The organism is Sinorhizobium sp. 7-81, from assembly GCF_030124405.1.
Classification (GTDB): Bacteria; Pseudomonadota; Alphaproteobacteria; order Rhizobiales; family Rhizobiaceae; genus Sinorhizobium; species Sinorhizobium psoraleae.
In genome coordinates, this window is the sequence record NZ_JASKLT010000022.1 from 1 (window position 1) to 48,857 (window position 48,857).

Annotated in this window: 38 protein-coding genes and 3 pseudogenes; 10 read left to right on the forward strand and 31 right to left on the reverse strand. The window is 57.3% G+C overall.

Annotated features, from left to right (window positions below; all coding sequences use genetic code 11):
• Positions 1–247 (forward strand): formyltransferase family protein (locus tag QN224_RS30770; protein WP_283979764.1); only part of this gene is annotated, 247 nt, incomplete at its 5' end.
• 172 nt (positions 248–419) lie between these two features.
• Here QN224_RS30770 and QN224_RS30775 read toward each other — a convergent pair.
• Entirely contained in the window at positions 420–2,027 is a 1,608-nt protein-coding gene (locus QN224_RS30775; protein WP_283979765.1) for a sulfatase-like hydrolase/transferase, read from the reverse strand.
• A complete protein-coding gene (locus QN224_RS30780) occupies positions 1,916–2,869 on the reverse strand; it encodes a dihydrodipicolinate synthase family protein (RefSeq protein ID WP_283979766.1) in 954 nt (317 codons plus the stop codon). Before QN224_RS30780 ends, QN224_RS30775 begins: the two co-directional genes overlap by 112 nt.
• Positions 2,870–3,024: 155 nt before the next feature.
• Here QN224_RS30780 and QN224_RS30785 point away from each other — a divergent pair, with 155 nt between their 5' ends.
• From QN224_RS30785 to QN224_RS30820, 8 genes are all read left to right on the forward strand, one after another.
• The gene (locus QN224_RS30785) at positions 3,025–3,756 is read left to right on the forward strand and encodes a FadR/GntR family transcriptional regulator (protein ID WP_173514174.1); all 732 of its coding nucleotides are present in this window, start codon (positions 3,025–3,027) and stop codon (positions 3,754–3,756) included.
• A 23-nt stretch (positions 3,757–3,779) separates the two neighbouring features.
• On the forward strand, positions 3,780–5,366 hold the full coding sequence (locus QN224_RS30790; protein WP_283979767.1) for an ABC transporter substrate-binding protein: 1,587 nt from the start codon (positions 3,780–3,782) through the stop codon (positions 5,364–5,366).
• A 176-nt stretch (positions 5,367–5,542) separates the two neighbouring features.
• Positions 5,543–6,502 (forward strand): ABC transporter permease, encoded by a 960-nt coding sequence (locus QN224_RS30795; RefSeq protein WP_173514176.1) that lies wholly within the window; start codon positions 5,543–5,545, stop codon positions 6,500–6,502.
• Positions 6,468–7,379: an ABC transporter permease gene (locus QN224_RS30800; protein WP_283979768.1), complete on the forward strand. Its 912-nt coding sequence runs from the start codon at positions 6,468–6,470 to the stop codon at positions 7,377–7,379. Before QN224_RS30795 ends, QN224_RS30800 begins: the two co-directional genes overlap by 35 nt.
• A 10-nt stretch (positions 7,380–7,389) precedes the next feature.
• Positions 7,390–8,307, forward strand: coding sequence for a dihydrodipicolinate synthase family protein (locus QN224_RS30805; protein ID WP_173514178.1), 918 nt, complete (start codon positions 7,390–7,392; stop codon positions 8,305–8,307).
• Positions 8,308–8,309: 2 nt separating this feature from the next.
• Positions 8,310–9,320, forward strand: a complete 1,011-nt coding sequence (locus QN224_RS30810; protein ID WP_283979769.1) for an ABC transporter ATP-binding protein — start codon at positions 8,310–8,312, stop codon at positions 9,318–9,320.
• A gap of 3 nt (positions 9,321–9,323) precedes the next feature.
• Complete coding sequence (locus QN224_RS30815; RefSeq protein WP_283979770.1) at positions 9,324–10,304, forward strand: ABC transporter ATP-binding protein; 981 nt, start codon at positions 9,324–9,326, stop codon at positions 10,302–10,304.
• A 15-nt stretch (positions 10,305–10,319) separates the two neighbouring features.
• A complete protein-coding gene (locus QN224_RS30820; protein WP_283979771.1) occupies positions 10,320–11,798 on the forward strand; it encodes a sulfatase-like hydrolase/transferase in 1,479 nt (492 codons plus the stop codon).
• Positions 11,799–12,413: 615 nt separating this feature from the next.
• Here QN224_RS30820 and QN224_RS30825 read toward each other — a convergent pair.
• The 28 genes and pseudogenes from QN224_RS30825 to QN224_RS30965 all read right to left on the reverse strand — a co-directional run bounded on the left by QN224_RS30825 (position 12,414) and on the right by QN224_RS30965 (position 47,118).
• Complete coding sequence (locus tag QN224_RS30825; RefSeq protein ID WP_283979772.1) at positions 12,414–13,073, reverse strand: sulfotransferase family 2 domain-containing protein; 660 nt, start codon at positions 13,071–13,073, stop codon at positions 12,414–12,416.
• Between the two features lie 196 nt (positions 13,074–13,269).
• Positions 13,270–15,474 (reverse strand): heparinase II/III family protein, encoded by a 2,205-nt coding sequence (locus QN224_RS30830; RefSeq protein WP_283979773.1) that lies wholly within the window; start codon positions 15,472–15,474, stop codon positions 13,270–13,272.
• Between the two features lie 115 nt (positions 15,475–15,589).
• Complete coding sequence (locus QN224_RS30835) at positions 15,590–20,098, reverse strand: FkbM family methyltransferase (protein ID WP_283979774.1); 4,509 nt, start codon at positions 20,096–20,098, stop codon at positions 15,590–15,592.
• A 108-nt stretch (positions 20,099–20,206) separates the two neighbouring features.
• The gene (locus tag QN224_RS30840; RefSeq protein ID WP_173514185.1) at positions 20,207–20,812 is read right to left on the reverse strand and encodes a hypothetical protein; all 606 of its coding nucleotides are present in this window, start codon (positions 20,810–20,812) and stop codon (positions 20,207–20,209) included.
• Between the two features lie 1,055 nt (positions 20,813–21,867).
• Positions 21,868–22,641 carry an ABC transporter permease gene (locus QN224_RS30845; RefSeq protein WP_173514212.1) on the reverse strand — a complete coding sequence of 258 codons (774 nt, stop codon included), beginning with the start codon at positions 22,639–22,641 and terminating at the stop codon, positions 21,868–21,870.
• A gap of 854 nt (positions 22,642–23,495) precedes the next feature.
• Positions 23,496–25,097, reverse strand: coding sequence for a heparinase II/III family protein (locus QN224_RS30850; RefSeq protein ID WP_173514186.1), 1,602 nt, complete (start codon positions 25,095–25,097; stop codon positions 23,496–23,498).
• Positions 25,098–25,295: 198 nt separating this feature from the next.
• Positions 25,296–25,700, reverse strand: a complete 405-nt coding sequence (locus QN224_RS30855) for a hypothetical protein (protein ID WP_173514187.1) — start codon at positions 25,698–25,700, stop codon at positions 25,296–25,298.
• A gap of 3 nt (positions 25,701–25,703) precedes the next feature.
• Positions 25,704–26,417: a hypothetical protein gene (locus QN224_RS30860; protein WP_173514188.1), complete on the reverse strand. Its 714-nt coding sequence runs from the start codon at positions 26,415–26,417 to the stop codon at positions 25,704–25,706.
• 429 nt (positions 26,418–26,846) lie between these two features.
• Complete coding sequence (locus QN224_RS30865) at positions 26,847–27,137, reverse strand: hypothetical protein (RefSeq protein WP_283979775.1); 291 nt, start codon at positions 27,135–27,137, stop codon at positions 26,847–26,849.
• A gap of 80 nt (positions 27,138–27,217) precedes the next feature.
• Positions 27,218–27,943 (reverse strand): DUF6270 domain-containing protein, encoded by a 726-nt coding sequence (locus QN224_RS30870; protein ID WP_283979776.1) that lies wholly within the window; start codon positions 27,941–27,943, stop codon positions 27,218–27,220.
• Positions 27,944–28,192: 249 nt separating this feature from the next.
• Positions 28,193–28,576: a hypothetical protein gene (locus QN224_RS30875; RefSeq protein WP_173514191.1), complete on the reverse strand. Its 384-nt coding sequence runs from the start codon at positions 28,574–28,576 to the stop codon at positions 28,193–28,195.
• Positions 28,577–29,026: 450 nt separating this feature from the next.
• A pseudogene (locus QN224_RS30880) lies at positions 29,027–29,498 on the reverse strand (IS66 family transposase zinc-finger binding domain-containing protein); the annotation flags it as partial.
• A gap of 12 nt (positions 29,499–29,510) precedes the next feature.
• A complete protein-coding gene (gene tnpB / locus QN224_RS30885; RefSeq protein WP_173514192.1) occupies positions 29,511–29,891 on the reverse strand; it encodes an IS66 family insertion sequence element accessory protein TnpB in 381 nt (126 codons plus the stop codon).
• A complete protein-coding gene (locus QN224_RS30890) occupies positions 29,888–30,142 on the reverse strand; it encodes a hypothetical protein (RefSeq protein ID WP_283979777.1) in 255 nt (84 codons plus the stop codon). Before QN224_RS30890 ends, tnpB begins: the two co-directional genes overlap by 4 nt.
• Positions 30,139–30,279, reverse strand: coding sequence for a hypothetical protein (locus QN224_RS30895; RefSeq protein WP_283979778.1), 141 nt, complete (start codon positions 30,277–30,279; stop codon positions 30,139–30,141). The genes QN224_RS30890 and QN224_RS30895 overlap by 4 nt, the downstream gene beginning before the upstream one ends.
• A gap of 217 nt (positions 30,280–30,496) precedes the next feature.
• Positions 30,497–31,573, reverse strand: coding sequence for a capsular polysaccharide biosynthesis protein (locus QN224_RS30900; RefSeq protein WP_173514312.1), 1,077 nt, complete (start codon positions 31,571–31,573; stop codon positions 30,497–30,499).
• A gap of 77 nt (positions 31,574–31,650) precedes the next feature.
• Complete coding sequence (locus QN224_RS30905; protein WP_173514313.1) at positions 31,651–32,646, reverse strand: glycosyltransferase; 996 nt, start codon at positions 32,644–32,646, stop codon at positions 31,651–31,653.
• A gap of 121 nt (positions 32,647–32,767) precedes the next feature.
• Positions 32,768–37,267: a methyltransferase gene (locus QN224_RS30910; RefSeq protein WP_283979779.1), complete on the reverse strand. Its 4,500-nt coding sequence runs from the start codon at positions 37,265–37,267 to the stop codon at positions 32,768–32,770.
• Positions 37,268–37,271: 4 nt separating this feature from the next.
• Positions 37,272–38,558, reverse strand: a complete 1,287-nt coding sequence (wecC, locus tag QN224_RS30915; RefSeq protein ID WP_283979780.1) for a UDP-N-acetyl-D-mannosamine dehydrogenase — start codon at positions 38,556–38,558, stop codon at positions 37,272–37,274.
• A 12-nt stretch (positions 38,559–38,570) separates the two neighbouring features.
• Positions 38,571–39,695, reverse strand: a complete 1,125-nt coding sequence (wecB, locus tag QN224_RS30920) for a non-hydrolyzing UDP-N-acetylglucosamine 2-epimerase (RefSeq protein WP_173513799.1) — start codon at positions 39,693–39,695, stop codon at positions 38,571–38,573.
• A gap of 328 nt (positions 39,696–40,023) precedes the next feature.
• Positions 40,024–41,358 carry an RkpR, polysaccharide export protein gene (locus QN224_RS30925; protein ID WP_283979781.1) on the reverse strand — a complete coding sequence of 445 codons (1,335 nt, stop codon included), beginning with the start codon at positions 41,356–41,358 and terminating at the stop codon, positions 40,024–40,026.
• The gene (locus QN224_RS30930; protein WP_173513797.1) at positions 41,359–42,018 is read right to left on the reverse strand and encodes an ABC transporter ATP-binding protein; all 660 of its coding nucleotides are present in this window, start codon (positions 42,016–42,018) and stop codon (positions 41,359–41,361) included.
• Complete coding sequence (locus QN224_RS30935) at positions 42,015–42,785, reverse strand: ABC transporter permease (RefSeq protein WP_173513796.1); 771 nt, start codon at positions 42,783–42,785, stop codon at positions 42,015–42,017. The genes QN224_RS30930 and QN224_RS30935 overlap by 4 nt, the downstream gene beginning before the upstream one ends.
• A 5-nt stretch (positions 42,786–42,790) precedes the next feature.
• A pseudogene (locus QN224_RS33960) lies at positions 42,791–43,707 on the reverse strand (capsular polysaccharide biosynthesis protein).
• A 763-nt stretch (positions 43,708–44,470) separates the two neighbouring features.
• Positions 44,471–44,740: a hypothetical protein gene (locus tag QN224_RS30950; RefSeq protein ID WP_283979782.1), complete on the reverse strand. Its 270-nt coding sequence runs from the start codon at positions 44,738–44,740 to the stop codon at positions 44,471–44,473.
• A 373-nt stretch (positions 44,741–45,113) separates the two neighbouring features.
• Positions 45,114–45,955: pseudogene (locus QN224_RS30955) on the reverse strand (type 1 glutamine amidotransferase domain-containing protein).
• A gap of 56 nt (positions 45,956–46,011) precedes the next feature.
• Positions 46,012–46,314, reverse strand: a complete 303-nt coding sequence (locus QN224_RS30960; protein ID WP_173513794.1) for a putative quinol monooxygenase — start codon at positions 46,312–46,314, stop codon at positions 46,012–46,014.
• Positions 46,315–46,326: 12 nt separating this feature from the next.
• Complete coding sequence (locus tag QN224_RS30965; RefSeq protein ID WP_283979783.1) at positions 46,327–47,118, reverse strand: SDR family oxidoreductase; 792 nt, start codon at positions 47,116–47,118, stop codon at positions 46,327–46,329.
• 97 nt (positions 47,119–47,215) lie between these two features.
• Between QN224_RS30965 and QN224_RS30970 the strand changes: the two genes are divergently transcribed.
• On the forward strand, positions 47,216–48,145 hold the full coding sequence (locus QN224_RS30970; protein ID WP_283979784.1) for a LysR substrate-binding domain-containing protein: 930 nt from the start codon (positions 47,216–47,218) through the stop codon (positions 48,143–48,145).
• Positions 48,146–48,532: 387 nt separating this feature from the next.
• Here QN224_RS30970 and QN224_RS30975 read toward each other — a convergent pair.
• Positions 48,533–48,857, reverse strand: a 325-nt coding sequence (locus QN224_RS30975) for a TOBE domain-containing protein (protein ID WP_283979785.1), incomplete at its 5' end; no start/stop codon positions are given.

Here is a 48,857-nt window from a genome sequence, read left to right on the forward strand (position 1 = left end):
GATCGGCGCGACGGCGCATTACGTCACCGCCGATCTCGACGAGGGTCCGATCATCGAGCAGGACATCGCCCGCATCACCCATGCCCAGAGCGCCGAAGATTATGTCTCGATCGGCCGCGATGTCGAAAGCCAGGTGCTGGCCCGGGCCGTGCACGCCCATATCCACCACCGCTGCTTCATCAACGGCAACCGCGTCGTCGTCTTCCCGCCGAGCCCGGGAAGCTATGCGTCGGAGCGGATGGGGTGATAGTTCGTGTGACTGTGTCGTTCATCTGATCGACTCAGTGGTAGATCAAACAGCGCTTTATCCGCCGAAGCCAGCGGCGTCACGTCAACGTCACTCCTGAAGCAAGCACACTGGCGCGAATACGGGCAGACGATCGCCACGACCATGAGCATGCCCATCACGGTGCGTGTGATCAAGAGTGAGGCCGTTCCTTGATTCTGTTCCGCAGCCGTTGGGCCGCACTGGGAATGGACGATGTTGCGCGTGGTGGCGCCGCCGCTGCTTCATCGTGGACAAACGAGGCGATGTCGTTGAGCAGCGCGAGCTCGATGGCTGCGTATGCGGGATCGCCCGAGAGGTTCACCGTTTCCCGTGGGTCGGTCTCGAGATCGAATAACTCTCGTTGGCTCAAGCCGTCGCTGGTGTAGAGAGTAAGCTTGAAGCGTTGGTTCCGCGCCATGGTCGCCTGCATCGATGGATCCCAAAAGCTGCCCCTGTCGTTTACGCCGGAGTTGCGATAAGCACAGATTGCGCTGCTGCGCCTCGTTGCGTTCCGCGATGCCATGGCAACAAGATCCTCGCTTTGCGGGCATGATTGCGTGCTGAGCCCGGCTGCCGTGAGACAGGTGGCAGCGACGTCGCGGCCCTGCGCAAGCGCGGTGCACCGGGTTCCAGCAGCGATGCGGCTTGGCCAGCGCAATAGCAACGGCACTCCGACCGTAGGCTCGTAGAGTGCCACTCCCTTGACGAAGAGCCCATGGTCGCCAAGTTGGTCGCCGTGATCGGACATGAAGATGACCAGCGTGTCGTTCGTTAGCCCGGTATCATCCAGCGTCCTTAGAACTCGACCGATTTGCTCGTCAAGGAACGCAATCGAAACGGCATAGCCGATGCGGATCTTGCGGATTTCCTCCGGTGAGAAATCCGTAAAACGGCCGAGATAGGAACTCTGCTGCTCCCGCTGGACGCAGTCGGGTTGCGTCGCCCGCGAAGGGATCGGGCTTGGAATCGTCGCTGCGTCTATTCGATTCCTGAACGTGAACGGGTAATCCTCATAGGGATCATGGGGATCGAACATGCTCATCAGGCAAAAGAACGGCTGCCGTTCCGCTTTCATCGACTGTATGAATGCGATGGTTCGATCCGCCGCCCACTTGCTCATGTGGACGGCTTCAGGGTGGTGAAGCTCGCCGCGGCCGTTGCGCTGAAGCGCTGCGAGGAAGTCCGGCGCGGTTTCGCGAAGCCAAGCGGTATAGCCGTTGAACGGGCTCTGCATCGCGACCGACGGTTCCAGGCACCATTCATAAATATCAAAACCGTCATGCGGGTGCCGCTCGTGTTCTTCCTTAAGACGGCTGCTGACGTGGAGTTTGCCAAAAAGCGCGGTGCGGTAGCCGGCTTCCTGTCGCAGTCGTTCTGTGAAAAGCACTTCGTCCGGGGGCAGATTGTCATGCACCCGCTCAACCCCGTGGCCCGGCACGGGCTTGCCTGTAAGGATGCTGGCGCGCGAAGGGGTGCAGATGGGGTTGTCGACGGTGCAGTGCTCAAAGACCGCTCCGGCATTACCCAACTGGTCGAGATTAGGTGTCGGAATCCAGTCGCAGCTGTAGACGCCAAGCGTATCCCTACGTTGCTGGTCCGTCATGATCATCAAAATGTTCGGCGGTGTCATGATGCTTACCTCGACGACTACAGCATGATTTCGGGGAGGGCGGCTTTGGCTTTCTCCCGTAGTCCCGATACGATCTGGGGATCGAGCCAGCGATACGGCCGGCGCAGCCGCGTGCCGATGTCCGCCCATCCCCCGATCGCGGCCAGCAGCTTGTCCAGTGCAGCATTCGAATAACCGTGCACCTTGGCGAGGGGTGTGATGTGGACTTCGAGGAAAGTGCGCAGCCGTGCTTCCACCTTGAGAGCCTGTTCGATGTCGCTGGCCATCGATGCGGTCCAGCGCTGCGCTCCCGACGGGCTCAGGCAGGCGACGTTAGAGAATGCCCCGACGGCAACGCCTTGTTTGACGCCCGTCGCAAGATGATGTCCGGGAACATAAATTCCCCAGGCATCGAGCCACTGGCGGGCTTGCTCATACCAGGATGAGTCTCCGTCTCCGAGCTTGACGCCAACGATCTCGGGCACCGGCGCGAGCATCTCCGCCAGTTCGGCCGGGGCAAAGACGCGCTTTGCATGCGGCGGATGGTAGAGAACCAGCGGTGCCGAGCCGGCCGCCTCTGCAGCCATCCCGAGGAAATCCGATGCCTCGTCTGTGGTCACGGGCCACCAATCCGGAAGGATCACCTGGATTGCCTCCGGCTCGAGCCTTGCCGCCCTTCGCACGCGTTCCAGGGATATCCGTGGATCAGGTTGGCAGGCGCCGATGACGAAAGGCATCGCCGCGGGCTTGCAGCGATCCGCCAGCAGCTGCTGAATGGCATCGAATTCTGCCTCTGTTTGATTGTGGAATTCACCCGCAGTGCCGTTGGAGTAGATGCCATCCACGCCGGCTGCGATCAGGTGGTCGATTTCGTCGGTAAGGCGCGCGTAATCGATCGAATCGTCGTCATTTATCGGCAAGAGCAGCGTCGCCCAATTTCCGCGAATGCGCCCCCAGCGACCATTCTGCCATTCGAACTTTACGGCTGCCACCACACCTCGCCTCCCATCGCGGCCTCGGGATTCAGCTGCGCTTTCCAGCTATGCCGGCGGCTGAATCCATTCGTCGTTCATTTATAGACTTGCAAGATATCCTACAAGTCGATATACCTCAACCATGTTGGAAGCCTGTGCACAGGGAGTGATGCTTGGCAAAGCCGATAAAGCCGTTGGCGCGTCCGCCGCTTCTGCATGTCAGCGTGCAGGAGAGCCTGCGCAGCTATATCGAGGATAATAAGCTTTCCGCGGGCGCGGCCCTGCCGCCGGAGACTTTCCTGGCGCAGCAACTGGGGGTCGGACGCAACTCCGTGCGCGAGGCGATCAAGGCGCTGGAATCGGTCGGCATCCTCGAGACGCGACGCGGCATCGGGGTTTTCGTCAAGGAATTCTCGTTTGCGCCATTGCTGGACAATCTTGCCTACGGTCTGCAGGCTTCGCTGCGCGACGTCGAAGAGTTGCAGGAGATCCGTCGCGTATTGGAAACCGGCCTGATCGATAGAACCATCGAGATGATCGGCGAGGAGGATATTGCCGAGCTCCGCGAGCTCACCGATCGCATGCGTCAACGCGCTGAACGCGGCGAGAGCTTTGCCGAGGAAGACCAGCAATTTCATCAGCTGCTGTTCCGCTGCCAAAACAACAAGATGCTGAGCGCGCTGATCGATATCTTCTGGTCTGCTTTCTACAAGGCTTCGGACCTCACAAATCTGACCAATCCGAACCCTCTGGCCACCTGGCGCGATCACCACGAGATTGTCGAAGCCGTTGCGGCCAGAGATGTCGAGGCAGCGCGCAGGCGTCTTGGCGAACATTATTCCGGAATCAGGAGGGTGATCGCGATGAACCGGCCCGAGGAGGAGCTCGATCCGGTCCAGCAATAAACTGAATACAAGAGGAGGAGAGCATGCATCGACGAAATTTCGGCCGCCTTCTGGCGGTGGCAGCCTTTGCTTTTGCCAGTGCCACCGCGATGGTGTCCACGCCGGTTCTGGCGCAGGAGAAAAAGACCATTGTCGGCGGCTTCGACGTGGGGCCGGGCGGTTTTCCCGGTAACTTCAACCCGCAGACCGCAACCGCCGGCTTTACTTGGCTCAACACCTATTTCGAGCCGCTGGTCATCTACACATCCGATCTGTCGAAGCTCGTCGGCGCGCTCGCATCCGAGTTCATCGTCAGCGAAGATAACCTTTCCTACACCTTCAAGCTGGTCGATACGAAGTGGCACGACGGCGAGCCCTTCACCTCGGCGGACGTCAAGTTCACATTGGAACTCGCCAAGAACGCCGACAGCGGCAGTATTTTCGCCGCCCGGCTCGCCGACATCGCGTCGATCGAGGCTCCTGACGAGCACACGGCAGTCGTCAAGCTCAACAAGCCCAACTCGGCCTTCCTGTCCGTCTTGGCGCAGGTGATGATGCTGCCGGAGCACGCCCTGTCGTCCATGGATGTCAAGGAAATCGCCAAGAGCCCGTGGTGGTCGACAAAACCGGTCGGCACAGGTCCGTTCAAATTTGTGAAGTATGTCAGCGATCAGTATGTCGAAATGGCTGCCTATGACGGTTATCGGGGTGGCAAGCCGAAGGTGGATCGCTTGATCAACCGGTATTTCGCCAATCCCGCTGCGGCCGTCTCGGCACTCTCGGCTGGAGAGATCCAGTTCACCTTCGCCGAGCCTGACGACGCCAAGACCTTCAAGGGCAATGACGACTTCGAGATCATCGAAGGCGACTCCTATGTGGTGAACTACATCGGCTTCAATCACAGGGCCGGAATCTGGAACGACCTTCGCGTGCGGCAGGCGGTCACCCACGCCATCGATCGGAACGCGATCATTTCAAGTCTGTTCGGCGGTGCGGCCAAGATGGCCAACTGCGGCTATGTCGTGCCGCAGCTCGTTCCGAACGGCCTTGACGATTATGCCTACGACCCGCAGAAGGCGAAGGAACTGCTTGAGGAGGCAGGCTGGGACGAGATCAACGGCGACAAGCCGATCCCGTGGCTCACCTACTATAACACGCCGCAGGTAGCCAACGTCATGGCGGCGATCCAGGCCATGCTCGCGCAGGTTGGCATCAATGTGGTACCGCGCGCCCTCGATGTCCCGAGCTACAACGGCATCGTCCGAAGTGAGAAGTGGTCGGAGTTCCCGCTGGTCTATGCCGGCCTGCAGAACGGCCCCAACCCGGCTTCGCTCAACGTCGGGCTCAACGCCGCGCAGATACCGCCCGCCGGCAACAACATCATGCGTGTCGAGATGCCTCAGCTTACCGAGGCATTGAACACGGCGATGGCGGAGACTGATCCGACCAAGGCGGACGCCAAGTGGCAGCAGGTCTGCAAGGAAATGAACGCTAAGCTTCCCTGGAGCCCGATGTGGGTCGCGAGCCGCTACGGGGTCGCGTCCAGCAAGCTCAAGGACTTCTTCTGGACGCCCGCTCCGGGCGGCGGTCCATTCGTCTCGCACCCGGAGAAGTGGGATATCGCTCCGTAAATGGGGGCTGGGGCGAGGGGGCGGCCGGACGGTCAAGTCCGGCCGCATCCCCACTGCATGTTTCCTTTAATCGGAGCCGATTTAAGGACAAAAATATGCAGCAATTCAAAGCGCTACAGCGTCTTTTACGCGTCTGATAAGACGCGCGGCGCTGTAGGGGACCCTGTTGGTGAAACATGCTGCAATATGTCCTCCGCCGCACGGTTGTCGGCCTGCTCATGCTCTTGGCCCTGACCGTCCTCATCTTTACGCTGCTGCGGCTCACGCCCGGCGACCCTATCGATGCCTACATCAACCCGTCGGTCCCGATGTCAGCCTCGGATCTTGTGGCGCTGCGCACGCGCCTCGGCCTCGATCAGCCGCTGCCGGTGCAGTATTTCGCCTGGCTTGGTGCCGCCGTGACCGGAGATTTCGGCTATTCCATCCAGCGCGGCGGCGAACCAGTGCTGCCGCTCGTCCTCGGCCGCATTGGACCGACGATCCTGCTGATGTTCAGCGGGCTTGCTATCTCAGTCGTCGTTGGGATAGCAGCCGGCATCCTTGCCGCAGTCCGGCGCAACCAGTTCGCCGATCTCTCGCTGTCCACGGCGGCTTTCGTCGGCATCTCCAGCCCGGCCTTCCTGACGGCCCTTTTGGGGCTGTATGTGTTTGCGGTCGTCTTGCGGTGGGTGCCGGCCGGAGGCATGCTGACACCGGGCGCTCCCTTCTCCGTCGGCGACCTGCTGGCGCACCTCATCCTGCCGGCGGCCCTGCTTTCGATCGGCCACGGCGCGCTGATCATGCGCTATATGCGCTCCTCACTGCTCGAGGTGCTGTCGCAGGATTACGTGCGGACGGCGCGCGCCAAAGGCGTTCGCGAGTTCTGGGTTATCGTCAAACATGCTGTGCGCAATGCCCTGCTGCCGGTGATCACGGTGATCGGATCCACGATCGGTATCGCAATCGGGGGCGCCATCTTCATTGAGAGCGTGTTTGACTGGCCGGGAATGGGCCTGTTGATGATCAACGCCGTGGTCCGACGCGACTATCCCGTCATCATGTGTGCGACGCTGCTGACTGGCGCCTGCGTCATCCTCGTCAACCTCTTGACCGACATCGCCTATGCCGCTGTCGATCCACGTATCAAGGTGGCGTAAGATGACCAGCCTGACGAAGACACGTTCGGCCGGCCCCATCCGTCGCGCGATGTCGCGCTTTCTTAACAACGGCGCGGCCGTGGCCGGTTCGGCCATCCTGATTCCGATCCTGTTGCTCACCCTTACCTATGATCTGTGGTGGCCTTACAAACCCAACGACATCGACCTCCTGGCGATGAACCAGGGGCCGTCGTCAGCTCACTGGCTTGGAAGCGACGGCGTGGGGCGGGATATCATGGCGCGACTCCTGCAGGGCGGCCGGATCTCGCTGCTCGTGGCGACAGCGTCGATGGCGATTTCCACGTTTATCGGCTTCTTCGTCGGCTCCGTCGCCGGCTTCGGAGGGCGCCTCGTTGACGGTGCTACGATGCGCCTCGTGGACCTTGCCATGACCTTGCCGCCGATTATCTTCCTTCTGGTCCTCGCCTCGATCGTCGGTAGCGGCATCATGCCAACGATCCTCGTGATTTCGCTGCTGTCGTGGCCGGTGCTCTCGCGCATGGTCCGGGCGCGGCTGCTGGAGCTGCGCGAGCGGGATTTCGTCGTGGCATCGCGCGGTATGGGCGCGGGCCTCAGGCACCTGCTGTTTCGGCATGCTCTGCCCAATACGATCGATATTCTCGTGGTCTATGCCACGTTGCAGGTGGCGAGCGGTATCCTGCTGGAGGCAGGCCTCTCCTTCCTCGGCCTCGGCGTCACGCCACCGGAAGCGAGCTGGGGCAACATGCTGAACGCCGCCCGCGCGACACATGTCCTCGAAAATTACCCCTGGCAATGGATGTTCCCCGGCGCGGCGCTCGTCGTGACCGTCCTTGCCATCAACTTCGTGGGCGATGGGCTTCGTGATGCCTTCGACCCGCGCTCCGAACTCAAGTGAAAGGTCTGAAATGCCCCTCTTTACCGGCGTCATTCCCCCTGTCGTCACCCCGCTCACCACAAGCTTCGAAGTGGATTACCCTTCGTTCACGCGTGTCATCGACCATCTCATCGATGGTGGTGTGCACGGCCTGTTCGTACTCGGGTCGACCAGCGAGGTCGTGTTCCACGACGAAACCACGCGGCGGCGCATCATCGAACATGCGGTCGAGCGGGTGCGCGGTCGCGTGCCGATCCTGGTCGGAGTGATCGACCCCACGACGGAGCGCGTGATTGCCCACGCACGGGTCGCGCAGTCGGCAGGTGCCGACGCTGTCGTCGTGACCGCCCCGTTCTACACGCGTACCAATCAGTCCGAGACCATCGACCACTTCCGCTACATCCGGGAGGCGGTCGAGATACCGGTGATCGCCTACGACATTCCGGTCTGCGTCGGTACAAAGCTCGAACGGAAAACCACCGTCACCCTCGCGCGCGAAGGCACCGTTGTCGGTCTCAAGGATTCAAGCGGTGACGATGGCAATCTTCGCTACGTCATGGCCGACACTGCCGATCTCGCCGACTTCTTCGTCATGACCGGATCCGAAATCGTCGCCGACAGCGTCGTGAACATGGGGGCGCATGGCATTGTGCCCGGCCTCGGAAATGTCGATCCACACGGCTATGTGCGCCTGTGGAATCTGTGCCAGGCGGGCGATTTCACGGCCGCACGCCAGGAACAGGAGCGGCTTTGCCGGCTTTTTGAGATGGTGTGGGTCAGCCTGCAGCGGACCAGTGCAGGTTCTGCTGGCGTGGGTGCCTTCAAGACCGCCATGCGCCGGCTCGGCGTCATCGACACCAACATCATGGCCCGTCCGCAACGATCCCTCAATGACGAAGAGGCCGCGATCATCGATCGCATCCTGCGTCAAACCGGCCTCCTGGACTGATGATGAATGTAGAGCCGATCCTCGAGATTTCGGGACTGACCACGGTTTTTCGCATTGCCGATCGCGAGATCGTCGCCGTGCGCGATCTCAATCTCACCGTCGCGACGGGAGAAACCGTGGCGCTGGTCGGCGAGTCCGGCTCTGGAAAGTCGGTGACGAGCCTGTCGATCATTGGTCTCCTGCCGCGCGGCGTTGGCCGTATCGCCGCGGGAACGCTTCGCCTCAGACGCAAGACGGGGGAGGTCGTCGAACTTCAGAGCATCGGCGGCGAAGCGTTGCGCCGGGTGCGCGGCAACGATATCGGTATGGTCTTTCAGGAACCACTGACCAGCCTCAATCCGGTCTATACCGTCGGTGAGCAGATTGCCGAGCCGATCCGCATTCACCTCGGCAAGTCCCGCCGCGAGGCTCTGGCCGATGCCATCCAGCGGCTGGAGGATGTCGGCATTCCCGATCCACGCCGGCGTGCCGGACAATATCCGCACGAATTGTCGGGCGGCATGCGGCAGCGGGCAACGATCGCCATGGCTCTGGCATGCAACCCGACGCTGCTGATCGCTGACGAGCCTACAACTGCCCTCGATGTCACCATCCAGGCGCAGATCCTCGACCTGCTCGGCCATCTGCAACGGGAACGTGGTATGGGCATGCTGTTCGTCACCCACAACCTCGGGGTCGTTGCGGAGATCGCCGATCGCGTGGCAGTCATGTATGCCGGCTCGGTCGTCGAGACCGGGAGCGTGGCGCGGGTCTTCGCCCATCCGCGCCACCCCTATACCCAGGGGCTGATGCGCTCTGTGCCGCGGCTTGGAACAGCAACGCGCCTCAAGGAAGCGGGCACGCCGCTGCCGACGATTGCCGGATCGGTTCCAAGTCTCATGAACCTGCCTGAGGGCTGTCCATTTGCGCCGCGCTGTCCCTATCGGATAGAGGCCTGCTCTAAGGCTTACCCGCCGCTCGTCGAAACCGGCGACGGCCAGTTCAGTCGCTGCATTCGCTGGCAGGAGATCTGAACGATGTCAGATGAATTGCTCCTTGAGGTCAGCGGGCTGACCAAGGATTTCGCCCCGGTGGCGTTCGGGCGCGGACCGGTCGTCCGTGCCGTCCAGGACGTCTCGTTCAACATCAGGCGCGGGGAGGTTGTCGGCCTCGTCGGGGAGTCGGGCAGCGGCAAGACCACCATCGGCCGCATGGTCGCTCAGTTGGTCCCGCCGACCTCCGGCAGCATTCGTTTCGACGGTGTGGAAACGACGAGCCTCAACCGCCGCGAACTTCGCCGCCTGCATGCGCGCGTGCAATATATCTTCCAGGATCCCTTTGCGAGCCTCTCGCCGCGCATGACCATCGGTGAAATTCTCACGGAAGGGCTGGATATTCAGCGTATCGGCAGCAAGTCCGATCGGATCGCGAAGGCCGCCAAGGCGCTTGCGTCGGTGGACCTGCCGCCCGACGCGATCTCCCGCTATCCGCACGAGTTTTCCGGCGGCCAGCGCCAGAGGATCGGCATTGCACGGGCGCTGACGCTCGCGCCAGATCTGCTTGTCGCTGACGAACCGGTCTCGGCGCTCGACGTCTCGATCCAGGCGCAGATCGTCAACCTGCTGCGCGACCTGCAGGTGCGCCTCGGCCTTACCATGCTGTTCATCGCGCATGATCTTGCGGTGGTCGAATATGTCGCCGATACGGTCATCGTGCTCTATCTCGGGCGGATCATGGAAATGGCGCCCAGCCGGAAGCTCTATGCCAGCCCGCAGCACCCCTATACGCGTGCGCTTCTCTCGGCCGTTCCTTCGCCCGATCCTTCGCGACGCGCCAACCGGCAGATCCTCAAGGGTGACATACCAAGCCCGGCCAACCCTCCGAGCGGCTGCGTCTTCCGCACCCGCTGCCCGGTCGCTATCGAGGCGTGCGCCAGCATAGTGCCGCCCCTGCGAGAAACGGCGAAAGGGCACTTCAAGGCCTGCATCCGTGACGACCTCGCTGATCCAAAGGAATAGGGAGGCATCTCAACCATGAAGAACCTGCTCTTCATCGGCGTCGATCAGCTTCGATGGGACTGCATCGGGTCGCACAAGACAGTGCCGGTCAAGACCCCGAACCTCGATCGGTTGATTGAGAACGGCGTGAGCTTCGATCGGACCTATTGCACTTCGCCGCTCTGTACCCCATCGCGCGCCTCGATGCTCACCGGCGATTACGCCTTTACCCACGGCATGGGCACCAATTGCGACATGTATCATGCGCTCGCCCGCGAGTTGGTGCGGCCGGAGCGCTTGCTGCACCATGATCTTCGCCGCGCCGGCTTTCGCTGCGGCTTTGTCGGAAAATGGCACGTAGGCGTGGAGAAAGGCCCGGGTGACTACGGTTTCGAGGGCAACGCGCCGGCCGGCTATGGCAACATCGTCAAGACCGAAGCTTTTATGGATTATCTCTCATCGAACGGTTTGAGCTACCGCATCGAACCGGAGCTCTACTTCAACCCCGACCAGCAGACCATGGCGGCTGGCCGATGGTGCGGCCCACAGGCCTCGACGCCCTGCCATTTCCTGACCGATCAGATCATCGGCATGCTGCAGGGTCTGGCAAGTGGAAGCGAACCCTTCTTCGCCACGGTGCAATATTGGGATCCGCATGGGCCGCACCTGATCTCGGACGAATTCTACGGCGTCACCGACCGTACGAAGATTACGCCTTGGGACAATTTCTCGGACGATCTTTCAGGCAAGCCGCGACGCGTTAAGCGCGAGCGGGATGATTTCTATCGCAAGCATCCGAGAACCGAGGAGGAGCTCGTCGCCTATATCGGCTACTACTGCGATCATGTGGCGATGCTTGACTATGAGATCGGCCGGCTGCTCGACGATGTCGAACAGTGCGGCCTGGCAGAAAACACGCTTGTGGTCTTCACGTCGGACCATGGCGACATGACCGGCGCGCATGGCGGGCTCATCGACAAGGGCTTGCCCTATGGCGAGGCTATGAGGGTGCCGCTGATCTTCAGCCATCCATCGTTGCAGAGCGGCAGGCGGGAAGCACTGGCGCTCAACATGGACATCCTGCCGACGGCCCTGTCCTTGCTCGGCGTCAGTTACGCGCCGCGGCAGGCGGAGGATCTCTCGGCGCAGGTACTTGGGACAAGCCAGCAGGGCAGGGACTATCTGCTGGCCGAGTATCACGGCCTGCGCTTCCTTTATTCGCAGCGCATACTCGTCTCGCACGACAACTTCAAATACATCTTCTCGCCGGGCGACATGGATGAACTCTACGATCTCGACAGCGATCCTGGCGAGATGCGCAACCTCGCAGCCGAGGCCGACCACGCGGATGTACTCTCACGTATGCGATCCGCACTGATCGACGAGACGGCGAGATACCAGGATCCGCTCCGCGATTGCGTCGCGAAATTCAACGGTCAGTGGCGGACGCATTCAGGCCAGTTCGATGTCACCAGCGCCTATTTGGCCGACGCTGGTTCCGGTGGTGGGCAATAGGGTCAACAAGAAATGGCTGGCTGCTGTACACCTTCGCGCCAGCAGAGCAACCCTGAGCCAAGCCTGGCTGCGCCCCTAATCGATAACTCCCGCCGAAGCGTCGCTGGGATGATCCTCATCCTGCTGGGCCCGTTCCGCATTCCGCAAGGGCTACGAGGCGTCGGAGGCGAGGGCGGACGATGGCGAAGGGACCGGTGCGCAAGGCTCAGGCCCGCTTTTAGTGGCATATGAAGGAAACTCGCTGACCTGTCGCTTGGATCACGACCGGCCGGGGCTTTACGACGCGGAGCGCTGCGCTGCGTCGCGCGCTTGGCCGGTGGCGAAACACCGCCAAGCGCAAGAAGTTGCCGGGGCCGTCGCGATCTCGCCGCCCATAAGCTGCACGCTGTGGCAGGCAGGAGCAGGCTGCAGCCGTCTGTGCGCAATCGAGGGCATCGACGGCCGCATTGACGGCCTTCGTCGGCAACTAGACCGAGTGTTTGAGCAGCGATCGAGCCGCACGACATCAAATTAAAGGTTGTCGAGCAACGGAAGAGCTCGTTCCTATCCTACATCGATAGGGAATTCGGATTTCCAAACGCGGCCGCCTGCATGCGTAGACGAGGAGCGTCCGTTTCATTGCGGGAAATCTTGCGGAGATAGGAGGTCATAGCCATAGTATTGGAAGTCTTCCAAGTAAAGCTCATTCACGATTTCGATCGATCGCCGATTGTAGTGCTTTGCGTACTTGAGGGGCGTGCGTGACGGATCTGTGACATTAAGATCTTCTGTGGGCGCGCATTCCAAGTTCAGAATTTTCTCTAATTTTCTTGCATCGTCCCACAGGTTTTCCGTTTTCCCGATAAAATCAACAAACAGATTGCCGTCCAAATGCGTGAACTCGTTCATTGGGCAAAAGCAGATCCAGAAGGGATCATCGCGAATATCGGCGTGGGCAACGTAGTCCGAAATGTATCGATTGAAATCCTCGCCGATCTTTTCAAAGATGGGTTTCTTTGCTTCTTCCCAGTGTTTGAACGTGTATGCAGCGAGCAGATCTTGCCGAAATCCGGAGTATAACTTGTCGTATGGATTTCGCACAAATGTGAACTTGAAGAATTCTCTTGTAAGATGAGAATAATCCGATGTCAGGAAGCGCTTAATCGGCACGTGTTCCGAAAAATGCTGGGTCGGGCGCTTGACATCTACATACGGACTAAAAGCTTTTCTTGCCGTGGCGGAACCAGTTTTAGGAATCACAAAATATATAAATTTCTTTTGAAGCGATATCCCCATCTATCCTCTCCTGTTTTAGATTTGAGAGTGCATCGAGCACAGACGCACACTGTGCCGATCTCGCATCGACGTATTCATCCAAACTTGGCGGTGCAGTCGATCATCTGTTCGAACTGCGCATGCTGGGTGGGTGCGTAGCTCGGAATTCTCGGCACTCGAGAGGTTAGCCGCCTGATCCTGTGAACCGAGGTCGCAATCACACGGCGCGCAGTCGCCACGCCAAACTGTTGACCCCCGCTGGTGGGGCGATCTCAATCGTGGTGATCGGTCTGGACTGCAGAAAACCTAGCCCGGTTATGCCCCTGATTGGATCCTCGAGCCGACCATGGAAGAGGTAGATGTCACAGCCTTCCGGTAGAACGATTTGCAGTGACAGCTCTGATGCGGGATGAGACAGGCGCAAGCCGCTGGTCTCTGGCTTTACCTCAACTCCTTCGCCACAGTGCAACATCAGTCGAGCATTCGCCGGCAGATTTGCTCCGTCGCGGAGCGTATCCCGTAGCTGCAGTTCCAGCCGATCGGTCACGCCCTCGATCCGGCGATGGAATTCAAGATCTCGCACAGCGGTATGGCTGCCCGCGAACACGAAGCCTTCGGGGGTTTCCTTGCCCCACAACTGTGCCAGCCCAGGCTCGATTGCATAATCCGTGCCGGGCAGGACAAACGCATTGTGTGCCTCAGGTCCGCGTAAATAACGCGGCAGATCCCCAGCATATTCATGCGAATAAAAGCTCGGATCGATCAGCCATTCTATCCCGTCAAGATAAAGCGTGAAGGAAAGGTTGTCGGCGTGCTTGTGGGTCGCCGCCAGCGAGGTAGCCAAGAATACGAGCATGAAGGGCCGCTCGGTGTGATTTGCCTTAGCGATGGCATATCCGGCCCGCGGCAGAATGGTTATCTCCCGCCTGCTATATGGCTGGCGTCCGTTCGGGTCGCCCTCGGGTGGGTTAGACCGGCGGAACGTATCCCCTTGCGCCAGCGTACGCTGTCCATCGGGATAACGCATCAGGGCAGAGAATGTGGACAATGCCTTTGCGAGGGCCGGAATCTCTGTCTCGCGCCCGCTGAGAGATGCAAAAACGCCGATGGTTGCGACGAGCCGCTCGATTCCGAGGTGATAGCCGATGGAGTTTTCTGCAAAGACCGCGAAATCTCCGTCGCGGGCAATTAACTGTGCGAATTGATCTGTGGCGCGTGATAATGCGGTCTCCACCCAGAGATCGGCACAGGCCCAGCCCGGAAAGGCCAAGCCAACCGTCATCAGTGCCAGATCCTGAAACCAAGCATGATTGTGATAGCGGATCGGCTGGTGGCCAGCATAGAAGACCTCAGAGGCCAGCAACTGCGCATGGCGATGAATGGCGCGGCGCAGGCGGGCCATGAATCGTGTGTCGAAGCCGTGCTTCTGGCCTTGGCCGTAAAGGGTGACCATGGCTAGGGCACGCTCGGCCACGCCATGGTCGTACCATGTGTATTTGACGTTGGGATCTGGTTGATCGAAGCTGCGCGCTAGCCAGTCCGCCACCATATCGCGCGCGGCGAACAGAGCGCCGGTTTCGCTGTAGTCGACAGCTAGCAGCATCAGAATGATCGCCGAATGCTGCGAATGCCATGAAAATTGGAAGCTGCCTACCTCGCCAAGCCGGGGGGGTAGGGGCTCACCCGCCGGCCACTCCAGTTGGATGTTGCCGCCCAGCGGGCACAGTCCCTTAGTCATGAAATCGCGGGCCAGTCGCTCGTATTCTGGGAAGTATGCACGGTGATAGTCGATGAGGTTACTTACGACCTCAGGCCGCAGCGGCCGTTCTTCGCCGAAGACGGCATCGGGATGCTCAGCTTCACGCCAGACCCTGACCTCGGAGAGGTCACAGCCCGCATCTGGCCCTGGCACGCCCTTAATATAGAAGCGCACATCGCCGAGGGGCCTTTCCTCGGGATGCTCCCAGCCGTTGCGCCAGCCCCAGGCTAAATCACGGAAGCCCACATCGAGATCGAACCATGCGCCCTGCTGCGGGTGGGTCGCTTTGACATGCCGATAGCTAGCGTCCTCGGTATGCCCGATAGCGATATAGGAGATGCTTTCCCAGCCACGCAGTCGGACCCGCATGCCGAACCCGTTGACCACGGGCATCTCCGGTAGGGCGAAGCGAAGCTGCTGGCTGGTCGCCGCGCCATCACCCGAGGCTCCGAAATCGACTCGGATGTGATCGGCTTCCGTCGCGATCCTGCCAGAACCGCAGCTCAATCGAGAAGCGTCGAGCGGCTGGGTGCCGGAGGCGCCCGATAAACACAGGTGGGTTTGCCAGATAACGTCGCGGTCGCTTAACTGTTTCGCTGCCCGGGCGCGCGCTGCCTGATCGACGAAGGAACACTGGAGCTTTTCGCTTACCTTGCTGATCATTTACAGTAAATTACCCTACTTTTTACATGAGGCTTCTGATGGTGAATCATGGCTCGAAGAGTATGACATGCAGCAACCTCGGCCTATTCTTAATTACAGGGTCTCTGTTCGTCTGTCATTCCGGAGCGGAAATCAACGCCAGTTCCGCTGCGATAACGCTCTCGTATGCACTCTGGCGGCGAACGCGTTCCGCCGCCGCCCGCGACTTGCGCAGGAAGACGTCGGGGTTCTCCCACAGATCCATGATAGCGCGCGCGAGGCCCTCGGCATCCTCCGGCTCAGCCAGATAGCCACAACTGTCGTCCACGAATTCAGGAACCGCCGCCACGCGACTGGTGACGGGGACAAGGCCCGAACTCATCGCCTCATCACGCGACACACCCTGGCTGTCCATGCGGGACGGCACCAAAAAGACGCCGTATTCCTGATGGACGGCCGCGATTTCAGCCTGAGTAAGAAAGCGCCGTTCGCAGGTAACGTTGCCAATGCCGGCTAGAGGAGCGGTGATTTCCTCAAAGAGAGGGCCGTCACCGACGATGCGGATTTCGAGATTTTTGAAGAACTCCCACGGTTGCAGCGCCAGAATCGCCTCGACCGAAAGGTCGTTGGCATATGTGCGTGAGGCGAACGGCCGGATCGACAGGATCTTACCGCGTTGTTCGGCGGGCTTTTCGTGGAAGGCAAAAAGTTGGTCGTCGATGGGATTGTGGATAATCCGGTACTGGTCCGGTGGACAGGCGACTTCCAGATCCTCGAACGTGGTATTCGCTGAAATCTGAGAGACGAAGACGAAACGCAAGTTCTTCGGCAAGGGCGCGAAAAGCCCGCGCCAGAAAGCTAGCCGTTGATCGCTGATCGCCTTGGCATTCTCCCGTTCCGCATCCGTTGAAAAGTTGAAGCTCCGCCGCCACCAAGGCTGCACCTCGGCGCCGTGGACCCAGACCGTCACCCGGATTCGGTCGATATGTCGCGAGAGCACCCGCCACATGTCCGCATCGAGGAAATGCACGAGCACATGGTCATACTGACCGGAGTCCAGCAACAGATCCAGTTGTTCGGCCGAGCCGGTCATGCAGTCGATGTTCTGGAATTCGTGCCAGGATAGATCCTGTTCGGGGCGCAACCGGTAGATATCCGGCGTGATCCCGCCCAAATCGCGATATGCGCGGACTCGGCTATGGACGAAACCGTTGCGGTAGAGATCTCGATAGGAGGGGTAATGATTGGTCAACAGGAGCAATCTCGATCCCGAGACAATCGGACGCGCGGCAGGGTGGTGATCGTTCAGCAAGACGCCGTGCACAGCGCAACTACCCGGACCACGTAGGCGGATGCCGAACCGGACGAATTCTGTGCCTTCAGGTGGCTTCAGTCGGGCATTTCGGTTTGTGGTCAACATTTGATGGCCGAGCTTCTGCTTCTGCGCATCGAGCCAGACCGCAACGAATTGCGTGCTCAGCCCCGGCCCGACCAACGGATGCAGGCGATAGCCGCCATCGTCGCCGTGCAGATCCGACAGCGGGCGGCACTTCCTTTCATAGATATAGACATGTTCCTCGTCGCCCAGCGTACTGGTCAGATGCCAAATCCCCCTCTCATCGGTTGTCCAAGTGACCTTGCCTGACGCAGGCTTCAGCATGTCCGCCGCAAGCGCCGCGCCGGCGACGAAGGGAACGGTGATTTCGGCGTTCCGCGCCGGAGCCATCGCATCAGCCCGCGCCGCAAGATCGGCCTCGGCAAGCCCCGGATTGATCCCGGGCAAATCCTCCACCGCGGCCGTAACTCGCTCTGCATCATCCGGATCAAGAGCGCCACCTTCGCAATAGCCGAACGGATCGAGCGCGAGTATGTCGTCTCCTTCGAGGATCGCCTCCGGTAGGGCCTGCAACCAGGGGGCCAGGCGGGCCGCAGGCGCTTGATCGCCGCGCAGGAGCGAGCGGCGGGCCGCCAGACGATCGACAGGCACATAGCTGGGACCATCGACAGGCACTATGCCAGCCTCGTCGAGGTAGTGATAGGCTGCCTTGCCTAGGACGGCTGCATCGCTGTACAGGGTCGCAAGGATCAAGTCTGTCAGATAGTTCGCGCCGTAATAATCGCCAGGAACGAAACCCGCCAGCCACTCGTCACACGTCACCAAGTCGCCCAGGCGGATTCGGTCGGCTTCTTCCGGGGTCAGCCGGCGCATCGGGCAGGGCAGATCGGCCGCGGGCAGATCGATTTCCGCGGGGAGGACCAGAACCAGGCTCAAACCAGCCAGCTTCTGTCGGCGGATCTGCGCAACCAGGCTTTCGGCCTCGGACAGAGTCGTGGCCCGCGCCAAAACGGTGATCTGCGGAAGGGCGGAGGCATCGGGCATATCGATCCCCGCGCGATGGGCGACCCGCGCTAATCGGTGGCTGTAGGTGTGTTCCGACAGCGCCTTGCGCAACCCCGCCAGCCGCAACCTAGCGGTGAGGCCCATATCGTCCTGCCTGCGGACCTGACGCAGTGCCTCGTCGCCGCTGTCGGTCGAGACGACCAGATCACCGAACATAAGTCGTAAGCCCCGTGAATAGTTGCTTATGACCCGCGTATTGGACGCAAGCAATTCATAGACCCGGCGAGCATACATGCTCTGGGAATTCTTCACCGAGTTCAGGTTGATCCCAAAGGTGTAACCCTTGTACGCTCGATCGATCTCGGAAGGCGGTAATGTGCCGATGATGTACTTCTTGTAACCCTCCGGGAACATGTAGTCTGGATGATCCTTGCCGAAATTGCGGTCAAATATCTCGAAGGGACGGTACTCACTCAGCTTGTCCAGAAAGTCGTCCAAATCCCGGGTGCGGTCGGGATAACGAGCATAATAGGCTCCAGCAAAGCAGAAGGCATCCTTGCGCTCTGCGATCTCGAGCGGATTGTGGATCTCGGGCTGGCAGGCAAAAGGCAGAAGGTGGACACGGTCATGTCCCAGTCCCTCCTTGTAGCCTGGGATGCAGTCAATGTCTGTGGTGAAAACCAGATCGAATTTTTGCGCTGTAGTCAGGAAGGTCTCGAAATGGACCGGATCCTCCTTGTTCCAGAAGGCGGTTGGTACATTGCGGGAGCGGCACCATTCAAGGACGCCCTGTACTTCCCGGCTCAATCGCCCGACCTTCGGACCCCATTCCTCGTTGAGTCCCCTCCAGGCAGACTCGACAAGAAGCAGTTCGGGCCGAAAATCCTCTAGCTCGGTCTGCCAATTCCCGACCGATAGCTGCTGCAGATCACATTCGGGCGAATAGCCCGTGTAAGTAAATTCATCCATGATTGCCGCGACACGCAGCCTGCTGCGCAGGACGCGGGCAGCGCGCGCCTTCAAAGTCGCGGCGTCATGGCCTTCGCGCGCAAGCTTCAGCAATCGCTCCTCGCGCGAGGAGAGGTTCAGTCCGTCCACCACCGGCTGAAGTATTTTGAGAGCGTCCTCAGGCGAGCCAGTTTCGATTAATGCAAAACCAAGTTTCCGAGCAATTCGACGCGAAGGATCGAGTTCATAAGCCACACGTAGCAGTGCAAGGGCCTGGTTCGGAAACCGAGCCCGTATTCGATCAGCTAAGGCGGCCCACCGCCGAGCAGCATCTTCAGGCGACACCGGAAGAGCCAACGTCCATGCGGCCACAAGTTCAGGGGAAACCGAGGTGCCTGCTTCCGCGTCGGCCGGGAGAGCGATATTAGTCAAAGTATTGTGCAATCGGGCCTCAAGTTCCGTGACTTTCACCCGCAGTGTTTCGGCCTCCCGCTCCGCGGTCTGGGCCCTTACAGTGGCAGCGCCCAATCCGTCCCGCGCTTCTGCAAGCTGCTGGGTCACCGTTCGGTACTTCAGATTGGCATTGTTCAATGACTCTCGCAGCTTCGCTCGATCAGCTGCATTGCGATAGGATTCCAGAACCTCCCGTGTTGTCATGTGTTCCAGATGTTGCTCTGTGGTGACTGTTTCCGCAGGCAGAAAAAGATGGGTCGGTGTCGCGTTGAACGTATCCCAGAACAAGTAATTTTGCTTTTTCAGAAAGCCCATAAGCTCGTGGAATGCCGCTTCAGTGGCGCTTTCAACGTAGATTATGGGGCGATCGCGGGCGATTAGCTTTTCGGCTCCGCGTAGAACCGCTAGTTCCATGCCCTCCACATCGATCTTTATAAGCTTGACCACGCTTCCGAGACGCTGTTTATCCAATGTGACGACCGGGATCTCCCCATGACCTTCGAGGAGGCTTTGAGCCCCTAGGTTGTCCGGTCGATCGGCACTGAATGCAGCCAGACCAGGCTCGGCCCCCACGCCCTTGGCGATGACTTTGATCCGGGCATCCAGATCATTGAGTTTCGCACTCCGGATTAAGGATTCGGCCAGATGAGCATTCGGTTCGAATGCTATGACGCTGCAACCATAGACAGCAGCAAGATACAGGGTATGGTTGCCAACATTTGCGCCGATGTCGAGCACCAAATCCCCTGGCCCGAGGCGCGTCCCCATGTCGCGCAACATGTCCAATTCATAAGGCGTGCCAGTTTCGGCCAACTTCTTCTGAATATAGTCGGTCGCATAGTCGGGTAGGTATATCTGGTAGGATATCCCTTGGTCTATTAGAGCAATGATATTGTTGTCCACCGATCAGAACTCCGTCTTCCCGTATGCTTTCGTACGCGCGACAAGCAACCTCCCCATCCCGGGAAAACATCCTTGCCGAGGGCTTTTGGTGGGGCGAAGCGCGCCGAATCAGCGGGCCGTCTTCCATATGGAGGGTAGTTTCACGCTACGAAGCGGCCTCGTGATCCGCCAAGACGTGCTTTTGTACACAGCCTTGAGCTTCCGCTCCGAGATTGTCAACTCGTGACGCAGTTTCGCAAATTGTCCCGAGAGTACAGTCTTCTCTTTCTGCAGTGCATTAACCTTTGTTTGCTCTAACACTCGGGCACTTTTAGAGGCCGCCAGTTGGTCGCGCAGTGATGCGACCTGTGTCGCCAGGGAAGCTTTCTCTTTCTGCAGTGCAGTAACCTTAGCCTGCTCTGAGGCTCGCGCGCGTTCAGAAGCTGCCAGTTGGTCGCGGAGTTCTACCACTTCTGCCGCCAGTGCGATCTTCTCTTCCTGCAGTGCCTCGAACCGAGCTAAAGCTGCGGTGATCGAAACCTCGGTTCGCGCATCGCGCTCTCTGTTGGTTTCCCGCGCCGTTTGCAACACTTCGATCTCGCGGCGAGCCTTGGCCAATGACTGCTCAAGCGCAATAACCTCAGACTGCCATTCGGTTTGGCGAACATCCGCAGGAGTTTTCAAGGTTAAGGCAATATCTGCCAACTCTGCTTCATCTCTGATCCCGACTACCATGCTAACCATCCGGTCTTGATATACGCCGCTGTGCCCGTCCTGACATTCATCCGGCTCATAGCCCTATTAGGCTGAATTAATCGCGATAAAGTTGAGGGCTTGTAATCGTTTGTCGATTTAAGCGGCAAAGGTCAAGAGCGTTCTACGACCTGCCTGTATGTGGCGCTTCGACGCTGGCTTCAAGTAAGAAAGTGCGGCGAGGACATTCCTGGGGAGCAGGTCACGAGCCACCCCTACTCCAGAGGAAGCATACACGCTCTTATGCCTCACCTCCCAGTCGGGCCACCTGCCGCCTTGATCGAAAATGGTTAAGGCTTTTTGGGAACGGTCACACGCGGTTTCGCTTCAGATCGTGACGCTAGTCGACGCTGTCGCCGACGACGATTGAATGTTACGAAATCTTGGTTTCCTGCCTCTAGGCGCGCCGCACCGTGCTTCCCGAGACTGGCGACCAAGATATCCGCAATTTCATCCGTCCCGTGTGCGAGGATGCGGTTCACACAGTCTGCATACGTGGCGGGCGGCAGGGGCGCGGTCATTTTCCCCAATTCCGGAAGTAGAAATCTATTCCGTTGTGGCTGGCATCTCCGCCTAGCGCTCTTAGCAGTGGGAATGCATGGCGCTCCAGGTGATGGGTGTCGCTGTCATTCTGGAAATGGACAGCGCGCATTGGAGGGTGGCCGGAAAGATATGAGTGAAGTGATAAGACCTGATCCGTGAAGCAGCCTTCCAGGCTCTCACCCGCTGTCCAACCGAAGCACCTTGAAACGGAATTTCGGATGTACTCGTAGTGCAGAATCGGTCTGAGGGTTTACAACCATAATCGTGCTGGGCACTAGGGAGCCGTAATACAGAGCGGCAAAACCACCAGCGCTTCCGCCAGTGAGCACAATTTTATTGCCTGCGAGTGGGAGGCGACGTGCTCGATGATCGGCAGTAGTTGAACTGCTGCTATCTTTCTGAGGCTGGAGACGGACGAGACACTCCAATGACGTATCAGGTCCCCGTCAGCCCCAAGGCGTGCTTCCACCTCGATGGATTCGACGCGGCCTTTTCTATGTTTCGTTTCGCAGCGTCTTTCGGGAAATCGTGAAGACGGTCATACCGCCGAAGAACACCAAGGCAGAGCACAGGGCGAGGTATGGGAGGTCCAGACCTATCGCTCTGTACTCTGGGTAGAAGCCAGTGCGGAAAAGCATTATCACATGACAAAGGGGATTGCTCAGAAGAATGTCTCTGTACGGATGAGGCATGTCGCCTGGCACGAAGAACACACCACACAAAAGGAACATTGGTCTCGTGAGAATGCCGTATATTTGCTCATAAAGGGCGTATTTTACGAACATGACGCTGTTGAACAATCCGACGCCAAGCGCCAGTGACCCTGCGTATAGTTCAGCTTCGAGCAATCTCGGCCAATTCAGTTCAGGGCTGTGCGGTAATGTTAAAAATATCGCAGCAAATACAATTGCTGAGACAAGTGTTGTCGTCAGCGTTTGCAGTACGTATCGCGCAGTGATCGCATCGATCGGCGCCACGTTCGGATAGCTGAGCAGGGGCTTATTGGCCCGCACGGCTGAGCTCAGATACATCACCTTTGCCTGATACATCTGGTATCCAAGATACCCTGTGGCGAAAAAAAGAATAAAACTGGTGCCTAGTGCGGGGGTATGCGCAATGGCACCGAAGATGACCGTCATCATCGCGATGTACCCAATAGGCTCCAGTAGCGCCCAGAGATATCCGCCAGGCTTGCTGCCGAACTTAGTAGACATTTCGCGAACGATCATCGCGGAGACAACGCGAAGATGGGTCGTGGCCAAACTCATTCCCTTGCACTCCGGATGGTTTCGCGCCTGTTTACCCTTAACATCCCGCTGCGGGCAAGCCTCGGCATTATCCTCGGCAATAAACAATAAAGGTGATCCATGGACAAAGCTGCGTCCGTCGGCGCGACGATCCTGTTTCAAATCCATGCGCAAAGTCGAGTAAGGCGACCGCGCGTCGTGCGACGTGATTCACGGCCACGGTCAGCCGACCGCCGTAAGTGCTTGCCACCGTGCGCAGGTGGAATGGGGCTGCAATCACTAAAGCGAACCGCCTCCGGTTCGTGACCAACTGCCCATAGTCCGATGCCGGCCGCTCAGTCTTGACGGCCATTCTCCTCCAAAGGAACAGTGAAGCAGAGAATGATCGCAGTCACGAAGCTTAGTCTAGCTATGGCACGCGCGGGCTTGTTCGGCCGACGAGTTTCTCGCGCCACGTCGCTACACTCGGGTCTTAAGGCTCGTGGAAGGCCGTACGCCGATATCGAAGAGCCGCAATACAAGGTGTTCGGGAGCCTCCGAACTGGGAATGCTCCGCGCTGACTGTGAGCGGATCAGCGGATCGTGGGTGAGCGCGCCTAATATGGATTGGCCGCGGAGGGTTTGTGCACTGCGACCAGGCGCTTCGTCTCCTCCCGAGACAAGCCCAGATGCCGGTCGGTTGTTGTAATCAACTCAACACGCTGCATTGTCATAGGACTAATCCCTAGTGCTTGCGGCTTTCAGCCCGTCTCAGCAAGGCGGCCGTCACCGGAGGCCACCGCCGACGCTGCAGACTTGTCGTTCACCACTACGGTTCATCTCGGCACCTCCCGCGATTCGACCACTGTCGAAGTCGCAGAACTTGAGGTTCAAGGCTACTCCCAGCAGAGCACGAATGTCTCGTCCATTGAATGTGTTGTCACGAGAAAAGACACATCGGAAGCCGGTTCAACGTTGTTAGGCTTTGTCGAGCGCCAGCCTGCAATAGTTGGCACCGACTGCCCTGATATGATCTTGCATGTTACTCTCGATTGAATGCTAAGCGTCCCGCTCTGACCACTGATGCGGACGCCATCTGGCATGCGAATAACCCGCTTGTCGTTGGGGGTCAGGAAACGTGTCCCGTAGGTGGCATAGCCCCTGTCAGTTCTTGACTTTACTCGTTGATGGGCTGCGTCCGAAACGGGCTCGATCTGATCTCTGATGGTAATCGTGCGCTTGAGACGATCGAACACGACTGTACGTCTGGCATCGAACCCTCGCCACATCTTCGTTTCACCGGTCACTTCGAAATTGGTTTCGGAGCTTCGCGACGACGCGATCCGCGAGTGCTGGCCGATCGCAGCCATGTCTCGCCACGCCGGCACACCGACAACAAAAGGCAGGCTGTGGGCATCGGCGGATCGCATGTAGATACGCATTGGGTCTTTTGGCTGATGCGCAAACATTCCACCATCGATCAGCCATTCCTCACCGAGCGCGAACAAGGAAAGCGACAGATCGTCATCATGGCGATGCGCTTGGCTACGATACCCGGATTTGAACGAGCCGTGCAGCGCCTGTGTATCCCAGCCGCTACGGAAGAAAGCCCAGCCGCTGTCCTGCAGGGCAAGATCACTAAAAGCCGGCTGGGGTAGCCGTCGGACGGTGAAATCGGCGGTGTCTCCGATGTGAGGCAGCTTGCGATCCGGGCGTGTCATGTGGGCAAGGATTAATTCGGCTTTCTCCATGAATCCGGGAGTATCGATCTCCTCACCTGTGTAGGCCATCACTATTTCATTCGCGTGCTTCACCTGCGCAATGCCGAAATGATGATAGCCTGTGCTGTTTTCTACATGGCCGCCGTCTGGCGCGAAGGCTGCAGAAATCTCGAAACGGATCCGATCTCGCGCGAGACGCTCCGCTTCGCTGTCGCCCATTTCCTGAGAGTATTCGAACAGGATGAGGCTCTGGTCAAAGCCGTGGTTATTCCCCCGCTCGTAAAAGTCTTCCTGCTTCAGCAGGGACGCATGTCGTCTACAAATCTCGTCCAACAACGCACTGCCTCGCGCGCCGAAGTGGCTGCGGAGCAGCAGAAAGTTGCTTAGTCGCAATGCCGTTGCGTGGTCGTGCCAGGCCATGTTGGTTCGGACCATAGGGACCGCCCGAAACTTCGCCCACCATTGATCGATCATAGCAAGCGCGAGCTCCGAGCCATGCTTGCTCCTACTGTGTCGATCGTAAGCGATCAAGTCGTGCATGAATGCAAACTGGTGGATCTGCCACCCGAGCGTGCGGGGTTTGTCGTCTAGGTGATTCCAATGGCCGTCATCGAGCGAGACGGCCCCGAATTGCGACGACTGCCACGTCCTAGAGACGATTATTTCTCGACCGGACGAAGCCTGCTTTTCTGTCAGAAGGCCTAATTTTCTCTCGTGCCATGGCGAAACCGAAAAACGCGCCGTCGTTGAGAAGGCTGAAAATGCCCTGTGCAGCATGCGCTCCCCGTCAACTAGGATCAAACTGGACTATGAGCCATTTTTCGCCGGTCGCTCTATCTTCATTCGGCGACCAATCGACCCTGCCATCGTGGTCGTATTTGTCGTCGCCAGACAGGCTTTGGTGAACGATCGTCTTCACACCGTCCGTCCCCGTATGGACTAGTGTGGGAGCGACCCCGGAAGGATGCATCTGGTTCACTGTTCTTTCTCGGTTTCAACGGACGATTCTAAGGAAGGCACCGCTTTCATCGTCGCCAGACAAAGCGCCGTTGCCTCATTGAATGCTGTTACGGCTTCGCCACCATTAACTGTCGCTTGGGCGTATCCGCTGTGGAAACTGAAGCCGCCCGCCGCCTTTGGGAGCGCGTAATCAAACAAAGATTTAGCGGCATCGATGCTTTCAGTGAAACGAGGGACAATTCCCACCATCTTCCCGTTCGGGTCGTACCATATGGCTTGGATCCGCGCTGGTTTGTCACCGTCAGCTGGGATGGTGTTTTTCTCGCGACGATACTTGAATAGCACGGCAATTTGCAGATCAAGATGCCTGTTAGGCTCTTTCAGAACTCCTAGTTGCTCAATGATTTCCTGCCGCGTCATGACTTACCTATCCAGTGGTCTTGGTTCCTGGTAATGCTTGACAAGTGCCACGTATTCGTCGTTCGGGCTCTCGCGCAGCGCGACAAATACGCCTTTGTATCGGAGGCAGTTTTCAGTCGTGATGCGCCCGACTTGTCGGGCCGGCACCCCCGCCACAATCGCCAACGGTGGCACGTCCTTCAGAACTACTGCGTTTGCACCAACAATTGAAAGTGCCCCGACCTCAACGCCGCCCAGAATTTTGCTGCCGGTGGCAAGATAGGCATACTCACCGATTAAAGGAACGCCAATGCGCTTCCCCGCTGAATTCAAACGCGTCCTTCCACCGGAATGGCCGCCAAGGGTGACATTTGCCCCGATTAGTGCCCCTTTGCGAATTTCGCAATCTCGATGAAGCACAAGCCCAATACCACCGTATCCGAACCTAACGCCTTCGCCGAGCTTCAGTGAGTTCGGGATGGATGAATTGTGCAGCAAATAGTTGAGATTCTGGCACTTGATCGCTCTTTTCGTGTCACCCAATCGCAAATATTCCTGCGCCGCACACCATATTCTATACGCGTCTGGAATGCCCCTGGTAAGCAGTCCGTCGAACTGGTCGAGCAACGGATCGACGGCAACATCAACCAACCGTTTTGGTTCTTCCGTTTGGATGAGCGTGCCCCATGGCGTCTTGTGTCCAAATTTGCTCAGCAATTCCTGAAAGTACAACAGCACAATCTATGCCCCTGTCATTTTGTCCCTTCCTTGGGGCGGTGAACCTAGCCCATCGCCGACAACAAACGCAACAATAAGGTCGGCCATTTGACTCGGGAAACCCTTCCCGCCGCCCTCGAACTCGCTTTCGGAGATAAGGGCGGCTATTCAAATCATAAACGCGGCGGCTGCAATTGGTTGAACGGCGCACCTTGTCGGAACAAAGTATGGCCAAACGCTTGCCGCCTTGCCGCGCACATCTTCGGTTTGCCAACTTGGGAGATGTTGACGGGTAAGTCGATGATAGTCCTACGTATAGGAGTATGCGTTGTGTCGATCATCTCGCCAGTGGTGATGTTGACGTTTCGCTCCACTTGCCTTCTTCGCCGAGCCATGGCTCGATGAGTGACGTCGAAGGTCAGATCTGGAAAGATCTTCAGCAATCCCTCATCACCCGCTGTCAGTCGTAGTCCCCAATTGCTCATCGTGACTAACTGCGGCTGCATTGACGTCTGTTCCACAGGGCGAACACGGCCGAATTGCTGTCTCGATCGCCAGCAATTTTTTTTTAACGGCGTTACAACCGAACGCAAAAAATGCTCGAGGAAGAAGAGAGAATGCGGCACGCCATGAAGGTCGACTTGCATAACCCGCGAAATTATCACGACCAGACCAGTAATCGGGCGCGGCTTCTTGTTCAGGCAGCGGATCTTGAACCTTGCTGATTTCGAAATCGGCCACTTATCTCCTTCATTGGGGCGCAGAGCAAAGGTGTGCGCGAAATTGGGCGCACACTACAAATTTAATTCGACGCTCCTGCCTCAAGCACATTGTTCTTCGCCAAATTCGATGATTTTTCTGGCGATATATTGATAGTAGGACGCCGTATAGTGGAAAGGCGACTCGCCCCATTTATGCATTGGATCTCCTAGTAATTGACCGTCGTATCGAATGAAATTTTTCCTCGGAAGAAAAGTCCTCAAGCTGTTGTAATATTGCCTGAGTCGTTCGTTATTTCGGCGGATGTTTCCTAGGTCGTCGTAACTCTTTGTCCCGTCGTCCGAGGCGTGGTATTCAGCCCAGTATGCTTCATTGACCAGGACTTTGGTGTTTCCTTCACAAATCCGACGGAGAATAAGTTCAGCGCACTGCGAAAAATACTTACAAAAGGCCTCGTTACGTCTGAAAAGTCTGCCTTTCTGCCTGATTTCCATCCCCAGTTGTTCCTTAGCGATTCGTGCGGAAAGAGTTACAAGCGTGCCGGAATACTCGTAAACTTGAAATCTTTCGTCGATTAAATCAATGACAACAATGTCGGGGTTGCGCTGGATCAGGCTCTCAATACCCGTCTTTTCCAGGTCATGCCCAATCATCCGTCGTTCAAACGCTCCGATAGAATCCGGAAGTTCTTTTTCAATCCTATATGGCGTTTCTTGTGCCGCACTTACGACGGAGGAGCGAGCGATATACGACACGAGCTGAATGGACGGCGGCAGATGCGCGACAACATCGCGTGTAACGCAACTTCCAAAAATGGCTAGCTTCAAAGCGGACCTCACAACGCAAGAGCGAGCTAATGAAGATGAATCCGGCGCGTTTGTCGCCATAGCTCATGCATGCACTTCAGCAATCCGAAGGTGTTTAATCATTGGAAGATTTGGAACGCAATCCTTCGTTCCTCGTGCGTTTGGCCTGATCCACAAATCCGCCACTGCGAGGGATGACGTGTCGGAGCTTTGAGGGTGGCTAACGATTGTTTGAGGCTGCCCTCGGACGCCTTGCTCGAGGTTGTACACTTAGTCACTGTTCTCAGAAGATTGGCTTTTCAAAGCAGCAATGCAGAGCGCAATGGCTGGGTTGGCGCCAGAGCAATAGGGTCCATCACCAAGCTTAGCATATCCGCCAGTATCATCCCAACTGACACCTCCAGCGAGTCCAGGGGCCGTGGCCTGAGCAAATGAGTGCGCGTCTTCAAGCGAGGCAGTATACAGTGGCACGCGACCGGGATCTTGGCCGCCGGGGAGTAGCCAGAGAACGCGCCTAGTCTGTTCCCCAGAATTTGGATCCTTGATGTTTTCGACCTTACGCTTGTAACCAAGCAAGATCGCCAAGGCCACGTCTAACGTGCGGCTTGGTTCCTTCGCCGTCTCGAGGTCCTTGATAAGATCGACAATGGCCATCAGTTTTTCTTTGCAGTTCGGCTCGGTACTTGCTCTCATTGGACGTGATGCCACCATAGGCAATTAGCTGCTCGTCCAACAAGGGGCAAACACATGTCCTACGCAGAGACGTGCAGAAACGTGCTCCCCAACAGCCGGGTTACATATGGTTCGGGATACCCTTTCCGTCGCCCTCGAAACTAACGGCGCGCGCTATTCGAATCGCAAGTCCGATCCTATTGTGGTTGTCATCAAAGGCCACCAATTCGGAAATTTTTTTGGACTCTAAGATGGATTTCGAACGCCAACTCCGGGATGATGAACGCGAGCCGGACCAACTCGGCAAAGAAGAGAAAACATTCGACCCTTGGGAGGACCACTTCCGCCGCGAATATCGTCACTCGAGCAGGGAATTCGAGTACTAAGCCATCTCCCCGAACACCCGTCAGTTATGTCCCCGGGCTACACACACTGGCGCGGGATCACCTCCAGCGTCTCGGTGATGTCTTCGCCCATTTTGCCAGCTTGGCCGAACCGCAGCACGGGCAGTTTGATGGCGCGGCGATGACGACGCGCTCGCGCGGCAGATGCTCGGGAAAGGCTTGCGCGACGGACGCTTGCGCTCGAACGCCCTGACCGCCGAGGAACGTGCCGCCATCTCCGCCGCCACTTCGTCTTCGCTGGCGTCGGCCTCCAGTTCCTCGAGCTGCAGCTCCATCTGTTCGAAAAGCCAGGGCCTTGCACTCCGAGCGGCTGCCATGGATGTCGCGCTTCAGCTTCTCGATCTCGAGTCGGAGCCGGGCGATCAGTGCATCCGAATGCGAGTTCACCGCCTGGGCGCGGGCGGCAACGGCTTCCGCTTCACGTCGGGCTGCACGCTCGGCGAGGATCATCGCATGCCGCTTGCAAGGTCGTCGGGAAGCTGATCGACCGCATCGGTCATGGCGGGATGGAATCATATTCGCTCCCGCCGTGCCAGCGTTTTGCTCATCCCGCCGAGGTCGGACGCCAGGGTTTTTTGCGGCATTCGCCAGTCGATGCCTTCGAGCAGATAGCCGAGCTGCGCCGGCGTGATCACCACCGTGCCGTCGGCCGCTGACGGCCAGATGAAGCGGCCGCGCTCGAGCTTCTTCGTGAAGAGGCGGGCACCCTGGCCATCGTGCCAGATCACCTTGATCAGGCCGCCGCTCCGACCCCGGAAGACGAACAGATGGCCGCTCATCGGATCGCGGTTCAACGTCTTCTGCACCATCAGGGTCAGGCCGGGAAAACTTCTGCGCATGTCGGTATAGCCCGTCGCTAGCCAGAACTTCACACCGCTCGGGACCGGGATCATCGCCGCTCCAGCAGATCAAGAATGCGAGCCAAGGCTTCAGTGTCGATGTCGCTCTCGACCCGGAGACGACGGCCGCCGCCAAGCTCGATCATCACCATGCTTGCCTTCTTGCGCGGCCGGGAGACCGGTGGCGGCTCGGCCGGGGTCGCTGGCGCTGGCAGCGCTTCGACGACCTCCACCGGAACGAGCTGCGGGGCGGACGGCGCGGAGATCTGGCAGAGCTCCTTGCGCCAGCGGAAGAGCTGACTCACATGGATGCCGGCCGAGTGAGCGATCTCTGAAACGCTTGCGCCTCGCTCGTCGCCGCGACCAGCCGCTCCTTCTGCTCCCGAGACCAGCGCCGACGGCGCTCGACCGACGTAATGACCTCAATCTGATGCTTAGTCATAGGACTACTCCTAGTGCTTGCACTAGGACTTGCAGCCTTCAGCCTACCTCGGCAAGGCGGCCGTCACCGGAGGGCTACGTCGAGGATGAACTCGGTCTCCAGCGCCACTTTCACGCGACCGACTGCTCAGCAAACAAGTTTTCCTTAGGTTCGGCCTATGCCGTGGTCGGTGTTGCTGCGTTAGACTGGCAGAATCCGCTTTAGCGCGTGCTGCGCGTTAAGCCGCCATCTGCTCCGCGCGCATTCTGGCGAGGACTTCTAATGCGCGCTCAAGCTCAATCGGTGTTTTGCTGACCGGGTCGAGATATTTGGCGTAAAGAATATAGGCTGCCGCAAAGACCTCATCGATGGAGAGTTTTCGGTTGCGGCGTGGATTCGGCTGGCGATCGTCTGTCAGCCCCCAACCGGAATAGAAAGGGCATCCCACCGTCGTCACTTTGATTCCGCGCAAGAGAGCCTCGAAACCCGAAAGCGAGGTGATGGTATAGACGTGATCGACGGTTTCAAGCGAATCAGCGAGGCTAATATCCTGCGTAAGGATCATCGCGATGTCGCGAACGAGCTCGGGCTTGGACTTCGCTTTGGCCGTGCCCTTCAATATTTCGGGGTGCGGCTTGTATATGATCTGAGCGTCCGGGTTTTCTGACGCTGCGAGGCGGACGAGGTCGTTGTTCGTCAGTTTTTTTGCGCAGCCGTAGGCGATCGATGCGTCGCGCTCCACCTGACCGATAACGAGCACGCGCTGTCGGGTCTTGTTGCCGTAAACCGAGGCGATATCGAGTGATCGACCGGAATTGTACTTGCTGAGCCGGCTCTTGAGGAGCTGCTCCCGGGCGGCCTTTGCACGGCTCACCAAGGCGCTGTCGCCCTCGAAATCGTAGGTCTTTAGAATGTCTTCGAGGTCGGTCGGACCGTTGGCGTTGAAATACATGTCCTGCGCGTCAAAGGCCAGCGAAAGCGGTGGTACCTTCAACGCGCCGAGTGCTACAGATCGGAGAAATCCGTCCTCGACATAGAGGAAGGGGATGCTGTGGCGGGCGCAGAATTCCTTCAGCCTTGGCGGCCCGTTATATTGCCAGGCCAACACTTTAGCCCGCGGATCGCGAAGGAGCCGACGCTTCCAATAGAGATCGAATTCGAATGGCAAAAGACGGGGACGCGAAGGGATCACGTGCGCATCTGGAAACCAGTCACGTATGTAGGCTTTCCAGCGACTGAAGCCGTACAGGAAAAGCGGAGGGCGTTCAGCATTCTGAGCGTGAACGGTCCTCGGCTTCCGGTGGTTCAAAGCCATTTCCATGCTCCAATCCGGGCCATTCTCAGACCGCTTCCTTCTTGCGCGTCTTAACTGTCACAGGACTCAACCATTTTCTAAAGCCCAACCACCCTTCTTACGTCGTCCAACCGTTGGGACCAGGTGTGTTCTGCGAGCACATAACGTGCGCCTGCCTCCGCACGCTCCAAGTCCCGGGGCGAGGGGCCCCTCTTCAATCTGGAGAACAAATCTGTGGCCTCGGCAAAATCCCTGACAACGTGGCAGTATTCCGAGAAGTATCGATCGACAGCTACAGTTGGATTTGTCACTGCAATTCCACCGCAAGCGAGAATCTCGACCAAGCGGCGCGAATACATTGACGGGGAGTCCTCAATCGTGTTCACGTTAAGTGAAATTAGATGGTCTCTGTATACCTGAGCCGTGTCTGAATGCGGAATTGACGCTCGAACCTCTATTCCTTCAAACTCAGGATATCGATAGTTTGCGGAATTGCGCTCAGAGTTCCGATCATAAACGACGGTCTTAACCCCGGCGGTTGCGCAGGCGGAAAACATTAGGTCCTGCCAATTGCGCCTAGCCTCGTGTATTTTTCGACTGTAACTTCCGACGAAATTTGCCTTATTGAATTTGAAATCAAATCCGCGAAAATAATGGGTGGCTGTTTGTACGGGAAACATTAACGTGTTTACCGTAGCCCCATCGCGGATTACTTTTTTGTATCTGTCCATGCAGTTCACATCGACAGTGAAGACGTGGTCAAATAGTTCTGCGCTATCGATAAATCTATCAAAATGGACACCATCTTCTTTATTCCAGAAGACAGTCGGTATTCCGCGATCGCGAGCATACGACACGACCTTCTCTAGCTTTTTATTGTTGGTGTGCCCCCCTGGATACGATGCAACCTTATACTTCCACCGGCGTCTATGCCCCTCCCAAGCGGATTCAACGAACAACAAGTCCGGCTTCTGCAGGCGGAGCACCCATTTATAGTTCAGCGGCGTTAACGTCAGTACACGACATTCCTTTGACAAGCATGCCGCTGTAAGGCTGTCAGAAATTAGCGCAATGGTTAACTCACTTGTTCGCATTCACGGATTCCGATTTCTTATGTATTTCGGATCAAGTGGGCCGACCGGTCGACAAGGTCTGCCCGCCTAGAGGTGCCCGTACGAGCCTGGGGCGAAGCGTGTACTCAAAGAGCAGAGAGCATTAATCTCTCTGTATCAGCGCAATCTCACGCTTCACAGTCATCTCATAACCCGATTGGGATCGAACGCGCAGCGAAGCCGCCTCGGAGAGCTTGGTGAATTCGGCGGGATTGGAGTACAGACGCTCGACAGCATCGGCCATTGCGACATAGTCCTCCGCTGGTACCACGATCCCGCAACTTTCATCAACGAACTCTGGGATGCATGCCACATCAGTTGTGATTGGCACCAAGCCTGAAGACATTGCTTCGTCGCGTGAAACGCCCTGACTATCCATGCGCGTAGGCGACAAGAGAACACCAAAACCCTTGTGAATCTCCGCAATCTCTGGCTGAGGCAAGAAGCGGCGCTCTATTCGTACGTTTTCAAAGGCTCTTAGCGGAGCCGTCGTCTCCTCAAATAACTCCCCATCTCCGTAAAGGCAGAATGTAAGGTCTTTGAATATATCTCGCTTCGAAAGCTCGAGTATGGCAGATACAGTCAGATCATTGGCGTATACCCTGTTCGCATACGGCCTTATGGACAGAATCTTACCTCTTTTATCTTCGTTTTTCTCGTCATATCTAAATATGTTCGAGTCTATAAAATTGTGTACAACATGACTCGATTTATCTAGTCTGACTCCTATATCCTTCTGAGCTTCTTTCAGCAAGTACTCTGAAACAAATACAAAGTTCACATTGTCATTTGAGTCGGAGAATACCTTCCGCCAGAGCACCTTGCGCTTGTCGCTTAATCGTTTCTGGCGGGTGATTTCTTGCTCCTCCATGCCCTCAAAATTGAAGGCCCGTCGCTGCCACACTTGAATCTCGGCTCCGTGGATCCAAATGGTAATTTTGATGGTATGAAGGTAGTCTCTCAGAACACTCCACATATTTTCGTCTAGCAAGTGTACCAACACATGCCTGACCTGCCCTGCCTGCAAAGTGGATCGAAGCAGTTCTGCGTCTCCCGTCGCGACGTCGATGCCTTCGAACTCGCGATAGCCGAAGGCATCTTTGCTGATGCGAAATACGTCAGAAACGAGCCCTTCTTTTTTGTAGGCACGAAGGCGACTGTGGAGGAAGCCATAGCGATATAGGTCGTCATAGGCAGGGTACTGCTTGGAGAGGACTAGGTACGGCGAGCGAACGGCAAGTGCTGCAGGCCGTTCTATCTGGTTCCCGAGCACTACGGCCTCGATCTTTGCCTCACCCGCTCCCTGCACCCGGAAGCCAAATCGAACTGTCGTACAATTCTCTGGAATAGCGAGTGAATGGCGACCGCCCGCCTTATTTATCTGGTGTGAAATCTTTGCGCCATCTCCGTCCCTAAACTCGAAAACGGTCCTCAAGTCCAGATCACCCCCGCAAACCAGTTCAAACTGGCTGTTCAGCACTAGGTTCAGTTCGTGCCTGTCAAACTCTCGCTGGCAGTAAAGATAGATGTGTTTGTCATTTGCGAGCTTGGAGCGCAATTGGAGTTTGCCGCCCTCCATTCGCAAGTCTACCCCACTTGTTGCCTTAAGCATGCCATTGAGTTGCGCAGCGCCTAGCTGCGGCAGCTCGTTAGGTTTTTGTGAAGTTGAACTGCCGGCCACCGACGGATTCTCCGCGATTGGCATTATTTGATCCGCTAACGAAGCGCCTTTGTCGGCAATCGTCAGGTCTTCAACGTCTGACCTGATGGATTCGGGTAAGCGAGCGCCACCTTCAATGTAATGGAATTCATCAGTCGCTAGCATTTCCTGAAGCCGAACAGTCGCGCCACCTGGATCAGTAATCGCTGAACCAATCCAATCCTCAGTGATGGTGGATGCTCGAACTAGCGCAGACCGAACAAACAATCTGTCTGTCGTGCGATACTGGCGCCCGTCTTCGTGAAAGGTAAGGCCGCCATTTTCCGCTTGATAGTGACTTACTTTTCCAAACGCCTTCGCCGGAGAATATCTTTGAGCTAGCTGCAGGTCTGTTAGGTATTCAGTGCCGTAATAATCTTCAGGATGAAAGAATCCAACAAGAGCATCGCTGTTCGTGGCTGGAATGTGCTCGATACATGCTGCTTCGTTCGTGCATTCGACAATGCCTTCTACGTGGTTCAGTGCACTGCCGGGATAGCGCTTCAATACGACCAAACGCTTATTGGGATATCGCTGTCGGCTGAAGCTTTGCACCACCGATGCATACTCATCTGGTGTCTCAGCAACTGAGAACAGAACAATCAGTGGCCGAGCCGACGATTGCATGTCTCCGCTTAGCTTTGACCGAATATAGAACAACCGGTCGGCATAAGTATGCTCAGTCATGACCTTGCGCAGGCCGAGCAAGCGGAACTTGCGGTATCCAACTTCATCTTCGCAGATCGCCCCGAGACGTCGATGTAGTTCGGCGGCATTATCCGACGAAATCACCAGATCACCGAATAATAGCCTCACGCCGCGAGAAAAATTGGACGCAACGACGGTATTTGATGCCAGCAGTTCGAAAACACGCCGGGCAAACATGGTTTGCGACTGCTTGATGGTGTTCATATTGATGCCGTATCGATAGCCTTTATAGGCCTTATCAATCTCGGCAAAAGGCAACTTTCCCAATATCATTGGGGCGTATTGCTCAGGGAATGTATAATGTGGATGCGGATTGTCGAAGTTTCTGTCATAGATTTCGACAGGGCGCAGCGACCCGACAGCATCAATCAGGGCTGCGAAATCGCGTTGCCGCTCGGGATATCTTAAGTAGTAGGAGCCGGCGAAATTAAAAGCGTCTTTACGATCGTATAATTCTATTGGGTTGTGAATCCGCGGCTGTGCCGCGAACGGGAGCAAATACACTCGTTCATGGCCGACAGCCTCTTTATATTTTGGAACGCAGTCAATATCCGTTGTGAAGACATAGTCAACGCATTTTGCGATAAACACAAAAGTACTGAAGTGAACCGGATCCTCTTTGTTCCAGAAGAGGGATGGTATTTTTCTTTGTCTGCACCAGTCAATAAGCTCCAACACCTCAGGGTCAGCGTTACTGATCTTCCCCTGCCAAAGACTATCCAGACCCTTCCAAGCGGACTCGATGAAGAGCAAATCGGCATTAAATTCTGTAAGCTGTTGCCGCCAGTTTTGCGGATGAAGCTGCAGGAGCGTGCATTCGGGCTCGTAGGAATGGACAGTAAATTCATCCATAATCCCGGCTACACGCAACCTGCGCTTGCTGTCGACATTTAGCTTACAGGGAGGCGTCGCTAACGCGCTATCTAGAACCCGTTCTTTTTTTTTAATCCCGGTCTCCAGATCTTTCAGTTTGGCCGCACGACGACGTTTCCCCTCTTTGTGAATACGCAACGCCTCTTTGGGAAACTCCACGAAACCAGACCACGAGTTTGTCGCGCGTATTAGGGCTGCGCCAAGTTGATACGACAGCGTGTTTTTGGTGTTGGTGGCACGCGTCTCTGCAGCCAATCTTTGCTGTTCTGAACGGGTCAACAATTGCTCAGACCGCCGCAGGTCGGCCTCCAGCTTTCCCATCCTCTCCTTGTCTGATTTATTTTCGGCAATGGTGCTTTGAAGTTGCGCAAGCTCGTTCGCCAGTTGCTCCCGCTCGGACAAAAGCTCTCTTTCCCGCCCTTCTTTCTTCTTGACGCTCTCTTCAAGTCTGAGCCTTTCGGCTGAGAAAAACGCAAGCTGGTCCGTCAACTTCTCCCGTTCGGACAAAAGCTCCCGTTCTCGTCCTTCTTTCTTCTTGATGTTCTCTTCGAGCTTCAGCTTTTCGGCGGCGACAATTTTCATTGCCTCCGTGGTCTTCTTTAACATATCTTCTGAGCGCGACACTTCATCTTTCTTGCCGGCCAACTCGTCGCGAATAGCCCGCTCCACAAGAAAGAACGACTGTTCAAGTTGCTGTACCTCCTCGCTTGGAACGGAATTTCGGCCGTTCTGAAGCGGCCTATTTTCCGGTTTGACTGCAACCAGTCCGATCCAAGTTCCAAGAAACTCCAACGCAATAACGTTGAAATTGCGCGTTAAAAGATCGTATATTTCGGTGAGATAAAACGTGCGCTTGTGATCGATAAAGTCATTTATCCCGAACGGCACCGTGACAATAATGTGACCGTTTGGTTTGAGGAACTTTGCCGCGGCATCAAGCATGTCCTGCGGTCGAACTAAATGCTCAAGGACCTCTGAAATCACAACCGTATCGAAAGGTTGATGTTTTTTCGGATCGACGGTGAGAAAATCAGCTTCAACAAACTTGACCCTCTCCCGCGTTGTTTCTGATTCGTTTGAGAGGTGTTCTCGAGCTTGTTCGATCACCTTTTTAGAGCTGTCGATGCCCACCGCCTCCCTTCCTTCTCGCCCAAGAAGGATGGGTACAATTCCGGAACTGCAACCGATATCAAGGATCCTTTTTCCCTCGACCATACTACAGATCCAATGGATTCGTTTTTGCGTGCTGCGCATGAAATTGCGCCCAAGCTCTCCGTAGTATGCTTCCCACACCCGATCATGGGTGAGATCCTTTATGGACATGCGGTTACCTCCAGACCCTCCAGATTCCTCGAGTGTCAACCAACAACGCACCATCCCGCAGCACTGGTACGCGCTCCTTGAATTCCTTGTGGTCAACAAGCATTATAACGACGTCCGCAATTTCGAGAGCTTCAGCTTGGGTCGAAAGCCGCGCGCCGCGCTTGGCAAGATCCGCCGGTAGGGCGTCGATATTGGGTTCAACTACGTATATCTGCTCAGGATACTTATCGGCCAAGCGAAGCGCGATTTCGAGTGCGGGACTTTCACGGAGATCGTCGATATCTGGCTTGAACGACAGGCCCATGCACGCGATTTTGACCGAACTGGGGTGACATCCGTCCTTGGCGACCGCGGCAGCCACCGCAGTATGGACTTTTGCTTCAACCCAATGGGGTTTGCTATCGTTTACCAATCTGGCGGTTCGGATCAGCCGAGATTCCTCGGGTGACTTGTTGACAATGAACCACGGATCCACCGCGATGCAATGACCGCCGACACCGGGTCCCGGTTGCAGTATGTTTACGCGCGGATGTCGGTTTGCGAGCTTGATTAGCTCCCAGACGTCAATGTCCAACTTGTCGCAAATTAGAGACAGCTCGTTAGCAAACGCGATCGACACGTCGCGCGACGCGTTTTCCGTCAGCTTGCACATTTCCGCAGTGCGCGCGTCGGTCACGATGCATTCGCCTTGTACGAATACTTTATAGAGTGCTACCGCGGCTTCGGAGCATTTTCCTGTAAGGCCGCCAATTACCCGGTCATTCTCAACAAGCTCGCGGAGGACATGGCCGGGCAGGACTCTTTCGGGGCAATGGGCAATACGTATATCTGACTCCTCACCCCTGTCTTGCGGGAAACTCAGATCGGGCCGCTCCTCAGCCAGCCAAGCGGCCATCTGTTCAGTTGTGCCAACTGGAGAAGTTGATTCCAAAATTACAAGATCCCCCTTTTTCAAGACAGGGGCGATGGCTTTGGAAGCGGCTTCGATGAAGCTTAGATCCGGTTCGTGACCATCCCGAAACGGTGTTGGAACGGCAAGAAGGAAAGCCTCCGCGGGTTCGGGGATTGTTGTTGCCCGTAGATAGCCTTCGGTGACGGCGGCATGCACCACCATATCCAACTCCGGCTCGACAATGTGGATTTTCCCTTGGTTAATTATGTCGACGGTTTCTTGATTAACGTCTACGCCAATTACCTTAACGCCTCGTGCGGCAAATGCGGCGGCCGATGGTAATCCAATGTAGCCGAGGCCGATAATGGATATAGTTTTATTGATGAAGTGCTGCGGCATTATATTCCCTCTTTACTTACAGAACGCGTCCTGAATCGCAGACAGTATGCGAAAGCAGGCTTGCCCATCGCCATAAGGATTGTGAGCAAACGCCATCTGATCGTAGGCCGATTTATCGTTCATCAACTGACCCACGCCGGCCGCGATTTGAGCCGCATCGGTTCCTACAAGCTTTACCGTACCCGCCTTCACTGCTTCCGGACGCTCGGTCGTTTCGCGCATGACGAGGACCGGCTTGCCCAGGGAAGGCGCCTCCTCCTGAATACCCCCGGAGTCTGTGAGGATGATATGCGCTCGCGTCATCAGGTACACAAATGGCAGATATTCCAGAGGTTCGATTAAGTGAACATTTGGAAGCCCGTTTAGGATGCGCCCCACTGGCTCACGAACATTTGGATTGAGGTGCACGGGGTATACAAAGTCGTCAGAAGGGAATTCTTTGCTTAGTTGCTGTATAGCAGAACAGATGCGTTCGAAGCCGCCTCCGAAATTCTCTCGACGATGGCCGGTGATCAGTACGAGTCGGCGGCCGCGTAGAAAGGAGAAGCGCTCTGCTAGATCGGACGCCAGTCGCGCGTCGGTCTCCAGCCTGCGTTGAACCTGAAGTAGTGCGTCAATGACCGTATTGCCGGTAACGTGTATTTCATCGCTTGAAACACCTTCTCTTAGTAGGTTCAAACGCGATTCTTCCGTCGGAGCAAAGTGAAGTTTCGTCAACGCGCCCGTCAACTTCCTATTAGCTTCCTCCGGCCAGGGGGAATAGATATTTCCTGTCCGCAGCCCCGCTTCCACATGGCCTACTGGAATTTGGTGGTAGTAAGAGGCCAATGTGGTAGCCAGTGTTGTGGATGTGTCCCCGTGGACCAGTACCACATCCGGTGAAAAACCCTTTAGAATTGGCTCAATGCGCACCAGAATCTCGCTAGTGATCCCTGAAAGGGTTTGACCAGGCTTCATGATATCCAGATCATAGTTTGGCTCGATCTCGAACAGTTCTAAAACTTGGTCGAGCATTTGGCGGTGTTGAGCGGTCACGCAGACCCGAGCGTCTATCGTGTGCTGTTCCCTCAGCACTCTAACCAAAGGAGCCATTTTGATGGCTTCGGGCCGAGTTCCAAAAACTGTCAAAATTTTCATGCCGGTTATCTCGCAATCACTTCGTTGCTTAACTCGATGATACCCATGAGAGAAAGCGCGTCGGGCGCATCAGTATCCAAATGGATTAGCGTGAGCAACAGCTAGTGGCGCAGAGACACGGAAAATTAAAGCTTCTCGGTCCAAGATGTGCCGCCGTTTCACCCAACGAGGCCGTGAAATAGTCTGCGCACAGCATCGCAACTCTCGCGTGTTTGCAAGACAGGACGCTCCGATTAAGCGCGGACGCGGCCTTGACACGTCTGCAGTGCGTCTTAACACTCGGACACAACTACTGCTCTTGGAGAAGCCTAGCGCCAGCGACTGGTCGTTATGCCCGATCTCTGACGTTGTAATAGCTCATCACGCCGATCCCCCAAGCAAAGAGCAGCCCGAGGATCACGAGCAGTGCATTCACCAGTCGCGTGGGATATTGCGCCAACTCTGATAGCGTCGGCTCGATGAAAAGTGCGAGATAGCGCTGACGGTTGTTTGCCTCGATACGTGCCTTCTCAAGAGAGGCAAGAGCGGCCGTGTAAGCACGCTCGGCGAATTCGCGCTCGGTCTCCAGTTCTTCGAACTGAGCGATGCGGCCCGCGACGTCCGGGGAGTTGCGATCCTCTGTTGCAGATGTCCTTTCACCCGTCCCCAGTCTCTGGCGTTCGACGGCAAGCTGCTGCTCAAGGCTTTCTATGCGGGTTTTCAGCACGCGAATTCGCGGCGTGTCCTCGCTCATCTGGCTTTTCGCCGTGGCAAGATCGGCGTGGAGCTGGGTTAATTGCTGTTCCAGCGAGCCGATGAGCTGAATCGCGAGCTTTGCTCCTTCTTCCGGGCTGATTTCTTGTGATTTGTCGCGATACTCACGAAGCGCCACGCGCGCCTTTGAAAGCCGCGCCTCTCCCGCCAACACCTCGTCCTGCGCGGCGCGTAGCACGTCGTTGCGCGCCGAAAGCGAGAGACTGTTCACGAGATTATCGCTCTGATCGACGATGAACTGAGCGATCTCCTGAGCACGGCGCGGGTCGAATGCCTTGACGGTCACCTCCATGATGCTGGAAGCGTGGTCGAAGTTGACGTTCACCATGTCGCGCCAATAGGCGAGCTTATTCTCGATCGGCAGGTTGGAGCCGATGCCATAGAAATAGTCGAGCCCACGGGTGGCATAAACATCCTCGAGCTTGAACTTCCGATCGGCGGCGGCCACCATCCGTTCGCTCAGGATGTAATCCATGAGAATGTAGCTGTCCGAGACGGTGCTGCCTCCGGAGGCCTGGGTGAACATGCCCAGAATGTCGCTTGAAACGCCGCCCTCGATGCTACGCACGGCGAAGGACGTCGAGCTATGATACTGGTCGGCGGCGATGAAGGCCATGTAGAGTGAAGCGAGCGTTGCGGGCACGGCGACCAGCCCGACGAAAGAGGCGCTGATGATGGCGTGACGCCAGCGCAGGTTCTTGAGCCAGCGGGTCTTCCAATCCGACTTCGTGGCAGGTTCAGTCTTCTTGTGCCGCTCAGGAAGAGGAATGACAGGTGCGCTCTCGCGCCCCAATAGCCCCTCAAGAATGGCGATACCCTTGCTTTTCGTATCGCCTTTGGCGGTCGGGGTATTCTCGTCGGCGTGCGCGGTTTTTGGCCTGTTCATCGCCGCGTCGTTGCTGACCGCCATTTAATTCCCTTCCATATTTCTGTCGTGCACGCGGATCGCGTCTTCGACATTGTCATAATAGCTCAGCTTGCCTTTTTCCAGCACGACGCCGCAGTCGCAATAGGCGCGGATCGTCCCGGTGCTGTGCGACACCATAATCACATCGGAATCCTGGAGCCTGGTCTCGAAGACAGCCTGACATTTTTTCTTAAAATTTGAGTCACCAACGGCAGTGATTTCGTCGACGAGATAATAGTCGAAATTGACGCCCATGCTCAAGCCGAAGGCAAGCCGCGCTTTCATGCCCGAGGAATAGGTGCCCACAGGGGCCTTGAAGAACGGGCCGAGCTCGGCGAAATCCTCGACATAGTCGATCAGTTGCTCGGTATCTACTCCGTAGATGCGGGCGACGAAGCGCACATTCTGTTCGCCGGTCATCGAGCTCTGGAAGCTGCCCGCAAAGCCGAGCGGCCAGGAAATCTTGCCGCGCCGGATGATTCGGCCCTTGTCGAGCTTGATCGCGCCAGCAATCAGTCTCAAGAGCGTCGATTTGCCGGCGCCGTTGCGACCGAGCAGGCCGACGCTCTTTCCCCGATTGAGTGTGAGAGAAGCGTCCTCGATGATCGGCTTCTTGATGCCCTTGGTCCGGGCATATTTTGTCGCCTGTTCGAACCGGATCATTCGTTTCTCAGTGCCTTTTTGGAAAGCGTGAAGACAAGCATTCCGGCAAACAATGTCAGAAATGCGAATCCATAGAGGTATTCCATATCAAGGCCGATTGCCCTGTACTCCGGATAGAAGCCCTGCCGGAAGCCCATGATGATGTGAACCAAGGGGTTGAGCAGCACGAGGTCCTTATAGGGAGCGGGGATCGAATCAGGCAGGAAGAATACCCCGGATATCATGAACAGCGGACGGTTGACGATGTTGAAGATCTGTTCGTAGAGCGGATATTTCAAGAACAGCACGCTGTTGACCATTGCCACGCCGAGCCCGCAAAGGCACGCCAGCGCCACCGCTTCAAAGATCGCCGGCCAATGTAGGCTTGTCTCCCCCCGCATGGTCGCGACGATCGTGCCGAGAACGATGAAGCCCACGAGCGTCGTCGTGCCCACTTGGAGTACAAAGCGTGCGACGACCGTATCGATCGGCGCGACATTGGGGTAGCTGAGCAGCGCCTTGTTGGCCCTGACTGCGCTGTTCAGATAGCTGGTCATAGCCTGATAGAACTGGAAAGCGATATAGCCTGTCGCGAAAAACAGGGCGAAGCTCGTCCCGAGCGCCGGGGCGCGGGCGATCGCCTGGAAGACCAAGGTCATAAGGAGAATGTGGGCGGCGGGGTCGAGCAGCGCCCAGACATAACCGCCGGGTTTCGAGCCGAACCGCGTGGACATCTCTCTGACCAGCAGGGCGCCGACGACACGAAAATGCGTGGAAAGGTAGCTCACATCAGTCACCCGAACGGATAGAGAAGGCGGCCGATGGCCCTGAGCCGCCGGTCTGAAAGGCCGCGGAAGAACTGGATTGGGTCTGCCCTGAAATCTTCGACATCGCGGTCATTGCCACCGCGCTGGATGGCCCGGCACCAAGGCGGCGGTCAGGAGGTGGCGCCAGCCGAGAATGCCGTAGAGGCCCCACGCGCGCCACCCCGGCCCTCCAGGAGACGTCGCCTCCGGCTCCTCGATTTGCCTTCGTGTTGCTGCAACAGTCGCTTCGAATGACGTTTGCTCTCCGGTTTCGGGATCGACGTAGCGAGGATAGAGGAGATAGGCGCCCGCGAAAAGTGCCTCCAGGCTGAGCCCCCGGCCGCGGCGCGTGTTCGGTTGCCGGTCGTCCGCCAGGACCCAACCGGAATAGAAGGGCGAACCCAACCAAGCGCCTCTTTTCACCATAGACTTCTTCGGTCGTTCGTATGCGACCGTTGTTATATTTGCTGATACCGCTTTCAAGTAGAAGTTTGGTGCCCGCGCGGGCACGCGCCACTAGCGATTGGTCTGCTACGAAATCATAGGTCATGAGCAGAACTTCGAGATCGGACGGCTGCCGGCAATCGAAATATGGTGTTCGGCGGTCGAGCGTCAGCGAAAGAGGAGCAGTGCGGCTGGCGCTGGGGCGCGCCGAGCGGAGAAAGCCGTCCTCCATGAACCAAACGGGGATGCTCCGCGCCGTCGCGAGCGCGGCTAGAGCGGGCGGTAGTTCCGGACCCCAGACGAAGATCTCGCTTGTATCGCGGGCGAGAATTGTTGGTTTCCAGACGTGCTCGAAATCGCGCTCACTCAAATTCTTCGGTAGGAAACGAAAGCATCTGCCAGGGAAGTACTGCTGGACAAAGGCTCTTTTCCATTCCGTGACGTGGACAGCAAAAGTCATCACCTGCCCTGATACGTTGGCAGGTGTGATGAGGCTAAAGCCGAGTTCGGCCGCTTCTGTACGTTGCCACGTCACTGTCGTCTGCGCCTAGACCCAGAAAATCCCACCGCTACCTACACGTTCAACCCTTGTCTGTCAGCCTAATTCGCGTATTGCCGCGGTACTTAGCGATCTCAAAACAGGCTTCTAAATGACTTGTCTACCGGCTCTGCTTCGTTCCTACAACAGTTCGCGCCTTGGTCCTGCCTCAAGGCTGATCTTAGCCGACCGCTGCTTCGCGCTCCAATTCCGCCAGTCGTTCTTCACAGATTGTTCCGAAGAGCCGGGTGAGAGAGTTGGTTCGCTCTATGAGCCAGCGAGTGCTTCCTCGGTGATCTCGAAGTGCATTGCGCCTGATGGGGAACAAAAGCGGCGAGGGTGAGATTGGATTCGTCTAGATAAAAACGACCGCTATCGACGAAATCCGCCGCATTCGCGAAATGTTTCCTCGAAAATGCTCACTCGCCACCCTGAGCGCATCAGCGAGAGCAAGCCGCTTCGGCTCCGCCAGCGGCCGATCGTCGAGCTCATTGTGCACGACGCAGGTAGCTTCGTATTTCCAACTGTAAAAACGAGAAATACTTCCAGAGGATCAGGACTGGGCAGGGGATTCGGGCGGTCGAAAATGACCGATCGTGAGCATCACGCTCCCTCACGTGGTTTCCCGGTGAGTCGATTTGACGCGCGGCATGATACCTTGTTTCGTTTATCCCATTCCCCAACCTCATTGACCTGATAAAGAAGCTTGGGACGATCCGCATTGCTCACCGTTTTTCAATGTTCCTACCGAGACGCTGCCGTGATAGCCTTCCGAAACTTGTTGATCGGCCATGTACATCCTTTCGTCCATCACATTTTTCTTCGCGACAGCCGCCAGGGCTCCACAGTGTGTGCCTCTGAGTAGGTCGCGAAGGTAGCTGAACCGTTCCCACGGATAGGAATGATGGTTGGTCTCTGAGAAGGGAAGGGCCATGGAGGATGGCGCAGTGGCCAAGAATATCTTCGGCCGTGGTCCAGTGGCTAGCGCACCGAAAAGACTAACGCCTCCTTTGGGCAGTAATTGCCTTCTGCCAAGGGAGATTGTCCTTGAGCCGTAGCTGCCTGCAAATTTCAGAGACCCCTTTGGGCTCAATCGAGCCATTCATCGCGTAGGCACCATTGTCCGGGTGGATCGCGGAAGTCCAACGCCGACGCGCCGGACGGCTAGTTTGCGGATCAAGCGCGGTCATTCGCCTTTTCCGCCTCTGACCGCCGCATTCCGCACGGGCCAGACTTCCCGAGATGCGGGCCAACGTGGGGCTGAGGACAGCCCCGCGGCCAGACGCGCACAAATGTTGAGCCACATCCTGGGCTGGAGAAGTCGGCTCTCACTTCAAACGCTTAAGTAGTTCCTGGGCGACAGCCGGAGCGGAGGCCGGATTTTGGCCCGTAATCAGTTCCCGATCGGTGACGACATGTGCGCTAAAGGGCACCTCGGACCGACTATATCGACCGCCGGCTTGAGTGAGAGCATCCTGCGGATAGAACTTCATCTCGCCCCCGCCGAGCAATCCCTTGGCCATATCCTCTTCCTCATTGCTGATGACAGTCAGATTGTAGCCTGCATAGATCCATTTACCCTCTGCTTTCGCCGCGTCTCCGGCTTCAAGCTGTGTGGTGAAAGCCTTCGGGTCGCGCAGTGTCGAGATGAGCGCGATGGGGCCATGGCAGGCCAGTGCGGTCGTTTTGCCGCGATCATGGAAATGCCTCAGCAACTTGCCAAGTTCGGGACTGACGAGAAGATCCTGCATCGGGGCGTGGCCGCCAGGCACATAGACGGCATCGAAATGGTCGTAGCCGATCCGCTCAACCCGCGCGAGACTGACAGCGGGAGATGCGCTGCTCGACAACAGGCGCAATTTGTCGAGCAGCGCCTGGCTCGCCTTCATTGCGCCTTCGTCGCCGCCAAATACATCTTGTCGATGGACGTATTGTCGACGGACGGAGCGGTGCCCTTCGGAGTGGCAAAGGTGATCTCGTGACCGGCATCGAGCAGCGCCTTGACCGGCTGCATTAGTTCGTTGAGGTAAAAGCCGGTCTCGAAGACCTTGCCATCCTTGAGCTCGAGGTGGTCTGAATCGGAAAGAACCACCAGCACGTTTGCCGCATGGGCGCTAGCGCCGCTGAAACTGAGGGCAAGGGTGATGGCGAGGTGACGCAGGTGTTTCATCGGCTTGTCTCCGCATGCTTCAAAAATCGTGTTGTGAATGGGAGTGAATGGCTGTTTCAGCCGGCGACCTTCACCAGCCGATGCAGCGAGAAATCCGCGAAATAGTCGCCGACGCCGCTTGCCAGAAATCGCTGCATGGCAGCGCCTTCCATGTGGGCACGCCACTGGGCTTCCGTCTTCCAGTTTTCGACGAAGATGCGAACGCGGCCGTCATCGAGAGACTGGTGCAGTTCGTACCGCAGGCAGCCGTCCTCCATGAGTGTTTCGGCGACCAGCTTTTCCTGGGCATCCCCAAGCGCCGTCTCCATGCCGGGTTTGGCGGTGGTGATGGCAATGATTGTAAGCGGGGAGTTGGACATTGAGCTCTCCTCTCAAGCGATCGTGTTGACGAGGCCGCCTTCGGCGCGCAGGGCTGCGCCATTGGTGGCCGACGAGCGCGGGCTGGCGAGATAGGTGACGAGATTTGCGACTTCCTCTGCCTCCACCATCCGCTGCAGGATCGAAGCGGAGCGCGCAGTGGCAAAGAATTCCGCCTCGATCTCTTTGATCGGAGCAGATGGATTGTTCGCTTGGCTGCGCAGGAAGGCTTCGATGCCTTCCGAACGGGTCGGCCCCGGCAGCACCGCATTGACGGTCACGTTGGTGCCGCGCGTCAATTGCGCCAAGCCGCGCGAGACCGACAGTTGCGCCGTCTTGGTGGTCGCGTAGTGGATCATATCAGGCGGAATGGCGAGACCGGACTCGCTCGCGATAAAGATGATCCGACCCCAGTTCAGCTCCAGCATGCCGGGCAGGTAAGCGCGCGAAAGGCGCACGCCGCTCATCACGTTCACCTCGAAGAGCTGGCTCCAGTCCGCATCGGTGATGGCGACGAAGTCCTTGCTTTCGTAAATTCCGAGATTATTGACCAGGATATCGACCGACGGTGCAGCCTTGGCGATGATTGCCGCGCCTTCAGCGGTGGCAGCGTCCGCGAGAACGCCGGTGGCAGCCTCGCCGCCGGCCGTCCTGATATCGGCGATTGCTTTGTCGAGTTTCAGCTGGTCGCGGCCGGTGATAATCACTTCTGCGCCTTCGAGGGCGAGAGCGCGGGCGATTGCGAGCCCAATGCCGCCGGTGGCGCCGGTGACGAGAGCGGTTTTATCGGTCAGTTGTAAGTCCATAACGTGGCTCCAGATTGTGTCCGAACGCAATCTATGATCTGAGAACCAGCGGAACTATTGCCCCAGATGGACATGCACCTGTGAATGGAGATCATCAGTGCCGCGCATTCTCATGGAACGGTCTGGCGAGATGGAGGTGTTTGCGCGGGTCGTGCAGGAGGGCGGTTTCTCGGCAGCCGCGCGCAGCCTCGACATCACGCCGTCAGCGATCAGCAAACTGATCGCGCGTCTGGAAGCAAGGCTTGGCACTCGCCTTCTAATGCGCACGACGCGCGCGCTGACGCTGACCGAAGAAGGCGAAGCTTTTCATCATGCCGCGCTCAAGGTCATACAGGCTCTGGACGATGCCGATCAGGAAGTGTCCGGTGGTGCCGTTCGTGGCCGGCTTCGGGTGAACGCCACGATTCCATTCGGCACCATGTTTGTGGCGCCGGCCATGCCCGCTTTCATCGAGCGCAACCCTGATTTGATCGTCGATCTGAGCTTCACTGATGGTATCGTCGATTTGGTGGCCGAGAAGACGGACGTGGCCATTCGCATGGGAAACCTGCCGGACAGCGGTCTAATCGCGCGAAAGCTCGGGCAGAGCAGGCGTGTCGTATGCGCCGCTCCCTCTTACCTCGAGCGCAAAGGAAGACCCGCAACGCCGGCCGACTTAGATCGTCATGACTGTCTGACCTTTAACTTTCGCCGCGAACGCCCGTCTTGGCCCTTCCTGTATGAGGGCCGGGAAGTCGGCCAGCCGGTCACCGGAAGCTTGGTCGTCAACAATGGCGAGACGATGAAGCAGATGGTGCTTGCCGGAGCCGGCATTGCCCGGCTGGGACTGTTTCACGTCGCCACCGATATTGCCGCCGGAAGGCTCGTGCCTCTGCTCGAGGAGTGCAATCCAGGCGACCTCGAATTGATCCACGCCATCTATGTCGGCGGCGGGCCACTGCCGCATCGGGTTCGAGCCTTCATTGAGTACATCATCAAGACGCTGGAGCAATCGCCGCTCCTGAAGGGGTATCCCAACGCAGCGTAATGGCGACTCCGACAGAAGTCGTCAGTAGCGCTCGAACCGCTAGGCCACCCAAAGGAGACCAGCAAGAGTGTGCCGCCGGTAGCGCTCAATTTGCTCATCCACTGTCGGACCGTCTCCTGCCTTATATGGGCGCGCGCAAGGAGGAGCAGCTTCGAGGGAAACTAAGCGCAATCGGGCGGGCTCTCTCAATCGAGCAGATCGTGGAACTTGATGCCGCCAGCGCCGTCGCCGCACCTATAGGCCGCAGGAGTGTTTTGACCGCATTGATCCGCCGGTCAAAGGATAAACAACGGGCAACGTCCCGAATAGAACCTACGTGTGCGATCTGATGGTCGATCGCACGTGGTCCGCATTAATCAGGGGCATGCGCCGTCGGTTCCACCTCGATCAGTTTGCGCGGGTGCCATGAGCTGTAAACAGGTGAATCCTTCTGATGTCGAGATTGATCTTGATGGGGTGGCCAGGCTGCAGGTTGACTCGGTCGCGCAGCACGATGTTCACGTCCGAAGATCCGAGCTTTGCAAGCACATGCGTTTCCGATCCGGTTGGCTCGACCACGACCACGCTAGCCGGTGCACCCTCATCGACGATCGTCAGATGTTCCGGCCGGACGCCGTAGACCGCTGCCGTCGCGCCTTGATAGCCCTCAGGCATTGGAAGCGCTACCCCGCCATCGGTGACGAACTGCCCATTGTTGACCGCCCCCTCGAAG

Coding starts and splice junctions, on each gene's coding strand:
- QN224_RS30775 (WP_283979765.1), bottom strand. CDS start 2,027: ATGGGCGGACATCGGCACGCGGCTGCGCCGGCCGTATCGCTGGCTCGA.
- QN224_RS30790 (WP_283979767.1), top strand. CDS start 3,780: ATGCATCGACGAAATTTCGGCCGCCTTCTGGCGGTGGCAGCCTTTGCT.
- QN224_RS30795 (WP_173514176.1), top strand. CDS start 5,543: ATGCTGCAATATGTCCTCCGCCGCACGGTTGTCGGCCTGCTCATGCTC.
- QN224_RS30800 (WP_283979768.1), top strand. CDS start 6,468: ATGCCGCTGTCGATCCACGTATCAAGGTGGCGTAAGATGACCAGCCTG.
- QN224_RS30805 (WP_173514178.1), top strand. CDS start 7,390: ATGCCCCTCTTTACCGGCGTCATTCCCCCTGTCGTCACCCCGCTCACC.
- QN224_RS30810 (WP_283979769.1), top strand. CDS start 8,310: ATGAATGTAGAGCCGATCCTCGAGATTTCGGGACTGACCACGGTTTTT.
- QN224_RS30815 (WP_283979770.1), top strand. CDS start 9,324: ATGTCAGATGAATTGCTCCTTGAGGTCAGCGGGCTGACCAAGGATTTC.
- QN224_RS30820 (WP_283979771.1), top strand. CDS start 10,320: ATGAAGAACCTGCTCTTCATCGGCGTCGATCAGCTTCGATGGGACTGC.
- QN224_RS30825 (WP_283979772.1), bottom strand. CDS start 13,073: ATGGGGATATCGCTTCAAAAGAAATTTATATATTTTGTGATTCCTAAA.
- QN224_RS30830 (WP_283979773.1), bottom strand. CDS start 15,474: ATGATCAGCAAGGTAAGCGAAAAGCTCCAGTGTTCCTTCGTCGATCAG.
- QN224_RS30840 (WP_173514185.1), bottom strand. CDS start 20,812: ATGGTAGTCGGGATCAGAGATGAAGCAGAGTTGGCAGATATTGCCTTA.
- QN224_RS30845 (WP_173514212.1), bottom strand. CDS start 22,641: ATGAGTTTGGCCACGACCCATCTTCGCGTTGTCTCCGCGATGATCGTT.
- QN224_RS30850 (WP_173514186.1), bottom strand. CDS start 25,097: ATGCTGCACAGGGCATTTTCAGCCTTCTCAACGACGGCGCGTTTTTCG.
- QN224_RS30855 (WP_173514187.1), bottom strand. CDS start 25,700: ATGACGCGGCAGGAAATCATTGAGCAACTAGGAGTTCTGAAAGAGCCT.
- QN224_RS30875 (WP_173514191.1), bottom strand. CDS start 28,576: ATGGCCATTGTCGATCTTATCAAGGACCTCGAGACGGCGAAGGAACCA.
- tnpB (WP_173514192.1), bottom strand. CDS start 29,891: ATGATCCCGGTCCCGAGCGGTGTGAAGTTCTGGCTAGCGACGGGCTAT.
- QN224_RS30895 (WP_283979778.1), bottom strand. CDS start 30,279: ATGACTAAGCATCAGATTGAGGTCATTACGTCGGTCGAGCGCCGTCGG.
- QN224_RS30900 (WP_173514312.1), bottom strand. CDS start 31,573: ATGGCTTTGAACCACCGGAAGCCGAGGACCGTTCACGCTCAGAATGCT.
- QN224_RS30905 (WP_173514313.1), bottom strand. CDS start 32,646: ATGCGAACAAGTGAGTTAACCATTGCGCTAATTTCTGACAGCCTTACA.
- QN224_RS30910 (WP_283979779.1), bottom strand. CDS start 37,267: ATGTCCATAAAGGATCTCACCCATGATCGGGTGTGGGAAGCATACTAC.
- wecC (WP_283979780.1), bottom strand. CDS start 38,558: ATGCCGCAGCACTTCATCAATAAAACTATATCCATTATCGGCCTCGGC.
- wecB (WP_173513799.1), bottom strand. CDS start 39,695: ATGAAAATTTTGACAGTTTTTGGAACTCGGCCCGAAGCCATCAAAATG.
- QN224_RS30925 (WP_283979781.1), bottom strand. CDS start 41,358: ATGGCGGTCAGCAACGACGCGGCGATGAACAGGCCAAAAACCGCGCAC.
- QN224_RS30930 (WP_173513797.1), bottom strand. CDS start 42,018: ATGATCCGGTTCGAACAGGCGACAAAATATGCCCGGACCAAGGGCATC.
- QN224_RS30960 (WP_173513794.1), bottom strand. CDS start 46,314: ATGTCCAACTCCCCGCTTACAATCATTGCCATCACCACCGCCAAACCC.
- QN224_RS30965 (WP_283979783.1), bottom strand. CDS start 47,118: ATGGACTTACAACTGACCGATAAAACCGCTCTCGTCACCGGCGCCACC.